This window comes from Geomonas sp. Red276 (genome assembly GCF_054784495.1).
In genome coordinates this window covers 1-55,770 of record NZ_BLXW01000008.1, presented here as the reverse complement: position 1 = coordinate 55,770, position 55,770 = coordinate 1, and the positions used below count along the sequence as shown (strand labels likewise).

General features: G+C 61.7%; 55 protein-coding genes and 1 pseudogene (1 of these 56 only partly in view). 24 read left to right on the top strand and 32 right to left on the bottom strand.

What is annotated here, in order from left to right:
- From ACYVL5_RS07695 to ACYVL5_RS07670, 6 genes are all read right to left on the bottom strand, one after another.
- Positions 1-1,042, bottom strand: the 5' portion of a protein-coding gene (locus ACYVL5_RS07695) for a multiheme c-type cytochrome (RefSeq protein WP_460594974.1). Its footprint begins 47 nt before the window's first position; 1,042 of the gene's 1,089 nt are visible here — the first part of the coding sequence; the start codon lies at positions 1,040-1,042; its stop codon lies off the left edge, out of view.
- A gap of 32 nt (positions 1,043-1,074) precedes the next feature.
- Positions 1,075-1,812 carry a DNA-binding transcriptional response regulator gene (locus tag ACYVL5_RS07690; protein WP_460594973.1) on the bottom strand — a complete coding sequence of 246 codons (738 nt, stop codon included), beginning with the start codon at positions 1,810-1,812 and terminating at the stop codon, positions 1,075-1,077.
- A 34-nt stretch (positions 1,813-1,846) separates the two neighbouring features.
- Entirely contained in the window at positions 1,847-2,116 is a 270-nt protein-coding gene (locus tag ACYVL5_RS07685) for a hypothetical protein (protein ID WP_460594972.1), read from the bottom strand.
- A gap of 570 nt (positions 2,117-2,686) precedes the next feature.
- Positions 2,687-4,093, bottom strand: a complete 1,407-nt coding sequence (locus tag ACYVL5_RS07680; protein WP_460594971.1) for a sigma-54-dependent transcriptional regulator — start codon at positions 4,091-4,093, stop codon at positions 2,687-2,689.
- Positions 4,068-6,419, bottom strand: a complete 2,352-nt coding sequence (locus tag ACYVL5_RS07675; RefSeq protein WP_460594970.1) for a hybrid sensor histidine kinase/response regulator — start codon at positions 6,417-6,419, stop codon at positions 4,068-4,070. Before ACYVL5_RS07675 ends, ACYVL5_RS07680 begins: the two co-directional genes overlap by 26 nt.
- 249 nt (positions 6,420-6,668) lie before the next feature.
- The gene (locus tag ACYVL5_RS07670) at positions 6,669-8,081 is read right to left on the bottom strand and encodes a sigma-54-dependent transcriptional regulator (protein ID WP_460594969.1); all 1,413 of its coding nucleotides are present in this window, start codon (positions 8,079-8,081) and stop codon (positions 6,669-6,671) included.
- Between the two features lie 545 nt (positions 8,082-8,626).
- On the opposite strand from ACYVL5_RS07670, the gene ACYVL5_RS07665 reads away from it, so the two are divergent.
- The 9 genes from ACYVL5_RS07665 (at position 8,627) to ACYVL5_RS07625 (ending at position 14,351) form a co-directional block, all read left to right on the top strand.
- A complete protein-coding gene (locus ACYVL5_RS07665; RefSeq protein WP_460594968.1) occupies positions 8,627-8,857 on the top strand; it encodes a hypothetical protein in 231 nt (76 codons plus the stop codon).
- Positions 8,858-8,917: 60 nt separating this feature from the next.
- The gene (locus ACYVL5_RS07660) at positions 8,918-9,304 is read left to right on the top strand and encodes a response regulator (protein ID WP_250676630.1); all 387 of its coding nucleotides are present in this window, start codon (positions 8,918-8,920) and stop codon (positions 9,302-9,304) included.
- Between the two features lie 75 nt (positions 9,305-9,379).
- Positions 9,380-9,628 carry a hypothetical protein gene (locus tag ACYVL5_RS07655; protein WP_460594967.1) on the top strand — a complete coding sequence of 83 codons (249 nt, stop codon included), beginning with the start codon at positions 9,380-9,382 and terminating at the stop codon, positions 9,626-9,628.
- A gap of 36 nt (positions 9,629-9,664) precedes the next feature.
- Positions 9,665-9,838, top strand: a complete 174-nt coding sequence (locus ACYVL5_RS07650; protein ID WP_460594966.1) for a hypothetical protein — start codon at positions 9,665-9,667, stop codon at positions 9,836-9,838.
- A gap of 84 nt (positions 9,839-9,922) precedes the next feature.
- Complete coding sequence (locus ACYVL5_RS07645) at positions 9,923-10,441, top strand: cytochrome c3 family protein (protein WP_460594965.1); 519 nt, start codon at positions 9,923-9,925, stop codon at positions 10,439-10,441.
- Between the two features lie 49 nt (positions 10,442-10,490).
- Positions 10,491-11,402, top strand: coding sequence for a 4Fe-4S dicluster domain-containing protein (locus ACYVL5_RS07640; protein ID WP_460594964.1), 912 nt, complete (start codon positions 10,491-10,493; stop codon positions 11,400-11,402).
- Positions 11,403-11,405: 3 nt separating this feature from the next.
- Entirely contained in the window at positions 11,406-12,764 is a 1,359-nt protein-coding gene (locus tag ACYVL5_RS07635) for a polysulfide reductase NrfD family protein (protein WP_460594963.1), read from the top strand.
- A gap of 152 nt (positions 12,765-12,916) precedes the next feature.
- On the top strand, positions 12,917-13,723 hold the full coding sequence (locus ACYVL5_RS07630) for a cytochrome C (protein WP_460594962.1): 807 nt from the start codon (positions 12,917-12,919) through the stop codon (positions 13,721-13,723).
- 61 nt (positions 13,724-13,784) lie between these two features.
- Positions 13,785-14,351 carry a menaquinol oxidoreductase gene (locus ACYVL5_RS07625; RefSeq protein ID WP_460594961.1) on the top strand — a complete coding sequence of 189 codons (567 nt, stop codon included), beginning with the start codon at positions 13,785-13,787 and terminating at the stop codon, positions 14,349-14,351.
- Here the strand turns inward: ACYVL5_RS07625 and ACYVL5_RS07620 are convergent.
- The gene (locus tag ACYVL5_RS07620) at positions 14,345-14,584 is read right to left on the bottom strand and encodes a hypothetical protein (protein WP_460594960.1); all 240 of its coding nucleotides are present in this window, start codon (positions 14,582-14,584) and stop codon (positions 14,345-14,347) included. The two genes, ACYVL5_RS07625 and ACYVL5_RS07620, sit on opposite strands and share 7 nt — an antisense overlap.
- A 342-nt stretch (positions 14,585-14,926) precedes the next feature.
- On the opposite strand from ACYVL5_RS07620, the gene ACYVL5_RS07615 reads away from it, so the two are divergent.
- Positions 14,927-15,121 carry a hypothetical protein gene (locus tag ACYVL5_RS07615; protein ID WP_250676639.1) on the top strand — a complete coding sequence of 65 codons (195 nt, stop codon included), beginning with the start codon at positions 14,927-14,929 and terminating at the stop codon, positions 15,119-15,121.
- A gap of 82 nt (positions 15,122-15,203) precedes the next feature.
- Here the strand turns inward: ACYVL5_RS07615 and nuoG are convergent, their stop codons facing one another.
- Both nuoG and ACYVL5_RS07605 read right to left on the bottom strand, forming a co-directional pair.
- The gene (nuoG, locus tag ACYVL5_RS07610) at positions 15,204-17,651 is read right to left on the bottom strand and encodes an NADH-quinone oxidoreductase subunit NuoG (RefSeq protein WP_460594959.1); all 2,448 of its coding nucleotides are present in this window, start codon (positions 17,649-17,651) and stop codon (positions 15,204-15,206) included.
- Positions 17,652-17,709: 58 nt separating this feature from the next.
- Positions 17,710-19,722: an FAD-dependent oxidoreductase gene (locus tag ACYVL5_RS07605; RefSeq protein ID WP_460594958.1), complete on the bottom strand. Its 2,013-nt coding sequence runs from the start codon at positions 19,720-19,722 to the stop codon at positions 17,710-17,712.
- A gap of 429 nt (positions 19,723-20,151) precedes the next feature.
- On the opposite strand from ACYVL5_RS07605, the gene coaE reads away from it, so the two are divergent.
- Entirely contained in the window at positions 20,152-20,772 is a 621-nt protein-coding gene (gene coaE / locus ACYVL5_RS07600) for a dephospho-CoA kinase (RefSeq protein ID WP_460594957.1), read from the top strand.
- Between the two features lie 250 nt (positions 20,773-21,022).
- Here coaE and ACYVL5_RS07595 read toward each other — a convergent pair whose 3' ends face one another.
- Positions 21,023-21,805 carry an IclR family transcriptional regulator gene (locus ACYVL5_RS07595; protein WP_460594956.1) on the bottom strand — a complete coding sequence of 261 codons (783 nt, stop codon included), beginning with the start codon at positions 21,803-21,805 and terminating at the stop codon, positions 21,023-21,025.
- Positions 21,806-22,112: 307 nt separating this feature from the next.
- Between ACYVL5_RS07595 and ACYVL5_RS07590 the strand changes: the two genes are divergently transcribed.
- The 6 genes from ACYVL5_RS07590 (at position 22,113) to ACYVL5_RS07565 (ending at position 27,406) form a co-directional block, all read left to right on the top strand.
- Positions 22,113-23,741 (top strand): sensor histidine kinase, encoded by a 1,629-nt coding sequence (locus ACYVL5_RS07590; RefSeq protein ID WP_460594955.1) that lies wholly within the window; start codon positions 22,113-22,115, stop codon positions 23,739-23,741.
- 177 nt (positions 23,742-23,918) lie between these two features.
- On the top strand, positions 23,919-24,146 hold the full coding sequence (gene thiS / locus ACYVL5_RS07585; protein ID WP_460594954.1) for a sulfur carrier protein ThiS: 228 nt from the start codon (positions 23,919-23,921) through the stop codon (positions 24,144-24,146).
- 119 nt (positions 24,147-24,265) lie between these two features.
- Positions 24,266-25,048, top strand: coding sequence for a thiazole synthase (locus ACYVL5_RS07580; RefSeq protein WP_460594953.1), 783 nt, complete (start codon positions 24,266-24,268; stop codon positions 25,046-25,048).
- Positions 25,045-25,701, top strand: a complete 657-nt coding sequence (thiE, locus tag ACYVL5_RS07575) for a thiamine phosphate synthase (RefSeq protein ID WP_460594952.1) — start codon at positions 25,045-25,047, stop codon at positions 25,699-25,701. Before ACYVL5_RS07580 ends, thiE begins: the two co-directional genes overlap by 4 nt.
- 12 nt (positions 25,702-25,713) lie before the next feature.
- Positions 25,714-26,676, top strand: coding sequence for a TIGR01212 family radical SAM protein (mnmL, locus tag ACYVL5_RS07570; protein ID WP_460594951.1), 963 nt, complete (start codon positions 25,714-25,716; stop codon positions 26,674-26,676).
- A gap of 73 nt (positions 26,677-26,749) precedes the next feature.
- Positions 26,750-27,406 carry a fumarylacetoacetate hydrolase family protein gene (locus ACYVL5_RS07565; RefSeq protein WP_460594950.1) on the top strand — a complete coding sequence of 219 codons (657 nt, stop codon included), beginning with the start codon at positions 26,750-26,752 and terminating at the stop codon, positions 27,404-27,406.
- Between the two features lie 188 nt (positions 27,407-27,594).
- Here ACYVL5_RS07565 and ACYVL5_RS07560 read toward each other — a convergent pair whose 3' ends face one another.
- From ACYVL5_RS07560 to glyQ, 6 genes are all read right to left on the bottom strand, one after another.
- Positions 27,595-28,128, bottom strand: coding sequence for a DUF4864 domain-containing protein (locus tag ACYVL5_RS07560; RefSeq protein ID WP_460594949.1), 534 nt, complete (start codon positions 28,126-28,128; stop codon positions 27,595-27,597).
- Positions 28,129-28,802: 674 nt separating this feature from the next.
- Entirely contained in the window at positions 28,803-29,252 is a 450-nt protein-coding gene (locus ACYVL5_RS07555) for a YaaR family protein (protein WP_460594948.1), read from the bottom strand.
- Between the two features lie 60 nt (positions 29,253-29,312).
- Entirely contained in the window at positions 29,313-29,513 is a 201-nt protein-coding gene (locus ACYVL5_RS07550; protein ID WP_460594947.1) for a cold-shock protein, read from the bottom strand.
- Between the two features lie 306 nt (positions 29,514-29,819).
- Complete coding sequence (ppdK, locus tag ACYVL5_RS07545) at positions 29,820-32,483, bottom strand: pyruvate, phosphate dikinase (protein ID WP_460594946.1); 2,664 nt, start codon at positions 32,481-32,483, stop codon at positions 29,820-29,822.
- Between the two features lie 219 nt (positions 32,484-32,702).
- The gene (glyS, locus tag ACYVL5_RS07540) at positions 32,703-34,766 is read right to left on the bottom strand and encodes a glycine--tRNA ligase subunit beta (RefSeq protein ID WP_460594945.1); all 2,064 of its coding nucleotides are present in this window, start codon (positions 34,764-34,766) and stop codon (positions 32,703-32,705) included.
- The gene (gene glyQ / locus ACYVL5_RS07535) at positions 34,766-35,644 is read right to left on the bottom strand and encodes a glycine--tRNA ligase subunit alpha (RefSeq protein ID WP_460594944.1); all 879 of its coding nucleotides are present in this window, start codon (positions 35,642-35,644) and stop codon (positions 34,766-34,768) included. Before glyQ ends, glyS begins: the two co-directional genes overlap by 1 nt.
- A gap of 203 nt (positions 35,645-35,847) precedes the next feature.
- Between glyQ and merA the strand changes: the two genes are divergently transcribed.
- The 3 genes from merA to ACYVL5_RS07520 all read left to right on the top strand — a co-directional run bounded on the left by merA (position 35,848) and on the right by ACYVL5_RS07520 (position 39,366).
- A complete protein-coding gene (gene merA / locus ACYVL5_RS07530) occupies positions 35,848-37,251 on the top strand; it encodes a dihydrolipoyl dehydrogenase family protein (protein WP_460594943.1) in 1,404 nt (467 codons plus the stop codon).
- 146 nt (positions 37,252-37,397) lie between these two features.
- Positions 37,398-38,225, top strand: a complete 828-nt coding sequence (locus ACYVL5_RS07525; RefSeq protein ID WP_460594942.1) for a hypothetical protein — start codon at positions 37,398-37,400, stop codon at positions 38,223-38,225.
- 94 nt (positions 38,226-38,319) lie between these two features.
- Positions 38,320-39,366 (top strand): HD-GYP domain-containing protein, encoded by a 1,047-nt coding sequence (locus tag ACYVL5_RS07520; protein WP_460594941.1) that lies wholly within the window; start codon positions 38,320-38,322, stop codon positions 39,364-39,366.
- Here the strand turns inward: ACYVL5_RS07520 and ACYVL5_RS07515 are convergent.
- The 9 genes from ACYVL5_RS07515 to ACYVL5_RS07475 all read right to left on the bottom strand — a co-directional run bounded on the left by ACYVL5_RS07515 (position 39,356) and on the right by ACYVL5_RS07475 (position 47,137).
- The gene (locus tag ACYVL5_RS07515) at positions 39,356-40,237 is read right to left on the bottom strand and encodes an NlpC/P60 family protein (protein WP_460594940.1); all 882 of its coding nucleotides are present in this window, start codon (positions 40,235-40,237) and stop codon (positions 39,356-39,358) included. The genes ACYVL5_RS07520 and ACYVL5_RS07515 overlap by 11 nt on opposite strands.
- A gap of 2 nt (positions 40,238-40,239) precedes the next feature.
- The gene (locus ACYVL5_RS07510; protein WP_460594939.1) at positions 40,240-41,181 is read right to left on the bottom strand and encodes a polysaccharide deacetylase family protein; all 942 of its coding nucleotides are present in this window, start codon (positions 41,179-41,181) and stop codon (positions 40,240-40,242) included.
- Between the two features lie 2 nt (positions 41,182-41,183).
- Positions 41,184-41,897, bottom strand: a complete 714-nt coding sequence (locus ACYVL5_RS07505) for a DUF116 domain-containing protein (RefSeq protein WP_460595056.1) — start codon at positions 41,895-41,897, stop codon at positions 41,184-41,186.
- A gap of 62 nt (positions 41,898-41,959) precedes the next feature.
- Complete coding sequence (gene fmt, locus ACYVL5_RS07500) at positions 41,960-42,901, bottom strand: methionyl-tRNA formyltransferase (RefSeq protein ID WP_460594938.1); 942 nt, start codon at positions 42,899-42,901, stop codon at positions 41,960-41,962.
- Positions 42,898-43,413, bottom strand: a complete 516-nt coding sequence (gene def, locus ACYVL5_RS07495) for a peptide deformylase (RefSeq protein ID WP_460594937.1) — start codon at positions 43,411-43,413, stop codon at positions 42,898-42,900. The genes fmt and def overlap by 4 nt, the downstream gene beginning before the upstream one ends.
- A 362-nt stretch (positions 43,414-43,775) precedes the next feature.
- Complete coding sequence (locus ACYVL5_RS07490; RefSeq protein WP_460594936.1) at positions 43,776-44,018, bottom strand: ribbon-helix-helix domain-containing protein; 243 nt, start codon at positions 44,016-44,018, stop codon at positions 43,776-43,778.
- A 264-nt stretch (positions 44,019-44,282) separates the two neighbouring features.
- Positions 44,283-44,486 carry a hypothetical protein gene (locus ACYVL5_RS07485; protein ID WP_460594935.1) on the bottom strand — a complete coding sequence of 68 codons (204 nt, stop codon included), beginning with the start codon at positions 44,484-44,486 and terminating at the stop codon, positions 44,283-44,285.
- A 445-nt stretch (positions 44,487-44,931) separates the two neighbouring features.
- Entirely contained in the window at positions 44,932-45,750 is an 819-nt protein-coding gene (locus tag ACYVL5_RS07480) for a nitroreductase family protein (RefSeq protein WP_460594934.1), read from the bottom strand.
- 313 nt (positions 45,751-46,063) lie between these two features.
- Positions 46,064-47,137 (bottom strand): branched-chain amino acid transaminase, encoded by a 1,074-nt coding sequence (locus ACYVL5_RS07475; RefSeq protein ID WP_460594933.1) that lies wholly within the window; start codon positions 47,135-47,137, stop codon positions 46,064-46,066.
- A 234-nt stretch (positions 47,138-47,371) separates the two neighbouring features.
- Here ACYVL5_RS07475 and rpoH point away from each other — a divergent pair, with 234 nt between their 5' ends.
- Complete coding sequence (gene rpoH / locus ACYVL5_RS07470) at positions 47,372-48,226, top strand: RNA polymerase sigma factor RpoH (protein WP_460594932.1); 855 nt, start codon at positions 47,372-47,374, stop codon at positions 48,224-48,226.
- A 492-nt stretch (positions 48,227-48,718) separates the two neighbouring features.
- On the opposite strand, the gene ACYVL5_RS07465 is transcribed toward rpoH, so the two are convergent.
- The 4 genes from ACYVL5_RS07465 to ACYVL5_RS07450 all read right to left on the bottom strand — a co-directional run bounded on the left by ACYVL5_RS07465 (position 48,719) and on the right by ACYVL5_RS07450 (position 51,328).
- Positions 48,719-49,084, bottom strand: coding sequence for a hypothetical protein (locus ACYVL5_RS07465; RefSeq protein WP_460594931.1), 366 nt, complete (start codon positions 49,082-49,084; stop codon positions 48,719-48,721).
- Between the two features lie 182 nt (positions 49,085-49,266).
- Positions 49,267-49,866: a transglutaminase-like domain-containing protein gene (locus ACYVL5_RS07460; protein WP_460594930.1), complete on the bottom strand. Its 600-nt coding sequence runs from the start codon at positions 49,864-49,866 to the stop codon at positions 49,267-49,269.
- Between the two features lie 110 nt (positions 49,867-49,976).
- Positions 49,977-50,492 (bottom strand): hypothetical protein, encoded by a 516-nt coding sequence (locus ACYVL5_RS07455; protein WP_460594929.1) that lies wholly within the window; start codon positions 50,490-50,492, stop codon positions 49,977-49,979.
- 101 nt (positions 50,493-50,593) lie between these two features.
- Entirely contained in the window at positions 50,594-51,328 is a 735-nt protein-coding gene (locus ACYVL5_RS07450; protein WP_460594928.1) for a hypothetical protein, read from the bottom strand.
- Positions 51,329-51,549: 221 nt separating this feature from the next.
- On the opposite strand from ACYVL5_RS07450, the gene ACYVL5_RS07445 reads away from it, so the two are divergent.
- The gene (locus tag ACYVL5_RS07445; RefSeq protein WP_460594927.1) at positions 51,550-51,768 is read left to right on the top strand and encodes a hypothetical protein; all 219 of its coding nucleotides are present in this window, start codon (positions 51,550-51,552) and stop codon (positions 51,766-51,768) included.
- A 338-nt stretch (positions 51,769-52,106) separates the two neighbouring features.
- Here the strand turns inward: ACYVL5_RS07445 and ACYVL5_RS07440 are convergent, their stop codons facing one another.
- Together ACYVL5_RS07440 and ACYVL5_RS07435 are read right to left on the bottom strand one after the other, a co-directional pair.
- Positions 52,107-52,379 (bottom strand): hypothetical protein, encoded by a 273-nt coding sequence (locus ACYVL5_RS07440; protein ID WP_460594926.1) that lies wholly within the window; start codon positions 52,377-52,379, stop codon positions 52,107-52,109.
- Positions 52,380-52,444: 65 nt separating this feature from the next.
- Complete coding sequence (locus tag ACYVL5_RS07435) at positions 52,445-53,443, bottom strand: IS30 family transposase (RefSeq protein ID WP_460594925.1); 999 nt, start codon at positions 53,441-53,443, stop codon at positions 52,445-52,447.
- Positions 53,444-53,595: 152 nt separating this feature from the next.
- Here ACYVL5_RS07435 and istA point away from each other — a divergent pair, with 152 nt between their 5' ends.
- Positions 53,596-54,825 (top strand): IS21 family transposase, encoded by a 1,230-nt coding sequence (gene istA / locus ACYVL5_RS07430; RefSeq protein ID WP_460594924.1) that lies wholly within the window; start codon positions 53,596-53,598, stop codon positions 54,823-54,825.
- A gap of 11 nt (positions 54,826-54,836) precedes the next feature.
- The gene (istB, locus tag ACYVL5_RS07425; RefSeq protein ID WP_460594923.1) at positions 54,837-55,607 is read left to right on the top strand and encodes an ATP-binding protein; all 771 of its coding nucleotides are present in this window, start codon (positions 54,837-54,839) and stop codon (positions 55,605-55,607) included.
- Positions 55,608-55,648: 41 nt separating this feature from the next.
- Here istB and ACYVL5_RS07420 read toward each other — a convergent pair.
- Positions 55,649-55,770 (bottom strand): annotated as a pseudogene (locus tag ACYVL5_RS07420) (IS30 family transposase); the annotation flags it as partial.

The window sequence follows — 55,770 nt, the reverse complement described above, 5'->3', positions numbered from 1 at the left end:
GCGTACCGTGCCCGACCGGCATGATCAATCCACCGCAGATGATGGCCAGCCCGACGATGTTCATCCGGGAGCTCTTGGTCGATCCCATCAGGTAGAAATCGGGGGTGCTGTACACGACGTCCAGCACGGGACCCCTCTGGACGGCGATCCGCTGGAAGGTGCCGCCCGCCTGGGGGAGCGAAAGATAGCTCTTCTGCATGTGGGGCGTACCGGAGGCGTGGCAGAAGGTGCAGTTGCGGCGGTCGTCCAGGATCTCGAACTTGTGGCTGGCGACCTCCGGCGTCATCATCCCCTGCAACCTCAGGAACCGATGGGAGGGATCCTTGTTGAAGGCGCGCAACTCGTCGATGGAGACGGTGCGGTCCCCGTTGGTGTCGATGAGGGAAACGACCTCTTTGCCCCCGGCGAGTCTCTTGAGGTCGTCATAGCTCGCCAATTCCGGCCGCCCGAAACGGGAGCCATCTTTTCCTTTCACGACGTAGAGGCTTAGGTAGTAGTCGGGTGACGCCGTGTGGCAGGTGATGCAGGGAAGCATCCTCAGGTGGAGATCCGCCTGGGGGAGCCATTCGCTGTGCTTGGCGGTCATCTCGAAGCCGTTGTGACATCCCGAGCAGATCTTGTTGATCTCCTCCCCGGATATCTCGACCGGCGTCTTGACCTTGTGGGGATCATGACACCCGGCGCAACCGGTCTTGCCGGCATGGATCCCGGAGGCATACTCCTCGCTTTCCGCCTGGTGGCATGCCCGGCAGTCGGCCTTTGCGCTACCGGCCGCCGGATGGGTCACGGCGGAGCCCCCATGGCACGTGGGGCAGCTGATGTTGGCGTGGGTGGTGTGAGCGTACCTGGCCCTGTCCACGAAGAAGGCGGGCTTGACCTTGGCGGCGTCGGCATGGCAGACAAGGCAGGCCTCGTTCCTGGCGGCCGAATCACCGTAGGAATAGCCGGATGCGTTCTCTCCCGCCGCGCACAGCCCCGCGAAGGCCGCGAGCGCCGCGATTACGATGGGCAGGGTGATGAAGTTTACGCGCTCTTTTTTCACGTGGACCCTCCTTTGCTTCCGAGTTCCCCCGGCTAGCGGGATTGCTCTTCGTTGGTGTCGTCTCTTTCCGTAGGCGCCCCTTTCCTGAAGCGGGAGGGGAGCTTGATTCCGAAGATGGGCAGTACCTGGGTCACGATGATCAAACCGCAGAAGCCGAGGAAAAGCCAGATGGCGGTGCTGCTCCCTTCCTCGGAGGCCTTCTGGGCGGCGGTCAGCGAGAGAAAGCTGGTTGCCACCACGAGGGCGGCCAAAGCTGCGAGCCACCACGCGCTGGTAACCGAATGCCTCCCCTCCTCGCGGCTTATTCCCTCTTCCAGCCCCGCGTCTAGCCCCGGTTCGGGAGCACCCTGGCTGCTGTGGCGAGCCTCGGGGAGCGCCCCCGCGTCGCGCTGCTTCTTCTCGAAGGCACACTCAACGGCCTGGCTCAGTTCGGCGGTGTCGTCCGGCGAGGAGGGTCTCAGGGCGTGGTAGAAGATACCCTCGTCGCGTACCTGGCGGGCTTCGGCCAGGGGCATCTCGTCGGAGACCATGATGACGTTCAGGTGGCGGTTGCATTTCTTGAGCAGATGAATCAGGTCCCGAGAGGAGACCTTCTTGTCAAAGTCGCTACCGAGCAGCAGGACGGGGGTCTGCTTCTCCAGGATGTTGCACAGGACGTGGACGGTCGAATCGGTGGTTTCTACTGCATAGCCCGCCTTCTGGAAGAAGTCCGCGAGTTGCCGGCGGTACTTGCCATCTTTGTCCGCTATCAGGATTCCTCGCTCGTCCATACCTCACCTCGCACCGTTGCGGCAGACTTTGAGGCTACTTCTTCTCCTCGCCGACAGCCACCTTAGCCTTTTTGCCGACCATGCCGTAGATCCCTTTCAACATGGCGCCGAGAAGCATGATGCCCGGGATGACCTGGACCACGATGACGGCAGCCAGGAAGAACAGGAAGAGTTTGGCCATAACGCCGCTCGCCGTGGAGAGGTCGGCTACTCCGGCGATGAGCAAGGTACCGGCGACGACCAGACTGATGATGGACCAACTCGAGACACGCGATGCCAGGGTGTTTTCGCTTTTGGTTTTCATGACGCTCTCCTTTCGATTGAATTTTTCCGGTGGGTCAACCATTAAAGAGCAATCACGATGCCAACTCGTCTTCGAGAGGTGAATACTTGCGATATAAGCCACTTACACCTAAACCGGCACCAGAAGAGAAAGCCCCCTTTTCTCGCGAAAGAGGAGCGCCCGCAGAGTCCGCCAGCAGCTCCACCGGCGTATTTTCAGTAAGTTAGAGCTGAAACAACCCCTTCAATGCGATGAATCCTTCCTTCCTGTCGCACAAGAACGATTCCTGCCGCGCAGGAAAGAGGAAGGAAGGTGAAATGGGGTGCATCTTGGCTCGCGGGAACGAGGGGAACGAGGGGAACGAGGGGAACGAGGGGAACGAGGGGAACGAGGGGAACGAGGGGAACGAGGGGAACGAGGGGAACGAGGGGAACGAGGGGAACGAGGTGGGGACGGGGAGGTCGAGGAGGTCGAGGAGGTCGGGAGTCGGGGAGTCGGGAGTCCAGCAGTCAAGGACAGGGGTAGCGGCAGGGTGGAATTGTGGAGCTGCGAGGGATGGCGGGGGCATTAATGGTGCTCCCGGGAAAGCTGCTAGCGGGTAAGCTGGTGGGACTTGAGGAGGGCGTAGAGGCGTGACTGAGACAGCCCCGAGAGGCGGCACGCTTCGGCGATGTCGTGATCGGTCAGGGACATGAGCTCACTCAGGTAGCGTTTCTCCGCGTCCGCGTAGATGTTCTCGCGGAATTCGTTGAGCTTGGGGAGCTCCGTGGGGGGAAGCGGCGGGGGCGACAAGGAGGGCTGCCGGTCATGGTGACGGCGCACCTCCTCCTGGGCGACCTGGACCCGGATGTGAGTCGGCAGGTGCTGGGCGAAGAGCATCGGCTCGTCGCGGGCCGCCAGCACGCTTCTCTCGATGGTATTGATGAATTCCCGGACGTTTCCCGGCCAGGGGTAGGTGAGGAGGGTTTCCACGAATTCCGGGCAGCTCCCCTTGGGGGAAAGGCCGTACCGTTCGCAGAAGCGGTCCATGTAGAAGCGGGCCAGGTCCTTGATGTCGTCCAGCCTCTCCCTCAAGGGGGGGAGCTCGATGACGAAGGTGCTGAGCCTGAACAGGAGATCGCCGCGGAAGGTTCCGGATTCCACCATCTCTTCCAGGTTCCGGTTGGTGGCCGCCACCAGCCGGAAGTCGCTCTCCACCTCGCGATTGCTTCCCACCGGGCGGAAGCGCCGCTCCTGCAGCACCCGCAGAAATGCTTTCTGGGCGGCATGGGGAAGTTCCCCGATCTCGTCGAGGAAAAGGGTCCCCCCGTTGGCCTCCCCTACCAGCCCCTCCCGGGCCCGCTCGGCTCCCGTGAAGGCCCCCTTCTCGTGACCGAAGAGGGTGCTCTCCACCAGGGTCTCGGGGAGGCTCGCACAGTCAGCCACCACGAACTGGCGGCCGGCCCTCTTGCTGTTGAGGTGCACCGCGCGCGCGAAGAGCTCTTTGCCGGTGCCGGTTTCTCCCAGGATCAGCACGCCGGCGTCGCTTCCCGCCGCCTTGGCCACCAGGTCGAGGCAGCTGTTGAGGCGGGCGCTGTTGCCGATGATGTTCTCCCGCTTGAGGGCCACCACCCCCGCGCCGGCCGCCTGCTTCTTCTGCTTGCGGTACTCCAGGGCGCGGGTGAGGGCCAGGGTGATGTCCTTGACCGAAGCCCCCTTCTCGATGTAATCCCAGGCCCCGTGCCCGATGGCGAGCTCCGCTCCCCGCGGGTCGCCGAAACCGGTCATGATGATGACTTCGGGGCGCGAGGGGGCCTGCGCGATGCGGGGAAGTACGTCGAGGCCGTTGCCGTCCGGCAACCGGACGTCGAGCAGGACCAGGTCGAATTCCTCCGCCACACGCGCCAACCCCTCCTTCAGGGTCCGCTCGCAGACCGCCTCGTGTCCCGCCCGCTTCCCGACCAGGGACATCGACTGGCAGATCGACTCCTCGTCATCGATGATCAGAATGCGCGCCATGTTCTCCCTGTCCTTCCGGTGGCCGCGTGAGGGCCCGGCGGATAGCGGCCGCCATTTCCTCCCGGTCCAGCGGCTTGTGGGCCACCTCCCGGATACCTTCCAGCTCCTCGCCGGCCCGCTGCAGCGCCTTCTCGGCGGCGGGGCCCAGCCCCGTGCAGAGGATGACGGGGATATCGGGCCGGATGGAGATCAATTCCCGGGTCAACTCGGTGCCGGTCATCCCCGGCATGGTCTGGTCCGTGATCACCAGGTCGAACTCGTCCGCCCGCGCCTTGAAGAGCTTGAGCCCTTCCAGACCGTCCCGTCCGACGGTTACCCGGTACCCCATCCTCTCGAGCATCTTTTTCCCCGAGAAGGCCACCTCCTCCTCGTCATCGACGAAGAGGATCCGTTCCCCGCCGGAAAGGGCCGGAGCGGGCGCCACCACCGCCGGCTCCGCCACCCCCGGCTCGCCGATGCGGGGCAGGTAGACCTCGAAGGTCGATCCTTCGCCGGGGCGGCTACTGACGGTAATGGCCCCGCCGTGGTTTCTCACGATCCCATGGACCACCGACAGCCCCAAACCGGTCCCCTCCGCCTTCCCCTTGGTGGTGAAGAAGGGGTCGAAGATCCGCTCCATGACCGCCGGGGCCATGCCGTGCCCGGTATCCTTGATGGTCAGTTTGAGATAACAGCCCGACGGGAGGTCGGGCCCGCCGGTAGCGGCGGCGGTATCGAGGCCGACGTTCTCGAGAGCGATATCAAGCGTCCCCCCCTTCTGCCCCATGGCGTGGATGGCGTTGGTGGCCAGGTTCATGATGATCTGGTGGATCTGGGTCGGGTCCCCCATGATGAGCCCCGGGTGCTCGGCGACCTTGGTGCGGACCGATATGGAGCTGGAAAAGGATCCCCTCAGGAGGTTCAGGCACTCGTTGAGGATGGGGGCGATCTCCACCGGCTGGCGCTCCTGCTCCCCTTGGCAGCAGAAGGTCAGGATCTGCCGGACCAGCTTTCTCCCCCGGTGGCTCGACTTCAGCACCACCTCCATGAGTTCCCGAAGCGGGCTCTCCTGCGGGAGATCGTCCAGGGCGAGCTCGGTGCAGGTGATGATGGAGGCCAGGTGGTTGTTGAAGTCGTGGGCGATCCCGCCGGCCAGGGTGGCGATGGCTTCCATCCGCTGGGCCTGCCGGAGCTGCCGCTCCAGGTGCACCTCGTGGGTGACGTCGCGGATCAGCACGGCATGGCTCGACACCGCGCCGGTGGCGTCCAGGATGGACCAGAGCCGGGCGTCGATCTCGTAGAGGTCCCCCCCTTCCCCCTTCTGGATGAAGTTCCCGGTCCGCTGGTAGCCGTTACAGAGCGCGGTCCAGATGGCGATGAAAAAGGCCCCCGTCTGCCGCTCCTCCCCGAGGGTGTTGATCTTTCTTCCGACCATCTCGTCCGGGGCGTGCCCGGTGATGCTCCGGATGGCGGGATTCACGTACTTGATGGTGCCGTCCGGGTCGAGCAGGATGATACCTTCCATCGACTGCTCGACCACCGAGGCGAGCATCTTTCTCTCCTTCTCCACGATGCGCCGCTCGGCGTTCATCCTGAGGGTGGAGATCCCGTAGGAGAGATCCTGGGCCAGTTCCTCCAGGAGCTTGACCTCCTCTTTCCCGAAGGCGCGCTTCTCGGCGGCGAAGATCACCAGGGCGCCCAGCGGGTGGCCATCGCTCGTCAGCGGGAGAGAGATCGAGGAGGCGAAGCCGTGCTTGAGCCCCTCCTCGCGCCACAGCGCCCAGGAAGGGTCGTAGAGGATGTTCTGGACGATGCGGGTGGTGCCGGTCCGGATGGCGGTCCCCGTCGGCCCCCGGCCACGGTCGATATCCGCCCAGCTCATGTCGAGGCTGGTGAGGTAGCCGTCCTGGTCCCCCCACTGGGCCACCGGCCGGACCTTCTTCCAGCTGTCGTGCTCCGCCATCCCCACCCAGGCCACCTTGTAGCCGCCGATCTCCACGATGGTGCGGCAGATCTCCTTCATAAGCTGCAGCTCGTCGGTGGCGCGCACCATGGCCTGATTGCAGCCGCTGAAGGTCTTCAGGGCGCGGTTGACCCGGGAGAGCGACTCCCTGCCGCGGGAGGTCTCGCTTTCGGAGCGCCGGATGAGGAAAAAGAGGAGAGCGGCGGTGGCGAAGATGAAAAGGGTATGGCTGGCCGTCTCGGCGGTGACCTTGGCGAGGTCGCCGGGATTGGCGATGGCGACCGGGAAGAGGCAGAAGACCCCGCCCCAGGCGACCCCGATCACCGCGTAGATGATGCTGATGTTGAGAGGGGTGAGCCTTCTGTTCAACTGCCTGGCATTCATGATTCCCTCCTCTCGCCACGGCACCACAACCGACTGACAACGAAGAGAAAAACCAGCCCGCCCCGCCGGTGACGGGAGCACCGCGCAAGCCGCACCCTTGGAAGGTATCCCGGGAGGCCAGGCACCTTCTAAGACGGGTCAGGCTCCTTCGTTAGAAGGTGGCCGACCCCCTTCCGGAGTGACTTCCTCCCGGAGAGAAGGGGGGAGAAGAACACTCGGCAGGGGCGAGATCGAGATCCGGGAAAAAGGTCAGTTGACCCCTTTCTCGAAGTAATCCTTCACCGAGATCCCGAGCCGTTTGAGCATGGTCTGGAAATTGGGGCGGAGCATTCCGGTCTCCTCGGCAGCCCGGGAGATGTTCCAGTTGCTTCGTTTGAGCGCGTTCATGACGAAGGCCTTCTCCACGCTTTCCACCGAGCGGTCGCGTATCTGGCGCTTCATCTCCTTCAAGTCCTCGGCGTTGGTGGGCACATAGCCGTCGAAACCGCCGGCCCCCTCCGCCGCCTCGGCCAGCTCCAGGTTCTCTTTCTGGACCACGCTCCCCTCGGCGAGCACCACGGCCCGTTCGATGGTGTTGACCAGTTCCCGCACGTTACCGGGGTAGGCGTAATTCTCGAGGAATTCCATGGCGTCGGGGGCGAACCCTTTGAGGTCTTTGCCGACCTCCTGGACGAACTTGTTGAAGAAATGCCGGATGAGCAGCGGGAGATCACCCTTGCGCTCGCGCAGGGGGGGGAGGTCGAGGGGGATGATGTTGAGGCGGAAGTAGAGGTCCTCGCGGAACTTGCCTTCCGCGATCATCGGTTTGAGGTTCTTGTTGGTGGCGGCGACCAGGCGGATGTTGAACGCCACCGGCTGGGTCCCGCCGATCGGGGTGACCTGGCGCTCCTGGAGTACCCGCAGGAGCTTCGCCTGGGTGGAGAGACTGATGTTGGATACCTCGTCCAGGAAGAGGGTGCCGCCGTCTGCCACCATGAGAAGCCCCATCTTGGTCTGCACGGCGCCGGTGAAGGAGCCCTTGACGTGCCCGAAGAGCTCGCTCTCCAGGAGGTTCTCGGCCAGGGCGGTGCAGTCCACCGCGACGAAGGGCTGGTCGCGGCGTGAGCTGTTCTTGTGGATGGCGCGGGCGGCGAGCTCCTTGCCGGTCCCGCTCTCCCCGGTGATCAACACGGTGCTGTCGGTGGCGGCAACCTGGATGATCCGGTGGTAGACCTTCTGCATCTCGCGGCTCTCTCCCACGAACTGGTCGAAGCCGTGGTGGCAGTCGATCTCCTTGCGTATGTAGATGTCGTCGGGGGAATTCTTCTTCTGTTCCAGGGCCCGGTGCACCTTCTCCAGGATCTGGTCGGGGGCGAACGGTTTGACGATGTAGTCGACGGCGCCGTTTTTCATGGCGTCGACCGCGGTCTCCACGGTGGCGAACCCGGTGATCATGATGACCGGTTTTTCCGGCTGCAGGATCTTGACCGCGTTCAGCACCTCGAATCCGCTCATTCCCGGCATCTTCAAGTCAGTGATGATGAGGTCGAACTCTCTTTGCTGCAAAAGCTCGATGGCCGTGTGCCCGTTCTTGGCCACTTCGACGGCAAAGGCATCGCCTTCCAGGATGCGTGTGAGTCCCTCCCTGATAACAGCTTCATCATCGACTACAAGGATGTTCATAGCCCGACCCTCTTAGCGCATTGAAAGATGCCAGCGAGATCCATTGCAGTGCGACCTTTTGTCTCATGCTTCCCGGGATGAGACAGCGGGCCAGCCGTAGGGCGCAATTATGATGCTTCACTATGTCTCACAACGAGACCAATGTCAACCAAAAGTCATGAAAATAGGTTCACTGCAAATTCACCAATAAGTAATGCCTGGAAAATGGATGTCGATCGTGACGCAACTTCAGCCTCTTGCCGTGATCTCCTTCACAATAAACGGGTGTATGTCCTCCCCATACACTCGATCCAGTCAGTCACCCCACTGCAACATGCTGCTTTCACGGATATTTTACCGTCATTCATGGGCGGGGAGGACTGGTGACCTGTATAGCGGCGGTATACAGGCCGGGGGGTAGCCCGCCACCCGACCAGCCATCAAAGCCCTTTATTTCCGGCATCTTACCAGGAATGCCTTACGATGGCACGCTCGATGCTATTAAAGGTTACAAACGATATATCTGCCATCAGATGACGCTAATGCTGCCGAAAAAGGAGAACACCATGAAAACCTTATCTGCAACGGCACTGTCGCTGGTCATCACCGCCACCCAGGCCCTGGCCTCCGGAGGGGAGAATCACGAAGGGATGGGTCTCCTCACCACGTTCTTCATCGCGTTCGCGGTGCTCATCATTCTGTTCCAAATGGTACCCGGCCTCTCCCTCTTCCTCGGGATGCTGAAGGGGATCTTCTCCTCCGGGCGGCGGGAGAAGGAGGTCGTCGGAGGCAAGTAGGGAGTTGCGGGCCCCGGCCGGCACCAAGGCGACGGGTACCACCAGCATGAGGGCAAAGCTATGCAAGGACTACTCATCGTGGACGAAGACATGGACTGCCGCAAACAGATGGCCTCCATGTTCATAGAGTTCGGCTACAACGTGATCGTGACCAACTCGGTGGAGAGCGCTCTCTCCGGGATCCTCAAGAAGACCGCCCAGGTGGTGCTTCTGGGAACCAAGTTCGACGAGCTGACCGCCGCCGAGTTGATTCCGCTTCTTAAGCAGTGCAACCGCAAGCTGACCATCATCCTGGTCGCGGCCGACACCTCGCTGCCGCTCATCAGGAAGCTTAGGACCGAGGGGATCTTCTACCACGCACTCAAGCCGGTGGACGCCGAGGACCGGGAAGAGATCAGACAGGCGGTGCAGTGCGCGTTCGAGAGCGTACGCCTGCAGCCGACCTGACCACCAGACCGACGACAGCAATGAGCTGAACAATAGGCCAGAAACAACATCAAAAGGATACCAAGGAGGAACACCATGAAAACGACATCGAGGCTCCCAGTGGCAGTAAACGCGGCTCTCATCACCCTGATGTGGACTCTCAACGCCCACGCCGCCTCCACCAACAAGGTCTTCATCAGCAAGATCGGCATCTTCATCTTCCTGGGGTTCTGCGCGCTGGTGCTGGTGGTCCAGCTGATCCCGGCCATGATGACCCTCTACGGGATGCTCAAAGGGGTCAGCAAGGAACAGGAGAAGGCAACCAGCCGGGTAAGGGGACACTGACAAGCCAACCCACTCTCAGGATAAAGGAGTAAGGCCATGCTCGACCAAATCGGACAATTCAAGGAAGTCTTCACCCTGGTGGACTTCTACCAGTACATAAAAGGGGTCGAATACCTGATCTGCGTCGCCTTCTTCATCGGGTTCCCGGTGTTCTACCGCTACCTCCACAAGCGCGAGCAGGACGAGAAGACCGCCCAGTCGCAGCACTGACGGTCACCTAAAACACCTCTTTCATGCGACCCATTACCAAGGGCTGGGGGGCGCCGACCGCCCCCCGCACCTCAGGAGAACGACATGCCCTCTTTCAGAATCTTCATACTCGCCGCCCTCGTGCTGTCCCTGATGGCGACCCAGGCATGGTCCACGTCGTTGCCGGACAGCGTCACCCTCAACCAAAACGGCAAGCTCTACAAGCCGTTCACCTTCAACCACGCGAAGCACATCTCGCTCATCAAGGAGTGCTCGGACTGCCACCATCACACCACCGGCACCCTGGTGACCGATCCCAACTGTGTTAGATGCCACGCCAACTCCAGCCCGACCGCGGTGGTCTCCTGCAAGGGATGCCACTCCTCCTCCCCGTTCAGCCCCGCTACCCTGGCCGAGAAGCGCGAGGCCAAAGGGCGCTACCACCTCGACAAGATGGGGCTCAAGGGGGCCATGCACGAAAACTGCATCGGGTGTCACAGCAAGCGCTCCCAGGGGCCGGTCGGCTGCCAGGAGTGCCATCCGCGCACCAAGGAAGGTGACGCCTTTTACAACGCCGACAAGCAGGCCCGCGGCCCGGCCGCCAACCATGCCAAGGCCGAATGACCCTTAGGCAAAGCCCGCAAGTCCATCATCTATTCCGGAGGAAACCGCGATGAAACGTAGAAATTTCCTGAAAGCGTGCGTCATAGGCGGAGCAACCATCACGCTGGGCAAGACCAACAAGGGGTGGGCGAGCGGCTCGTTCGAGGGATATCCCGAGGCGATGGGTGTCCTGGTCGACACCACCCGCTGCATCGGCTGCCGCAGCTGCGAAGCCGCCTGCAACAAGGAGCAGAACCTTCCCGAGCCCGAGACCTCCTTCACCGACAAGTCCGTCTTCGAAGAGCCCCGGCGCCCGACCTCCAAGGCCTACACCGTGGTCAACGAGTACGAGAAGAAATCGTCCGAGGGCCCGGTCTACCGCAAGGTGCAGTGCAACCACTGCAACGAGCCGGCCTGCCTCACCTCCTGCTTCGTCAACGCCTACACGAAGACCAAGGAAGGGGCGGTCATCTACAATCCGAAGATCTGCGTGGGGTGCCGCAACTGCATGATCGCCTGCCCGTTCAACGTCCCGGGCTACAGCTACGAAAGCGCGACCAACCCGGTCGTGAAGAAATGCATCCTCTGCTACGACACCCGTCTCAAGAACGGCAGGCCCCCCGCCTGCGTCGAGATCTGCCCGCAGGAGGCCTTGACCTTCGGCCACCGCGCCGACCTCGTGAAGCTTGCCCACGAGCGGATCAGGGAGAACCCCGAAAGGTACTACGACCACGTCTACGGCGAGAAGGAAGTCGGCGGGACCAGCTGGATGTACCTCTCCAGGGTACCCTTCGACAAGATCGGTTTCGACACCACCCTCTCCAACGATCCGATCATCTCCAACGTGAAGGACTTCCTCGGGATGGTGCCGATGGTGCTCTCGATCTGGCCGGCGCTCTTCTCGGGGATCCACCTCCTCTCCACCAGGAAGGAGGGGCACGATGACCACGGCCACCATAACGAACCCGGGCAGGAGGGATAACCAATGAAAAGATACGTACAGCGCGGTTTCTCACCGGTGACCTCCCCGTTCAATGAGAACGGCGAGAAACGGACCTTGATGAACAAGCTTCTCCTCGGGCTCACCCCGGGCGAGTACCTGTTGCAGGCGCTCAGGAACCCCTTCAACTGGGTGCTGGCCGTCATCTTCGCGGTCGGGATTCCCATCCTGATCGGCCGCTTCTACTACGGCCTCGCCTGGGCGACCAGCGGCTCCTACGACTACCCCTGGGGGCTCTTCCTGGGCTTCGGCCTCTTCGCCATGGTCCCCCTCTCCTCCTCGGGCTTCCAGCTCGGCACCGCCTGCGAGATCTTCGGCCGCCACGATCTGGAGCCGATCGAGCGGCTGGCCCTTTTAAACGGCCTCCTCGGCTACTTCTTCGCGGTCATGTATCTCATGGCCGACCTCGGGCAGCCGTGGCGGCTCCCCTACCCGATGGTGGTCTCCTTCGGTCCGGCCGCCGTCCTCTTCCTGGTCGCCTGGCACGTCGCCACCTATCTCTCGGTGCAGGTACTGGAGGTCTCCTCCGCCTTCTTCGAGTGGATCGGGCTCCCCGCCGGCAAGGCCGCGGTCAGAAGGATCACCCTCGGCCTGACGGTCGCCGGCATCATCCTTTCGACCCTGCACCAGGGGGCGCTGGGCGCGCTCTTCACCTACGCACCGGGCAAGGTGCACCCGCTTTGGTACTCCTCCTCCTTCCAGTGGCTGCACTTCTTCGTCTCCTCGCTGCCGGGCGGCCTCTGCATGGTGATCACCGTCAGCACCATCGCCAGCAAGATGATGACCTGGCGCGGCGACGTCAGGTTCCACAAGAGCCTGGAAAGGTGCCAGATCTCCTTGGCCAAGGGGGCCTGCATGGGGATCGCCACCTACATCACCATCAAGCTGATCGGGATCGCCCACGACAACAAGTGGAGCTACCTCGACACCGGCTGGGGGCAGTGGTTCATGCTCGAGATCATCGTCGGCTTCATGCTCCCCCTGGTGCTGATGACCTACGGCGCGCACATGAAAAACATTCGCATCGTCCGCATCGGCGCCCTCATGACCGTCATCGGCGTGGTGTTGAACCGCGTCAACACCGCGATGATCACCTTCAACTGGAAGCTTCCCGAGCGCGAGATCCCGCCGCTGCGCGAGTTCATCATCAGCGCCATGATCTTCGCGACCTACATCGTGGTCTACCGTTTCATCCTCTACCGCCTGCCGATCCTGTACCAGTGGAAGGCCGAGGAGGCGGTTGAGCCGGTGACCGAAACCGAAGCGGCGCACGACCCGATGCCGGTGAGAAGCCGCGACGGGCTGCCGGTCGGCACCTACAAGTCGACTACCAGGCTGGATTGAGAAACAGGATTGTGGGGCTGCCGGCTGTCGAGGGACGGCCGGCGCCCCCTTTAAGAGGTCAGACAGGTCAGACAGGTCAGACAGAAAAAGGCAGGCGGAAGCTCCGCGGCCAGGGAAGACGCGACCCGCGGGGCACAATCGGGAGAACGGCCATGTTCGACAAAATCGCAGGCAGGGCTCTGGTTCCAGTGGGGGTGGTGGTCACCGGTTTCTTGGCGGTCTGTTTCGTGCTGCTCTATGCCGGCATCAAGGACATCGTCATCAGGGACGCGGTCGGCCAGGCCAACAACCTGGCGGGGATCGTCCTCAAGTCGACCCGCTACGCGATGATGAACTCCGACCGTGATCTCAACAACAGCATCATCAAGAACATCAGCGAGCAAAAAGGGGTCGAGCACGTCCGGATCTTCAACAAGAAGGGGATCGTCGCCTTCTCCTCCCGCGCCAACGAGGTCAACCGCCAGGTGGACAAGAAGGCCGAAGGATGCGTGATCTGCCACGAGAAAGCGGTCCCGGTCGCCAGCGTGGGGGCCATGCAGCAGGCGAGAACCTTCCGCAACGCCGCCGGCACCGACGTCCTCGCCATCACCGCCCCGATCTACAACGAGCCCGAGTGCTACCAGGCCGCCTGCCACTTCCACTCCGCCTCCCAGCAGGTACTGGGGACCCTGGACATCGGGCTCTCCCGCGAGGCGACCCTGGGCGCACTCAACTCCATCAGGATGCAGATGATCTTCTTCTCGGTCCTGACCCTGATACTCACGGTGGCCGGTGTCATCACCCTCTTAAAGATCATCGTGCTGGTTCCGCTTCAGAAGCTGCAGAGGTTCACTGAGAAAAGCGAACACAACAGCAATGTCACACAGCCGACCGACCTCCCTTATGAGCTTGACAAGATTGCCAAATCCTATTACTTTATCAGGACTAAATTAGGAGAAATTGATAAATCCGCTTTGTAAAGCGCTCTGAAGGGATTGCGTTGCCATGGAGGGACCGACTGTGGCAGCCGGAGAGTAACAGATGGAGCAAGCGGGGGCAAATGAGATGGAGGCGGTTGAGCAGGCGGCAGGCAAGCCGCTCGCCTCACTGCGCCAGGAACTGCTGGACGAGATCGCTTCCCTGAGGCGCTTCTCGAACCGCGGCCTCCTGGCGCTTTCCCTTTTTTTGGTGGTCAGCACCCTGGCCTGGCGGGACTTCTGGTTCCTGCCGCGCCCGGAGAAGATCGTCGCCTCGCTGGGCGCACCCCCTTCCCCCCAGACGATCAGCATCGTGCTGGTCCTCTACACCTTCTCCGCCATCATCCTGAGCCTCTCCAGGCTGATGGCCGGCCTCAAGCACGCCAGCAGCTTCTGCCACGTCGGCTATACCGGGGTCTTCTATCTCTTCTACTATTTCGCCCAGGGTCTCCAGGACAACTACTGGGCGGTCTTCGGCGCCGGCTTCACCATCCTCTGCCTCGAGAGCTACCGGATCTGGACCTGGTCGCAGCAGCAGCTCGCCAAGAAAGGCGAGCAGCTCGCCTATCTCGACCGCACCGGGCTTTTACCGGTCGAGGACGACGAAGACGAGGACGATGATAGCTACTGAGAGCTCTGCGGGGTCGCCGGTTGGTAACGCTGGCACGGCTGCCCCGTCTTCATCCTCGGCACATCCATTACCGTGAAGATCGTGCAGCGTCCTTTGAGGTTGATCTGGCAATCCGTGTAGGTGCAGACCACGAAGGCCCGGTCGTTAGGCCCTGTCAGGAGCTGGTCCAGCTTCTCGACTACGTCCTTGTCCATGCCGGCCACCATGGCCACCTGTCTCAGTTCGTCGCCCATAGCCCCCTCCTTCCGCTGTCGCGGCTGCACCACATACCATGTTGATACCACATAACCGTGCCCCTCGATAGTCATTAATTTTCCCATGACAGTCATGGCTTCAACCATGACTGTCAAGACCACGCCAAAACCCCAGACACGGCTCCGAGTCGAGTACTCTATTTGCAATGGTTGGACGGACAACTCACGTTCCAACTACCGGCCAGGAAAGGAAAATATCCTTTGACGCCCATGCGGCTCAGTGATAGCATCCGTTCCATGAAGTACCTACCATGTAATGGGGTGGCCTTTGACCCGTCATAGTGCCACCTGCGGCGGATTGCCCCGCCAAGGAGGAGACCCGTGTCGGACTTGAAGGAATCCCTCGTGATGATGAGGGAAATGGCCAAATCACGCATCCAGATGCTCCAGGAAGGGGTGACCTTCCACGAAGAGAGCAAGAAGAGTTACTACCTTCGCGAATACGAGGCGAAGCTCAGGGAGTTGGACATCCAGATACGCCGCATGAGCCTCAAGCTGGTCCACTCGGCCAACTGACACGCCGAAAGCGGCTGCAGTACAAAAGAAAAAGGCCCCGGGAATCCCGGGGCCTTTTTACGTTTCAGGCTGGCGGCGAGGTCTAGGCCTTTTCGACCCTCACCTCGACGAGGTTGCTGTTCCCCACCAGGACGCCGTTGGCGTTTAAGTCGCGGAAGTGGACCGGGGCGAAGAGGAGACCCGGCTGCACCTTGTCGCTGACCTTGGCGGTGCCGGTCACCGAACCGGCTGCGGAGGAGAGTTTCACCTGGCCGCCGTCCTTGATCCCGAGGGAGGCGGCGTCCGCGTGGTGGAGCTCGATGTAGCCGGCCGGGGATACCGAGAGGTTGTTCTCCGAGCGGGTGGTCGAGGTGCCGTTGTGGAAGCCGATGGCGCCGACCAAGAGCCGGTGCTTGCCCGGGGCCGGGGCGGCGGTCTTCACTACCTGCCCGAAGGCGTAGGCCCCCTTGGCGGCCGGCTGAGCCTTGCGGTAGGAGCCGTTGGACTCCTTGTAGGAAGTGGCATCCTCCAGCTCGCAGAAGATGGCCCAGTGGGACCCCTTCTGGGTGGTGCCGGTGTAAGCGGTGTAGAGCTCGGCCAGGATGGCGGCGTCGTCGCGGGCATCGCCCGGGGCGTTGACCGACTTCGCGATAGGCTGGACCCGGTTGTCGCTGGAGGTGAAGGTCCCGCTCTTCTCGGCGGCCGCCGCGGCCGGGAAGACCACGTGGGCAAAGGGAAGCGAGTCGTTGTGGAAGATGTCCTGGACGATCAAAAGCTCGAGCTTGGCGAGCGCCTTCTTCATGCGGGCGCTCTCGGGGAAGCCGGCCAGGTCGCAACCCATGAGGTAGAGGGCCTTGATGCTCCCCTTCTCGATCCCTTCCACGATCCCCCAGAGCCCCTGGGCGCTGGCGGCCGGGGCGATCCCCATGTCGAGGAGGCCTACGGTGTTGTTCTTGGGGTCGATCGGGAAGACGCCGCCGTTGGCGCCGGCGATCACGGCGAGGTCGGCCAGAGCGGCGACCTTGGCGGCGGCATCCTGGCTGCGGATCACATCGGAGCCGAAGATGAGCGCCACCCGCTCCTTGCCGGCGATGAGCTTGGCGGCCTGGGCGATGGAGTCGGCGGGGATCCCGCACTGGGCGGCCAGGTCGGTCAGGGTGACCGCATCGAGCCCGGCCTTCAACCCCTCGGCGCCGGCCGGCAGCGGGGCACCCGACTCGAGGATGGCCTTCATGAGGGCGTAGATGAGGGAGAGCTCGCTCCCCGGGAGGTACTTCAGGTTCTTGTTGGCGAACTTCTTGAGCTTCACGTCCCTCATGTTGGCGAGGATCAGCTTGGCGTCGTTCTTGGTGGCCGCCTTGATGACCCGGTACTCGACGTTGGTCGCCTCGGCGTTCAGGTCGGTGCCGAACACGATGATGGCCTGGGCCTTGTCGATGGTGTCGATGGTGGCGCTGGTCCCGGTGAAGCCGAACTTCTCGGCCATCTGGGCCTGGGCCTGGGCAAAGCCGAGCCCCGCCTCCGAATCGACGTGGCCGGTCCCGACCGCGCCCTTCAGGAACTTGGCGAAGAGGAAGTTCTCCTCGTTGGTGACGCGGGGGGAGCCCAAGCCCGCCACCGCGGCGGCGCCGTCACGGGAGACGATCTCCTTGATCCTGTCGGCGGCGGTGGAGATGGCGGTCTTCCAGTCGCAGATGGCGAGCTTGCCGGAGGCATCCTTCACCATCGGGGTGGTGAGGCGCTCGGGGGAATCGAGGTAGCTGTAGCCGAAGCGGCCGTTGATGCAGAGGTTGCCGTCGTTGAAGGTGGCGTCGTCGCTGGTCACCCTCATGACGCGCCCTTCCTTGGCGTGGTACTCGATCTGGCAGCCGGAGCCGCAGAAGTTGCAGACGCTCTGCACGCGGGCGAAGGACCAGGGGCGCCCCTTGAACTTGAAGGACTTGGTGATGAGCGCACCGGTCGGGCAGACCGCCGCGCAGTTGCCGCAGAACTCGCAGTTCAAGGGCTTGCCGTCCACGGTGTCGATGATGGTCGCCTCGCCGCGGTCCACCACCTCGATGGCGTTGCAGCCGACCACCTCGTGGTCCACCTTCACGCACTTCTCGCAGAGGATGCAGCGGTTGGGGTCGCTCTCCAGGATCGGCCAGTCGTAGCGGATCGGGCGGCGCTCCAGGAGGGCCGAGTACTCCTGTCTGGTGGCCCCCAGGCCGTAGCAGGAATCCTGCAGGTCGCACTCGCCGCCGGCGTCGCAGACCGGGCAGTCCAGCGGGTGGTTCACCAGCATGAGCTCCATGATCTTGCGGCGCGCCTCTTTCAAGGCCGGGGTGTCGGTGGTGACCTTGATCCCCTCCTTGACCGGGGTGTTGCAGGCGGTCATGGTGCGGTCGACCCCCTCGACCTCTACCGCGCAGATGCGGCAGGCGCCGGTCGGGGATACCTTCTTGAGCCAGCAGAGCGTCGGGATCTTGATGCCTACGGTTGCCGCGGCCTCCAGTATGGTGGTACCCTTCTCGACCTGGACGCTCTTGCCATCGATGGTTAAACTGACCATGTAAAAAACCTCAGACTTTCAGTTATTGAATTCGTATGGAAAGGTAAGCGGTACGGGCCTAGACGGCCACCATGCCGATGCGGTAGCAGCGCAGGCACCTCTCGGCCTCGCGCACCGCCTGGCTGTCGACGAAGCCCAGCTCGACCTCGCAGTAGTTCTTGTAGCTCGCGCGCTCGGCGCCGTGAATCTCGGCCTGCCCTTCACGGGAGGCGCTGTCCAACCAGGAGACCTTCTCGTTCTTGTCGTACACGCCGAAGTAGGTGAGGATGTCCTCCATCCGCTCGTCGTCGGTGAGCGAGATCCCCTCCCCCTCGAGATAGCGGGCGATCACCTTGGCGGCGCGGTGGCCGCTCCCGATGCAGGCGACGACGGTCAGCGGGCCGATCTCGGCGTCGCCGCCGGCGAAGATGCCGTCGCAGTTGGTGATGAGCGTCCTGGAGAGCGGGTTCCCCATGCTGTCCATCAGGTCCTTGCCGTTGTCCCCCTTCAAGGGAACGTACTTGGTGACGATGGTGCTCCACTTGGTGGTGTCGATGCCGAGCTCGGCCGGGATGAAGGAGAGGTCGGCGTCCTGGCCGATGGCCGGGATGATGGTGTCGCACTCGATGACGAACTCGGAGCCCTGCACCGGTTCCGGACGGCGGCGCCCCGAGGCGTCCGGCTCGCCCAGCGCCATCCTGATCAGCTCGACGCCGGTGACCTCGTTCTTCTCGTTGGCGATGACCTTGGTCGGCAGGACCTGGAACTCGAACTTGACCCCTTCGTGATCCGCCCCGTCGACCTCCCACACGTCGGCCGGCATCTCGGCCCGGGAACGGCGGTAGACCAGGGTCGATTCCTCGGCCCCCTCGCGAAGCGCCACCCTGACGCAGTCGATGGCGGTGTTGCCGCCGCCGACCACGAAGACCTTCTTGCCCATCCCGGTCGGAAGACCGAGGTAGGCGGCCCTCAGGAAGTCGATACCGCCGGTGAGGAAGCCTTTGTACCCCTTGTCCTCGCCTTCCACGCCCATCGGCTTGGAACGGTGGGCGCCCGGAGCCAGGAACACCGCGGCGTGCTTCTGCTTGAGCTCATCGAGGGAGATGTCCTTGCCGACGCGGCAGTTGTAGACGATCTCCACGCCCAGCGACTGGATGATGTCGATGTCGCGCTGCAAGAGGTGGCGCGGCTGGCGGTAGGGGGGGATGCCGACCGCGACCATCCCTCCGCCGATCGGGAGCGCTTCGTAGATGGTGACCGGGTACCCTTCCAAAGCGAGGTAATAGGCGGCGGCGAGACCGGCCGGGCCGGCACCGACCACGCCGATCGATTTCCCTTTCTTCGGCTTGGCGACCATGGGGGGCTTTCTCTCGTGCATCCACTCGTAGTCGGAGGCGGTACGCTTCAAGACCATGATGTTGATCGACTCGTCCACGTTCTTTCTGCGGCAGGCGGTCTCGCAGGGATGCGGGCAGACGCGGCCGCAGACCGACGGCAGCGGCATGGAGTTGCGGATGGCCTCCAGGGAGAGGTCGTAACGGTAATCCTTGATGGCCTCGATGTAGGCCGGGATGTCGATGTGGGCAGGACACTTGTCCATGCAGGGGGCGGTGTACTTCTCGATGTAGGTGAACTCCTTGGAGAGGCTCTTGGCCCCCCGGATGTAGTTCACGAAGGCATCGCGGAAATGGGTGACCGCATCGCGCACCGGCACCGCGCAGCTCGGGCAGAGCGTGCACTTGGCGTGGGAGAGGAGCTCGCAGACCTCCAGGATGGTGTCCAGATCCTCTTCCTTGCCGTTCCCCTCGACGATCCGGGAGAGGGCGTCCATGATGACGCGGGTCCCCTTCTTGCCGGGGGTGCACTTGCCGCAGACGTACTTGGTCTGGGCTCTCTTCATGTACTCGGCGAGCATGACCGGGATGTCGACATCCTTGTTGTACAGGATGATGCCGTCCCAGCCGATGAAGGCGGACAGGGGACGCTCGCCGTCGTAGGTGACCGGGAGTTTGAAGCTCGCCGGCTTCGCCTCACCACCTTTGCGGTTGTCCACGATGTTTCTGCCCCAGCTGGAAAAAACAACCTCTGCCACTTAGGCCTCCGAAATAGCTGTAAAATTCGGCCAATTTTCGGCTAAATATTTACATTTATTGAGTAAATTAGACGGGTCAGATTGTATACAGTATCCAGTTTTTACCACATCACACCGCTCTAATCAAGGGAAAAATCACTCGCATAATCGGCGTCATAGCCGGTATACAGGAAAGGGAGTTTCGGGCCAGAATTAACAGTTGTTTTTAAAAGGCATTGACCCTAAGATCCGGATCGACCCTCCCGGCTGGCATAAATTTCCGCTGAGAGGTCACGGCTGTTTCGGGCCAAAAACGATGGCAATGACAGACACGGCTCTGGTGCAGGCAGAGTCTGTCACCTTGATGTTTACCACCCTTGCTCAATCAAACTCCCCCTTCCCTTCGAGGGGAGAGCACGCGGCAGGATGGGATAAGGAGAGCAAAATCGGATGAGACTGATCGGGCTGACCGGGGGGATCGCCTCGGGAAAGAGCAGCGTGGCGAAGATACTCGTGCGGCTGGGCGCCCAGGTGGTGGACGCCGACCAACTGGCGCGCGAGGTGGTGGAACCGGGGGAAGAGGCGCTCGCCCGCATCGCGGAGAGCTTCGGCAGCCGGGTCCTGCACGGCGACGGGACGCTCAACCGCGCCGCGCTGGGCGAAATCGTCTTCGGCGACGAGGAGGCCCGCCGCACCCTGGAGAGGATCACCCACCCCGCCATCAGAAAGCGGGCCGACGAACGGCTGAAAATCCTCAAGGAGAGCGGGGCGAAGCTCGTCTTCTACATGGCGCCCTTGATCTACGAGGTGGGGATCGCCTCCCGCTTTCAGGAGATATGGGTGGTCTACCTGGACGCCCGCCACCAGCTCGAGCGGCTCATGATCCGGGACTCCCTCCCCAAGGAGGCGGCCATGGCCCGCATCGCCTCCCAGATGCCGATGGAGCAGAAGAAGCAGCTTGCCAGCGTGGTGATCGACAACAGCGGAACCATCGAGGAACTGGAAGGGGAAGTCACCCGGGTATGGCGGCGGGAGATACTGGGGCTATCCGAAGAAGTCGCCTCAAACTGAGCAATCCCCTGCAAACTTCCCCCTCACCTGGAGGCAGGGCGAGGGGGTGGGGGAAGCCAGGTCGAGAAAAAGGCCGAAACAGGGCAAATCCCCCTGTCCCCCCTTTGACAAGGAGGGGGCCTTTTTCCGGCAGCTCTCCCCCAAATTCTTCGAAGAGCCTTTTCAAAGGGGGCTTACCTGGCCGGGGGCATTGCCGTGGCATGAGGCGTTGAAACGAAAAAGGCCCCGCCGAGGCGGGGCCTTTTCTGTTCTATTTGTGGTACCCGAGCTTGTGGGAGATCTCCTCGCCGGCTTTGACCACCAGCGGGATCAGCTCCTTTTGCAGCCGCTCCTCGGTGAAGCGCATCGAGGGGCCGGAGATGCTGACCGCGCCGATGATGCGGCGGGTGTAGTCCCGGATCGGGGCGCCGACGCATTTCACGCCGACATCCATCTCCTCGTCGTCGATGGCGTACCCCTGGTCGGCCACCACCTTGAGGTGCTTTTTCAGATCGTCCTTGTCGGTGAGGGTGTTCGGGGTGTAGCGCTTCATCTCCTTGACCGGGAGGTAATTCTCGAGCTCCTCGTCGGTCATGTAGGCGATCTGTATCTTCCCGGCCGCGGTGCAGTAGGCGGGAAGCCGTGCACCGACCCGCGGAACCACCCGGACGGTCAGGTCGGTCTCCACCACGTCGAGGTACACTATGTGGGCCTCCTTGAGGATCGCCACGTAGGTGGTCTCGTTGCACTCCTTGACCAGCGCCTCTAAAACAGGGCGCGACTGCCGCAAGAGCCCCATCTGCTTGATGAAGGTCTGCCCGAGCTCCAGGGTTTTCAAACCGAGACGGTAGTTCTCGGTGACCTTGTTCTGCTCGATGTAGTTTCGCGACTCGAGAGTGGCCAGGAGGCGGAAAACGTTGTTTTTGTGGAGCTTTAACCTCTTGCTGAGTTCCGTCACCCCAAGCTCGTCCACCTCATCGTGAAACTGTTCGAGGAGGTCAAGTGCGTGAGACACGGCCTGGATGATGTATTCCGATTTTTCTTTTTTCGCCATCGGCTGCACCTGTTTTATTAGTAGAAAAATTCCAAACTTTAGTAACTAAGCCATTTGGCACTGACTGTCAAGAAGAAATTAAAACTTGATAAATGGTTTTAATGTTATTAAACTCAAAAAACCTTTGCCTGGCCGGTACGAGAGCTTCCCGCCGCCCGAAATCGCGAGAGTTGCGGCTAACCACGCAGAAAACCGTTAAAACGAGTACATAAGATATAGAATAATGTTCTAAATAAGTCAAGCGGCAAAACCGCGCCCTGCCGGGCTCCTCCGCGCCTCCACCGGCTCGACGCATCGGGGAGCGCCCTTGCGTCTGAACCTCATCACCAAACTGGCCCTGGCCACCTCCACCGTGCTCCTGGGGACCATGGCGCTCTTCGCCTACCTCAACCTCAGGGGCCTTCACGACCTTCTGCTGAGCGAAGCGATCAACGACGCGGACAAGATAAGCGAGAGCATCCTGCGGACCACCCACGACCAGATGCTCCGCGACGACCGCCCCCTGTTCTATAAAACAATCGAAGACATCGGCGCCCAGCGCGAAGTGGAGGGGATCAGGCTGATCAACAAGACCGGCCGGGTGATCTTCTCCACCAAGGAGGCCGAGATCGGCACCGTGCTCGGCAAGAACTCCGAGATGTGCAGCGTCTGCCACGGCGGGAGCACGCTGCTGATCAGCGCCTCCTCCAAAAACCGTAGCCGGCGCTTCTTCGACGCCACCGGGCGCGAGTACCTGGGGATCACCAACGCCATCTACAACGAGGAGAGCTGCTTCACGGCGAGCTGCCACTTCCACCCGGAGTCCTTCCGGGTACTGGGCGTTCTCGACGTGGTGGTCTCCCTGGACCAGATGCACGCCCTCTTGGACGCCTACCGCGACCGCAACATCGCGGTCACCGTGCTCCTCATCTCGCTTACCGCCCTCTCCCTCACCCTCTGCACGCAACACCTGGTCAACCGCCCGGTCCGCGAACTTCTGGAGCACACCAAGCGCCTCTCCCGCGGGGAGCTGGACGGGCAGGTCCACCCCTTCGCCAACGACGAGCTCGGCGAGCTGGCCGACTCCTTCAACGCCATGACGCTCAACCTCAGGAAGGCGCGGGAGGAACTGGAGGGTTGGGGAAAGACCCTCGAACAGATGGTGCTGGAGCGGACCCAGGAGGTCACCCAGATCCAGGCCCAGCTGATCCGCTCGGAGAAGCTCGCCTCGCTCGGGGAACTGGTGGCCGGCATCGCCCACGAGATCAACAACCCCCTGACCGGCATCCTCATGTTCTCGTCGCTCATCCAGAGCAACCCCAAGCTCGACGAGACCATGAAAAACGACATCGCCACCGTCATGCGGGAGACCAAGCGCTGCGCCGACATCGTCAAGGGGCTCCTCGAGTTCGCCCGGGTCTCCACTCCGCAAAAGGGGCTCTACAGCGTCAACGAGATCTCCGAGGCGGCCCTCGCCCTGATCGAATACCAGATCCTCTTCCACGACATCAAGGTGACCCGGAACTACGGCGAGGTGCCGCCGGTCCTTTTGGACCCCAACCAGTTCGAACAGGTGCTGGTCAACATGTTCCTCAACGCCGGCCAGGCCATGATGGGAGAGGGCGAGCTGCAGATCACCACCTCGGCCGACCCGCAGAAGGGGTGGGCGGTGGTGAGGATCACCGACAACGGCTGCGGCATCCCCCCCGCCATCCTCTCCAAGATCTTCGACCCCTTCTTCTCGACCAAGGAGAACAAGGGGACCGGCCTCGGCCTTTCGGTCTCCTACGGCATCATCGAGAAGCACGGGGGGGGGATCGACGTCCAAAGCGAGGTCGGGGCCGGCACCACCTTTACCATCAGGCTCCCCCTGGATCCCCCCTCCGAAACGGCCGACTCCTCCTGCCAATCCCACCCCGGCGCCACCACCCTGCCGGCCGCCTCCCACCCCGGCTAAACCAGCGTCAGCGGGAAGAATTCAATTGACACAGGCGACACAATATTGCTAGTTTACGGTCGGGCCACACCATGGTTGGCGTGCCGCCAAAACGCCGGTTCCAACCGCCTGGGCCACCACCGCCCCCGTCCCGGTAGGCCTTTAAATCCCAATCACCAATCACCATTCGGAGCTGCAGTGAATATCACCGCCAACGGCGAACCCGTTTCTATCGAACCGCTCACCGTACAGGATTACCTGGTCTCCCTCGGGATCGATCCCCGCAGGGTGGCCGTGGAACTCAACCGGGACATCCTCCCCAAGGCCCAGTACCCCGAGACCATGCTCAAGGAGGGCGACGCCCTGGAGATCGTCCATTTCGTCGGAGGGGGGAGCGTATCCCGTCCCCTTTCGAGCTACCCCTGACAGCGGCCCTTACCCCGCGGGCATCATCCCTTTCCGAGCCTCCCACCCCGGTGCAGGCCCCCCGCCCGCAAGGCCCCCCGTCATTGAAAACCTGATCAAATAGAACTGGAGAGCAACCCATGGTAGAGAAAAACGACAAGCTGATCATCGCCGGACGCGAGTTCGACTCCCGCCTGATGGTCGGCACCGGGAAATACGCAACCTTCCAGCAGATGGTCGATGCCATCGAGGCTTCCGGCGCCCAGATCATCACCGTCGCGGTGAGAAGGGTCAACATCTCCGACCGGAGCAAGGAATCGCTCCTCGACCACATCGATCTCAAGAAGTACACCCTGCTCCCCAACACCGCCGGCTGCTACACCGCCGACGACGCCATCCGCACCTGCCGGCTCGCCCGGGAGGCCGGCCTCTCCGACTTCGTGAAGCTCGAGGTGCTCGGCGACGAGAAGACCCTCTTCCCGAACAACGAGGAGCTTTTGAAGGCGGTCAAGGTGCTGGTCGCCGAAGGGTTCACCGTCCTTCCCTACACGAGCGACGACCCCATCGTCTGCAAGAAGCTCGAAGATCTCGGCTGCGCCGCCGTCATGCCGCTCGGCGCCCCGATCGGGAGCGGGCTCGGGATCAGGAACCCGTACAACATCCGGATCATCCTCGACACCGTCAAGGTCCCGGTCATCGTCGACGCCGGGGTGGGAACCGCCTCCGACGCCGCCATCGCCATGGAGCTTGGCTGCCACGGCGTCCTCATGAACACCGGCATCGCCGGCGCCCAGGACCCGGTCGCCATGGCCACCGCCATGAAGTACGCCGTCGCCGCCGGCCGTCTCGCCTACCTGGCCGGCCGCATCCCGATGAAGCTTCACGCCAGCGCATCCTCCCCCCTGACCGGACTCATCGCGTGAGAGAGCTGGAATCCCCCTGGATAGACTTCAACCTCTACCTGATCACCGGCCGCGACGAGTGCCGCGGCCGGGATCTCGCCGAGGTGGTGGAGGAGGCGCTGCGCGGAGGCGCGCGCGCCATCCAGCTGAGGGACAAGGATGCCAGCACCAAGGAACTGTACGAGACCGCCTACGAGCTTCGCCGGCTGACCACCCGCTACGGCGCCAAGCTGATCATCAACGACCGGGTCGACGTCGCCCTCGCGGTCGATGCCGACGGGGTCCACATCGGCGTCCAGAGCCTCCCCATCTACAAGGTGAGGAAGCTTCTGGGAGAGCGGAAAGTGATCGGGGTCTCCTGCCACAACCAGGTCCAGGCGATCACCGCCCAGGAACTGGGGGCGGACTTCATCACCTTCGGCCCGGTCTTCTATACCGCATCCAAGGCACCCTACGGCGACCCGGTCGGACTCGAAAGGCTCTGCACCGTCACCGATATCCTTCAGATCCCGGTCTTCGCGCTGGGGGGGATCAACCTGACCAACTGCGACGAGGTACTTGCCTGCCGGGTGCGGGGAATCGCCCTGATCTCCGCCATCCTGTCGGCCGATGATCCCCGCGAGGCGGCGCGAGCCCTGATCGCCAAGCTCCCCCCGCTGGAGCCTACCCTTTAAGAAAACAAGAAAATGACTGACCAGCTGATCCATAAGGAACTTCGTTTCAATTCCTACGGCACCTTTTTACGCCGGCACTTCGGCTGCCGGGTGAGCAAGGTGAACGTAGACGGCGGCTTCACCTGCCCAAACCGCGACGGAAGCCGCGGCACCGGCGGGTGCATCTATTGCGACAACCGTTCCTTCTCGCCCAAGGAAACCGTCTCCATCGTTCCCATCGAGGAGCAGATGGAGGCCGGGATGGCCTACCATCGAACCCGCCTCAAGAGCGAGAAGTTCCTCGTCTACTTCCAGAAGTTCACCAATACCTACGCCCCGGTCGAGCGGCTCTCCGACCTCTACCGCCGCGCCCTCGCCCATCCCGATGTGCTCGGGCTCTCCATAGGCACCCGGCCGGATTCGGTGAGCGACGAGGCGATCGAGCTATTGACCGAGCTCGCCCGGGACCGCTACATCTGCGTCGAGCTCGGTCTTCAGTCGATGGACGACGGGATCCTCACCAGCATCAACCGCGGCCACACCCTCGACGAGTACCTGGCCACGGTGAAGAGGCTCTCCGGGCGGGGGATCGACCTCTGCACCCACCTGATCTACGGCTTCCCCGGCGAGACCCGCGAATCTTTCCTCAAGTCGGCGCGGCTCATCAGCTCGCTCCCGATCAGCTCGGTGAAGATCCACCAGCTCCACGCGGTGGACGGCACGAGGCTCGCCGACCACTACCGCGACGGAAGCTACCGTCCCATTTCCCTCGCCGAGTACGTGGGGGCGGTCTGCGACTTCATCGAAGAGCTCCCCCCGCGGATCTCCATCCAAAGGCTCTACGGCTCCGCCCCGGTAGCCATCCGGGTGGCTCCCAACTGGGACCTCAAGAACAACCAGATGTGGTACCAGGTAGTGAACGAGTTGAGGCGCCGCGGCACCTGGCAGGGCTGCCGGCTGGCCGACGGCATCAAAGCCGCCAACGGCGAGTGGTAGCAGCCAAGCTTTTCAAGGTTTTCAACGTAGAACCTAGAACGTAGAACATAGAACTGGTTTTATGGGAGGCAAGATGAGAAAGGTCAAAGTATCCGGCAGCGGGCAGGAGTTCGCCATCGGGAAGATACTCTGCATCGGCAGGAACTACGTCGACCACATCAAGGAGCTCGGCAACGAGGTGCCGGAGCGCCCGGTGATCTTCAGCAAGCCGGCCACCAGCGTGATCGGCGAGGGGGAGGAGATCGTCATCCCCTCCTACTCCAACGACTGCCACCACGAGGCCGAGCTCGCGCTCTTGATCGGCAAAAAGGGGAAGGACATCGCCGCCTCCGAGGCCATCGCACATCTGGCCGGCTACGGGGTCGCCATCGACCTGACACTCAGGGACGTGCAGGGAGAGCTGAAGAAGAAGGGGCTTCCCTGGGATCTCGCCAAAGGCTTCGACACCGCCTGCCCCCTCTCCGACTTCGTCCCCGCCTCCTCGGTTCCCAATCCGCAGGATGTAAGGATCACCCTCTCGGTGAACGGCGAGCCCCGCCAGGACGGCTCCACCGCGCTCATGATGCACCGCATCCCCGAGCTGGTCGCCTACCTCTCCTCGGTCTTCACCCTGGAGCCCGGCGACCTGATCCTGACCGGCACCCCCGCCGGCGTAGGCCCCATCAAGAGCGGCGACAAGGTCGACGCCGCCATCGAAGGAGTCGGGAAACTCAGCGTCACGGTACGCTGACGGCTTGCCCCCCCAACCTCCCCCCAGCCCTCCCCCTCAAGGGGAGGGCTGGGGGGAGGTTGGGGCTCTGACAACCACCAATAAAGAAAAGGGACTCGCGGTGAGTCCCTTTTTTCGTTCCAGTCCCGTCAGCCTTCCGCACTGCAGAAGAAAGTTCACTACCTTGTGAAACATCCGCTGCTCCCTCCCTAGTTCAAAAGCCATGCGCCATCAGGCTCCTTTATCATGTTGTAGTAAAGGGATCTGCTCTCTCCGCTTGCGTCTGACACAAATACAGCCCGAAACGAAAATGCGTTCCTGGCGAGCATCTTCCAACTGTCGAGACGTACAACACTCAGGCACTGTGTTTTAGGATGATATTGCATCGCAGCCATCGGTGCGCCGATAATGACACCCCCTCCCGATGTGTAAGGCTGGAGATATTTTTCGATATCGTAATTCGGATAACACGCTGAGATCTGCAAGGTCTTTTCTATCGTTGGCCTAGCCTCCTCAACCGCTTGTTGTAGCCCTGATCCGAAGTGAGCTTGAAAATGCGAGTGCATCTGCTCCTGTTGAGCCGAGCTCATTGGCGGCATGTTCAGCGACGCGCTGTTATTGGTGATCGCCGCTGTCTTATTGGTGATGGCCTTATTCAGGCTAGCCAACTCGGCACAGCCACTGTTTAGGGACAATATCAACAGTGAAACTATTTGTACGGACATTCGCAGAGTTGTCTTCATTCGGTCTCCTTTATGAATTTTTACGGTAAGGGATATTCCGCTGGTTCCGCACCGCCACCGGCCGACTCGAGGGCCGGGAGCGGCGCGGGCCTTCCTCGCCCTTCGCTGATTTTCCCCTATAGATTAATAGTCATTAACGTTACTTCAAGAGGAAGGGTGGCTTTTTCCTTTTGGAGCAGGCCGAAAGGACGACACTTCGCGCGGCAACGGAGACATCCTGTTGTAAGGAGAAGACGCCGAGAGGCGGGTATGGTGCGGCGGGTCCTTCGACCGTTTGGTTGAGTTTCGCGTCAGAGTTGAATTTTTGACCGCTACTATCGCGTCATCACATCGGTTTTAGGTTTAATGAGCTCGACGGAGTTGGCGCGAGCCAGGAAAGAGTGGGAAAATGGCCAGGGCGGACCAGGCGGAGAGAGGGACTAAGTACCCCATCCTCACCCCCGGTCCTCCCCTTGAAGGGGAGGGAGAGCCAGGTGAAGGGGTGGGAGAGTCTGGCGAAAGGGAGAGAGAGTCTGGCGAAAGGGGAGAGAGAGTCGGCTAAGAGGGAGAGAGAGTCGGCGGAGGGGGATGGAGAGCCCGTTGAAAGGGAGGAAGTGTTATGAGAAGGGGGGGAAAGGTTGCGAGAAAGGGAAGGACGGTTCTGAGAAAGGGAGAAAGAGCTGAGGAAGGATACGCTAGAGGATGAAGTCCACTACCAGACCTTTGATCTTGATGATCTGTCCGGTGATGCGGATGTGGTCTTTCTGCTCACGCATCACCAGGTGGTAGAGGAGGTCGGCCTCCTTGTCGATGACCGCGATGATCTCGTGGGCACGGCCGGAGAGTCCCCCCGTGAGCATCTCGACCCGGTAGGCCTCGGAGGTGACCTTCCTCGCCATGGTGGCGATCAGCTCCCGGAAGGCCTTGAAGTTGGAGATGGTCGGCTCCTGCTCGAGGACGTCTCCCGCCTTGTCGATCATCTCCTTCAACTGCTGCAGTTCGCCTGCATAGTCGGAGTTGCTCCGGGCGATGGCGGTCAGCCGGTTGGCGAACAGGGGTGCGTTGACACCGGTCACGCTTTTGGCCGGGGTCCCCTTCCCTCTCTTCGCGACGGCGCGCGATTTTGCTTTCTCGTCGATGCGCATCTAGCGCCCCTGAAAATGAAAAGGCCCCGGATCTCTCCGGGGCCGGGTACCGTCTGGAGCCTAGCCCCTGACCACGTTGGAGGCCTGGGGCCCCTTGGTGCCTTGGGTGACTTCGAAGGTTACCGCTTCCCCCTCAGCGAGGGTCTTGAACCCATCTCCCTGAATGGAAGAGAAATGAACGAAGACGTCACCGCCGTCCTCCTGCTGGATGAAACCGAAACCCTTCGCATCGTTGAACCACTTTACCACACCCTTAGCCATTACTCTGTTCCCCCATTCGTTTTACCGATTGGCGCCAACCTTCCGCATAACCAACTTCTCCACCCTTTTCAAGGGGAGGGGCGGGGTGAGAACGGGGGAGCGAGCATGAAGAAGAACCCCGTCCTCATCCTGTCCTTTTCCATGAAGGAGAAGGAACGGGCTGCGGAAGACCTCACTAATCGTGTTCTTTGATCAACCTGTTGTGCTGCCGGACGCTCGCTTTCCCTGCCGTATTACACGTTTCGCTTTTACCTGTCAAGAATGTTTCCTCCCCCCGGCGGCGAACCGGGGGGAGGAAGCGTCCCATCAGGCGCCCAGGGAAGCATGGGCGGCGGCCAGCCGGGCGATCGGTACCCGGAAGGGCGAGCAGGAGACGTAGTCGAGGCCGACCTTGTCGCAGAACATGACGGAGGCGGGATCGCCGCCGTGCTCGCCGCAGATGCCGAGCTTGATGCCGGCCTTGGTCTGGCGCCCCTTCTCGCACCCCATCCTCACCAGGCTGCCGACGCCGCTCTGGTCAAGGGTCACGAACGGGTCGTCGTCGAGGATGCCGTTCTCCACGTAGAACGGGAGGAACTTGCCGGCGTCGTCGCGGGAGAGACCGAAGGTGGTCTGGGTCAGGTCGTTGGTGCCGAAGGAGAAGAAGTCAGCCTCGGTGGCGATGGAGTCGGCGGTGATGGCGGCGCGCGGCAGTTCGATCATGGTGCCGATCAGGTACTCGATCTTGACGCCGTACTGGGCCATGACATCCTCGCAGATGGCCACCGCGTTGGCGCGCATGATGGCGAGCTCCTTGGTGACGGCGACCAGCGGGATCATGATCTCGGGAACGATCTGGAACCCTTCGTCCTTCACGAGCTCGCAGGCGGCCTCCATGATGGCCTGCACCTGCATGTCGTAGATCTCGGGGAAGGTGACCCCCAGACGGCAGCCGCGGTGGCCGAGCATCGGGTTGAACTCGTGGAGGAACTCCACCTTGTGACGCAGGGTCTCGGCCGGAACGTTCATGGTCTCGGCCAGCGCCTTGATGTCCTTCTCCTCCTGGGGGAGGAACTCGTGCAGCGGCGGGTCGAGGAGACGGATGGTGACCGGCAGCCCCTTCATCTCCCTGAAGAGCCCCTTGAAGTCCCCTTTCTGCATCGGGAGGATCTTGTGGAGGGCCTTGCGGCGCCCTTCGATGTCCTCGGAGAGGATCATCTCACGGACGGCGGCGATGCGGTTGGCCTCGAAGAACATGTGCTCGGTGCGGCAAAGGCCGATACCCTCGGCGCCGAATTCGCGGGCGGTCTTGGCGTCGTGCGGGGTGTCGGCGTTGGCGCGGACCTTCATGCGGCGGAACTTGTCGACCCACCCCATGAGGGTGGCGAAGTCGCCGGAAACCTCGGCGGCCACGGTCGGGACGGCGCCCAGCATGACTTCGCCGGTGGAGCCGTCCAAGGTGATGACGTCGCCCTTCTTGACCACCACGCCGTTTTTAGCCACCAGCTTGTGGCCGGCGTAGTCGACCTTGATGTCGCCGCAGCCGGCGACGCAGCACTTGCCCATGCCGCGGGCGACAACGGCGGCGTGGGAAGTCATCCCGCCGCGGGCGGTGAGGATACCCTGGGCGGCATGCATGCCGTGGATGTCCTCCGGGCTCGTCTCGACGCGGACCAGGATCACCTTGTTGCCGAGCTTGGCGGCCGCTTCGGCCTCGTCGGCGGTGAAGACCACCGCGCCGGAAGCGGCGCCCGGGGAAGCGGGGAGCCCCTTGGCGATGATCTCTTTGTTGGCCTTGGGGTCGAGCGACGGGTGCAGGAGCTGGTCGAGCTGGCTCGGGGCCACGCGGAGCACCGCGGTCTTCTCGTCGATGAGCCCCTCCTTCACCATGTCCACCGCGATCTTGATGGCGGCCTTGGCCGTCCTCTTGCCGCTTCTGCACTGCAGCATGTAGAGGACCCCCTTCTCGATGGTGAACTCGATGTCCTGCATATCCTTGTAGTGGCGCTCGAGGATGTCGCGGATGTTGCAAAGCTGCAGGTAGCACTCGGGGAGCACGTCCTCCATGGGGGGGAGGTCGCCCGGCTTCTGCTTGGCCTTGTTGATCGGCTGCGGGGTCCGGATACCGGCCACCACGTCCTCGCCCTGGGCGTTGACCAGGTACTCGCCGTAGAAGTAGTTCTCGCCGGTGGAGGGGTCGCGGGTGAAGGCGACGCCGGTGGCGCAGTCGTCACCCATGTTGCCGAACACCATGGACTGGACGTTGACGGCGGTGCCCCATTCGGCCGGGATGCCGTTGAGCTTTCTGTAGGTGATGGCGCGCTGGTTCATCCAGGAGCCGAACACGGCGCCGATGGCGCCCCACAGCTGCTCCTCCGGGTCCTCCGGGAAGTCGCTCCCGAGGGTCTCCTTGACCTTGGCCTTGAAGGCCACCACCAGCTCTTTCCAGTCGGCGGCGGTCAGCTCGGTGTCCAGGTGTACGCCGCGCGCCTCTTTCTTTCTTTCGAGGAGGTGCTCGAGGATCTCCTTGTCCATCCCCATGACGACGTCCGAGTACATCTGGACGAAGCGGCGGTAGGCGTCGTAGGCGAAACGCTCGTCGCCGCTTTGGGCGATGATCCCCTTGACGGTGGTATCGTTGAGGCCCAGGTTGAGGATGGTGTCCATCATGCCCGGCATGGAGGCGCGGGCGCCGGAGCGGACCGAGACCAGCAGGGGGTTGGAAGGATCGCCGAACTTTTTCCCCATCAGCTTCTCGACCGCAGCCAGGTTGGTCTTCACTTCGGCATCGAGCCCTGCCGGGTACTTCCTGCCGATCTTGTAGTACTCGGTGCAGACCTCGGTGGTGATGGTGAAGCCGGCAGGTACCGGCAGCCCGATGCTGGTCATTTCCGCCAGGTTGGCTCCCTTACCCCCCAGGAGTTCCTTCATCTTGGCGTTTCCGTCGGCCTTACCGGCGCCGAAGAAATAGACGTACTTCTGTGCTCCCATTGTTGCCCTCCTTGATGTTGTGTAACCAACTGTGTAGTTTGGTAACCGTATTATGAAAGGGGTTTAATAGATAACATCAAATCTGCAAAAACGCAAACAGCCGTTTGCTTTTTTATAGCAAACGGCTGTTTACGTGAGCGTCGTTTTTGAGCGAGGTGAGGCAGCCCGCCAATGCGGTTAGGATTGTGATATCCCGCTGCCTCCAACAACACCGTTTCATCACGGCGATAGCCTCGAGAAGTCCGCCAAGCGGGCGAAGAGTCGTGCGATGCCGGTCAAGAGGGCCAGGCGGTTTTCGCGGACCTTCTCGTCCTCGGCCATGACCATGACCTTGTCGAAGAAGTTGTCGACCGCTTCCTTGAGGGTGGCGATCTCGGTGAGCGCCGTGAGGTACTCGCCGGAGGAGATGGCTCCCTCGACCTTGCCGGCCACCCCGTTGAGCGACTGGTAGAGGGCGGATTCGGCCGGCTCCTGGAAGAGCGCCTCGGAGACCGGGGTGTCCACGCCACCCTTCACGATGTTGCCGACCCGCTTGAAGGCCACCGCCAGCTGGGCGAAGTCCTCGCGGTTCCTGAACTCGGCCAGAGCCTGGATCTTGGCGGCCGCCTCGGCGAGGTCGTCGAAGGAGACCGAGACCACGCCGTCCACGGCGTCGGAGGGATAGCGGTCGGCCATCAGGTTCACGAAGCGCCCGCGGAAGAACTCGACCACGTCCTTTTGGACCTCTTCGCGGGGACGGGTGCTTTTCCCGGCAAGGAGATCGAGCGAGGCGGAGATGAAGCCCTGGATCGGCTCGCGGTACCCCTTGGAGAGGATGATGTTGATGATGCCGATCGCGCAGCGGCGAAGGGCGTACGGGTCGGCGGAGCCGGTCGGGATGAGACCCACGCTGAAGCAGCCGCAGATGGTGTCCATCTTGTCGGCCAGCGAGACGAAGGCGCCGACGTCGGAGGCGGGGAGCTCGCCCCCCGCCTGGGTCGGGAGGTAGTGCTCGGCGATGGCGCTGGCCACCGCGGGCTCCTCGCCGTCGTGCAGGGCGTATTCGCGCCCCATGATCCCCTGGACCTCGGGGAACTCGCCGACCATGCCGGTGACGAGGTCCGCCTTGCAGAGCGTCGCGGCGCGGAGTACCGACGCCTCCACGGAGGGGTTGTGCTTCGCGGCGAGCCCGCGGGCCAGCTCACGGAAGCGCTCCATCTTCTCGTAGGAGGTGCCGAGCTTCGCCTGGTAGACCACCGACTTCAGGGCGTCGACGCGGCTCTCCAGGGTGTGCTTTTGGTCCTCGTCGAAGAAGAAGCGGGCGTCGGAGAGCCGCGCCCTCAGCACGCGCTCGTTCCCTTTGACGACCACCTCGGGATCTTCGGTCAAGGTGTTGTTGATGGTGATGAAGCCGGGCAGCAGTTTCCCCTCGCCGTCCACCAGCGAGAAGTAGCGCTGGTGCTCGCGCATGGAGGTGATGAGCACCTCGCGGGGGACCACCAGGAAGTCCGGAGAGAAGGTCCCGCGCACCGCGCTCGGGTACTCGACCAGGAAGCTCACCTGCTCGAGGAGCGCCTCGTCGGGGAGCACCTTGGCCTGGGCCTTGGCGGCGACCGCCTCGATCTCGCGGCGGATGATCGCCTTTCTCTTCTCCGGATCGGGGATCACGAAGTGGCGCTCGCACTCCTCCAGGTAGTGGGCGAAGTCGCGCACCGGGAAGGTGGTGTTGGCCATGAAGCGGTGCCCGCGGGAGACCGAGCCGCTCTCGATGCTGCCGAAGCCAAAGGGGACCACCACGCCGTCGAAGAGCGCCACGATCCAGTGGACCGGGCGGGCGAAGCGGACGTCGAGGTCGGCCCAGCGCATGGACTTCTTGAAGGGGATGGAGGTGACCAGCCGCGGGAGGATCTCGGTCAGAAGCTCCGCGGTGGCGCGGCCGACCTCGCTCTTCCTGGCGGCGATGTACTCGCCCTTCTCGGTGGCGACGATGGTGAGCTGGGAAACGTCGATCCCCTGGCCGCGGGCGAAGCCCTGGGCAGCCTTGGTCGGGTTGCCGTCGGCGTCGTAGGCGACCTGCTTGGAGGGGCCCATGGCCACCAGCTCGGCGTCCGGCTGCTGCTCCGCGACCCCTTTGACCGCCAGCGCCAGGCGGCGCGGGGTGCCGAGCGTCACGATCTCGCCGAACTCGATGCGGGCGCTCTCGAACTCGCGCCGGATGATCTGCTCCATGTCGGCCATGGCCTTCGGGATGAAGCCGGCCGGAATCTCCTCGCACCCTATCTCAAGGAAAAGGTCCTTAGCCATTAGCGGCCTCCTTTCAAAAGCGGGAAGCCGAGCCGCTCGCGCATCTGCAGGTATCCCTCGGCGCAAAGCCTCGCCACGTTCCTCACCTTGCCGATGTAGGAGGCGCGCTCGGTGACCGAGATGGCGCCGCGGGCGTCCAGCAGGTTGAAGGTGTGGGAGCACTTCATGACGTAGTCGTAGGCGGGAAGGACCAGCCCCTTCTCGACGAGACGGATGCACTCCTTCTCGTACATCTTGAAGAGGGTGAGGAGCATGTCGACGTCGGCCTCCTCGAAGTTGTAGGTGGAGAATTCCACCTCGCTTTCGTGGTGGATGTCGCCGTACTTGACTCCCTTGACCCACTCGAGGTCGTAGACGTTGTCGACCCCCTGCAGGTACATGGCGATACGCTCGCAGCCGTAGGTGATCTCGGAGGAGACCGGTTTCAGGTCGATGCCGCCCGCCTGCTGGAAGTAGGTGAACTGGGTGATCTCCATCCCGTCCAGCCAGACCTCCCAGCCAAGCCCCCAGGCGCCCAGGGTCGGCGACTCCCAGTCGTCCTCGACGAAGCGGATGTCGTGCTTGTTGGGGTCGATGCCGAAGGCGCGCAGCGAATCGAGGTACAGGTCCAGGATGTTCACCGGCGACGGCTTCATGATGACCTGGAACTGGTAGTAGTGCTGGAGCCGGTTGGGGTTCTCCCCGTAGCGGCCGTCGGTCGGGCGGCGGGAAGGCTCCACGTAGGCGACGTTCCACGGCTCGGGGCCGAGCACGCGCAGGAAGGTGGCCGGGTTGAAGGTACCCGCCCCCTTCTCGGTATCATAGGGTTGCTGGATGACGCATCCCTGCCCTGCCCAATACCCCTGCAGGGAGAGGATCAGCTCCTGGAATGTTAACACGCTCTCCTCCGGTAACTTGCTGTTTTATCTAGCGCTCACACCGGTCAAAAGGTATGCAGTACACACTAAATCAGGCTCGCCAGAATACAATCCCGAACCAGCCCATGTCAAGGATTATCCGGCGCTAAGCGCGGGTTTTGGGCGGATTCTCCTGTTTACCACTGCTCCAAATCTGCGTTAGAATTTACACGGGGGTGAGATTAATGAGTAAGGGAGCCGAGATCGTCATCCTGGGTTCGGGTTCTACCGCCTTCGCCGCCGCTCTGCGGGCGCAGGCCAAGGGGGCGCATCCGGTGATGATCGAGAAGAGTGTTTTGGGGGGGACCTGCATCAACTGGGGGTGCGTCCCGAGCAAGACCCTGATCCATACCGCTCTCTACCGGCACCAGGCGCAGCTCGGGGGTCGCCTGGGCTTGGGGACCCGCGCGGGGGATCCCGACTTCGCGCTCCTGGACCGGCACAAGGACGCGGTGGTCGACGAGCTGCGGCAGACCAAGTACCTCGACGTCCTCGAAAAGGTCCCCGATCTCACCCTCATCAAGGGAAACGCCGTCTTCCTCGACCACCGCACCGTGCAGGCGGGGGAGCGCGTCATCGAAAGCGACCGCATCCTGATCGCCACCGGCGGCTTTCCCCGGGTACCCGCCATTCCGGGGCTCGACACGGTCCCCTTTCTCACCAGCAAGAGCGCGCTCTTGATGAAGCATCTCCCCGACTCCCTCACCATCATCGGGGGGGGGGTGATCGCGCTGGAGCTCGGCCAGATGTTCATGCGGCTCGGGGTGCGGGTGACCGTCCTGGAGCACGGACCGAGGCTCTTACCGGGGGTGGAGGCGGAACCGGCGCTGGCGCTCCAGGAGGCGCTGATCGCCGAAGGGATGGAGGTGGTGCCGGGCGCCACCGTCTGCTCGGTGGGACCGCACGAAGGGATGATCCGGGTGGAGGCGCTGGCGGGGGGAGAGCCGCGGCGCTTTCATTCCAGCCACCTGTTGCTCGCGGTGGGAACCGCGCCGGCCTCCAAGGGGATCGGGCTCGAGGCGGCCGGGGTGGAAACGGACGAGCGGGGCTTCATCAAGGTGGACCGCGAGCTGAGAACCACCGCCCCCGGGATCTGGGCGGCCGGCGACGTGACCGGAGGGGCCCAGATCGCCACCAAGGGGGCGCGCGAGGGGATCTCGGCGGTCGACAACATGCTGGATGAATGCCGCTGCGCCGTCGACTACCTCAGCATCCCGATGGCCATCTTCACCGATCCGGAAGTGGGGACGGTGGGGTACGGCGAGGAGGCCGCCCGCCGCGCCGGATTCCAGGTGATGACCCATACCATTCCCGCCTCCAGCATCCCGAAGGCCCACGTGACCGGGGAGCTCAGGGGGGCGATCAAGATGGTGGCCGACGAGGCGACCGGGAGGATCCTCGGCGTCCACCTGGCCCTGCACCGCGGCGCCGACCTGATCAACGAGGCGGCGGTGGCGATCCGGATGGGAATGACGGTGGGACAGCTGGCCGAAACCCTCCACGTCTACCCCTCCATCGGCGAGGGGCTGCGCCTCTGCGCGCAGGCCTTCCGGCGCGACCTGGACCGCCTCTCCTGCTGCGCCGAATGAGGTACCGGCAGAACTGCTTAAAACCTGCCCTCACCCGGCCTTCGGCCACCCTCTCCCCCAAGGAGGCGAGGGCATAATAAGCGGGGCCTTCGGCCACCCCCTCCCTCCCGGGGAGGGGGGATCTGAGTATAGGAAAGGAAACCTGGATGTCCGACCCGACAGCTCAGCAAAATCTCCCACCAACTCCTGTGGAACGACTCGACGCCGGCAAGGCGGCCCGCCTCTACCAGGCGCTCACCGCCGGACACGACGAGCTCTTCGCCTACCTCGACGACACCGACCCCGAGGTCGCCGCCAACGTCCTCAGAAACCCGGGGCTCTCCGAGGATCACCTGCTGGCCCTCTTGAAGAGGAGAAACCTGCCGGAATCCCTGGTGAAGGCGCTCGCCCGGCATCCGCTGGTCACCGGGAGCCGCCGCCTCACCATCGCGGTCGCCGCCCATCCGAGCACCCCGGCCCACGTGCTATCCTCCATCCTCCCACAGCTCTTCCTCTTCGAGCTGGTGGCCCTGCTCCATATCCCCGGCGCCCCCGCCGACATGAAGTACGCCGTCGAGCGGGTCATCCTGGCCAAGATCCCGGAAACCGAGCTGGGGAACAAGATCACCCTGGCCCGCCGGGGAACCGCCGCCATCCTCGACGCCCTCATCAAGGGAGGGGACCCGCGCCTGGTGGAGGCGGTGCTCGACAACCCGAAGCTCAAGGAGGCCACCCTCTACACGTTCCTCGGCTCAGGCGCCGCCACCGCCGAGACCATCTCCGCCATCGCCCGCCACCCCCGCTGGAAGAGCCGGCCGAACCTGCGCACCGCCCTCTTGAAGAACCGCAAGACGCCCATCGTCTGGTTCCACATGCTCCTCTCCGGCCTGCCCGCCTCCGAGCTCCAGGCACTCTCCCTCGCCAGGCATCTCACCCCCCAGCAGCAGGCGGTGATCCGGGAGGAATGCAACAAGCGGGGCGTGCGAAAACTCTAATTGACAAGACCTTCATGAGAGCATAATATCCATCCCCGATTGCCGCGTCTATCGGAGGAAGCGGCGTCGAACGGCTGGCTTCTTGAGGTGGGTGATGGCTGAGATCCTCTTCGTCGACGACGACAACTTGATTCTTCGTTTCTCCAGAGACCTCTTCCTCTCCAAAGGGGTCAGCATACTCACCGCCACCAACGCCGAGGAGGCGCTGGAATTCTTCATCGATCACGAGATTGCCGTCGTGGTCTCCGACAACCAGATGCCCGGCATGACCGGCCTGGAGTTCCTCTCCCACGTCAAATCGATCTCCCCCGACACCGTCAAGGTGCTCATCTCCGCCTTCGTCGACCTCCCCACCGCGCTCGCCGCCATCAACGGCTCGGAAGTCTTCCGCTACCTCATCAAACCGTGGAAGAACGAGGAGATCCTGGAGGTGGTCAAGGAGGGGCTGAAGCGCTACCGGATGGTGCACACCATGCGGCGCGAGGACGAGGCGGTGCTCCGCTCGCTGGCCCAGACCATCGAACTGAAGGATCCGCGGACCAAGGGTCACTGCGACCGGGTGGCGGTGTATGCGCTGATGATTGCGGAGGCGATGCGGATACCGAAGGAAGTCCAGCGCCAGATCAAGTACGGGAGCTGGTTGCACGACTGCGGAAAGATCGGGGTGTCGGAGGCGATCCTCAACGGGACCGAGGGGCTGACCGAGCTGGAGTTCGAAACGATGAAGATGCACACCCACTGGGGAGCCGACGTGGCCGAGAAGGCGGGGCTATCCGACGTGGCGCGCAACATCATCCAGTACCACCACGAGCGGTTCGACGGCTCCGGCTACCCGGCGGGGCTGGCCGGTGAGGAGATCCCGGTCGAGACCCGTATCGTGTCGGTGGCCGACGTCTACGACGCCCTCATCATGGACCGCCCCTACCGAAAGAGCTTCCCGACCGGTCAGGCGCGGGAGATGGTCAGGTCGCTCTCCGGGACCGCGCTCGATCCCGAGATCGTCTCCATCTTCCTCGACGTGATACCGGAAGGCCCCATCCCCACCACCGAGGATCTCCTTCCCCGCCACGACCTCTTCGCCGCCGAGAAGGAGGCGACCATCTCCGCGGAGATGCCGCCTCTGCGCCGGTTCAGCGTCTGAACCACCTTCTGATCACGAAGCATTTCCCCTTGCCGCTTCCCTCCAGGCTGTCCGCCGGCTTTCTCACCTTCAAAAGTCGCCTTACGGTCTCTCTACGGTCGGAGAGATGCACGCCCCCTACCCCACGGCACCCCATGGTGCTCTGAATCACCGAATCGTCGTCCAGCACCACCATCACGTGCCCCTTCCAGACGATCAGGTCGAGCGGCTCAAGCCGGTCCGCGATCTGGTCCGCCGAGAGCCCCGCCACCGGGACCCCCTTCCCGAACGAGGTGAGCGCCGAGGTGTTCCTCGGGGTGAAGCCGTCGGTGGCCTGGTAGAGAAGACCGGAGCAGTCGACCCCGGCCAGGGGATTCCCCTTGGGATAGAGCTCCCTGAGAAGCGGGATGCCGTCTTTGACGTTCCCGCCCCAGACGTACGGCTTGCCAAGGGCGGCCATCAGCCGCTTCTGCACCTCGGAAAGCCGGTGGAGCGCGCGGGGGCGCTCCACCGGGGTCCCCTCCGGCTCGGCCACGAAGCGGGCGTCGACGAAGTAGCCTGAGCTGGTCGGATAGGGATAGTCGTTGGTGGTGACGCGATAGACGAGGACGCCCCCCACCCGCTGCTCCCCCTCGACCCTGAAGAGGGTCCCCGGGAGCGCCACGAACTCGATGGGGCGCACCCCCTGGCAGGGGTCGAGCCTGACGGTGCCCCCGAAGACCCTGGGGAAATCGGGGGTCTTCAGGACCGGCGCCGGCGAAACGGCCACCACGTAGCGCGGGGGCTGGCCGGCGAAGAGGGTGGCGGCCGAAAGGAGCAGCAGCGTAAAGAGCAGGAGGGTGAAGGGACGGAACAGGCGGCGCGGACGTGGTGAACTTTGCAGGCGGAGCACGGTCATCTCTTGTCGGTGAAGGCCTCGGGGAGCGGTAGCAGCTTGAGGCGGCCGCTCTTCAGGATCGGCAGCAGCAGTTTCACCCCCTTGGGCTCGTTCCCGTTGCCATGGACCAGGATGAAGCTCCCCCGGGTGGGCGACTCACCCTTGGCCAGCCACGCATCGCTTCCCACCGGGATCAGGGAAAGCTCCCGCAGGGTCTTCATGGTGGCGGCATCGGATACCAGCCCGGGATAGCGGAAAAAGGGCGACGGTACCAGCCCGGCCGCCAGGAGCTGCCTTTCCAGGTCGATCACCTCGTGGAGGAAATCGGTCCCGGGAGTGAGGACGAAGTTCTCGGCCAGGGGAGCCTTGGGTTCGTAGGTGTGGTGGAAGGAGTGGTTGACCCAGGTGACGGCCAGACGGCCGGCGGCGACCTCCCGCCTGAGATAGGCGACCTCGTCGGGATGCTTCTCCAGCCAAAGCCCGGTGATCATCACCGCCACCGGAGCAGGCCTACCCTTGGAGAGGGCCTCGGCGGCGTCGAAGATCTCCCTTTCGAACGGGCGGTGCGAAGGGCAGAGATCGACGGTGAGATAGGCGCCATCGCTCGGCCGGTCGGCACGGCGGGCGCCGTCGTTTTGGAGGCGATGGGGACCGGAGGTGTAGCGGTCCAGGGCCCGGAGATACGGGGTGGAGCCCAGCGCCCCCTCGACCGATGCGGTGGAGGCGCGCAGCGACGAGGCGGGGAGATCGTAGCTTGCGAGGGTGTCCGGGTCCACCACCAGCAGGTGGGGAACACCGCCGGAGGTGAAGCTCCTGATCGCCAGGTAGCTCTTGCCGGCGGCATCGGCGACCGGGCGCTTGACGACACGGTAGTCGCCGATCTCGGCGCCCGCCGCCATGAGCGGGACGAAGAGCAGCAGGCCGATCAGGAAGGGGACCAGGCCCCGCAGGGGTTTCATCTTCAGGCCAGGACGGAGACCAGGGCCTCCTCGATCTTGCTGACGTCGACGAGGGTGTTGTAGCAGGGACCGTAGGGGCGGTCGTTGAGGACGCCGATCACCGGCAAGGGATAGCAGTCCTTGATCCCCGAGGTGAGGTCGCGCTCGCAGGCCACCGCCAGCACCAGCTTGGGACGCTTCTCGATGATCACCTTGCGGGCCAGGGTCCCCCCGGTGGCCACCGAAATATCGATATGGTACTTCCTCCCGATTTCGGCGAGCCCCATGATGGTGCAGCGGCCGCAACCCACGCACTTGTTGATGTCGCCGGTCACCTTGATCTCGCAGTCGGAGAGCTGCAGGCAGTGCGGCAAGAGGATGAGGATCCGGTCCGGCTTGATCTTCAGGCGCTGGGAGATGACCAGGCTGTTGTTCATCGCCACGAAGGACTGGCGGATGGTGTCCTTGGAGATCCCGCACAGCCGCCCGATCTGCTCGATGAGGGGAAGGAGGAACTTGATGACGACCCCCCTCATGAACTTGGTGAACAGGATGTCCTTGCCGAGGGCGGTGGTCAGCACCAGGAGCAGCGTGCCGAAAAGGGCGATGCCGGAGAGGATGCCGAAGATCATGCCGGCCCAGCGGGGGAGATCCGGATGGATGTTGGCAAGCCCCTTGGTCGGGATGTACCAGCCGAGGTAGATGAGTCCCACTACCAGGATGCAGGTGACCCCCATGAGGGCCACGAAGAGGCGCTTTTGGGGAGGTTTATGATTATCGGTGTTACGAGACAAGCGTGTTACCCCTTCTTGCCGAGGAGTTGCCCCGGCTCAAGCCGGCAGCCGGCCAGGAAATCGGCGGCGGGAAGCCGCTTTTTCCCTTCCAACTGCAGCTCGGAAATCAGTATGCTGCCGCTGCCGCAGGCGATCTCGATGCCGGCGCGATTGGCCGCGAGCACCTCGCCCGGCTTGCCGCTCCCGGCGGCGGTCTGCACGCGGTAGACCTTGAGAAGCTTGCCGTCCACGAAGGTGAAGGCGCCCGGCCAGGGGGTCATCCCCCGCACCAGGTTCTTGATGGAGGCGGCGTCCTTCTCCCAGTCGATCTGGCCGTCCTCCTTCTTGAGCATCGGGGCATAGCAGGTGAGCGAATCGTCCTGCTTTTCGGCCACCAGGCGTCCGGCCGCCAGCTCGTCGATGGTCGTGGCGAGGAGGTCGGCGCCGAGCTTGGAGAGCCGGTCGTGGAGAGCCAGGGTGTCCTCGTCGGGATCGATCGGGGTGACCGCCTTGAGGAGCATGTCGCCCGTATCGAGCCCCACGTCCATCATCATGGTGGTGACGCCGGTCTCGGCCTCACCGTTGATGATGCACCAGTTGAGGGGGGCGGCGCCGCGGTAGCGCGGCAAAAGCGAGGCGTGGACGTTGATGCAGCCGTGTTTCGGGATCTCCAAAAGGGCCTTGGGGAGGATCTGCCCGAAGGCGACCACCACGATCAGGTCCGGCTCGAGGGCCCGGATCTCCTCGATGGAGTCGGGGAGGCGTACCTTGACCGGCTGCAGGACCGGGATGCCGTGGTTTTCCGCCAGCACCTTGACCGGCGGCGGCAGGGTCTGCTGCCCGCGCCCCTTCGGGCGGTCCGGCTGGGTTACCACGGCAACCACCTGCTCACCACGTTCGATGAGCGTTGCCAGCGTGGGGCAGGCAAAGTCGGGGGTCCCCATGAAGACAATGCGCATTCCGGTCATTTACTGAACTCCTTCTGCTCTTCGACGGTCCGCAGGTAGCGCTTGCGAAAGATCCCCTTCTTGAGCGGGGAAAGATGATCGATGAAAAGGGTGCCGTCCAGGTGGTCGATTTCGTGCTGGAAGGCGATGGCCAAAAGGCCGTCGGCGCGGTAGGTGATCTCCTCGCCGTCGAGGTTGAGGGCCTTGACCACCACGCGGGCATGCCTGCGGACGTTGGCGGAGAACTTGGGGACCGAGAGGCACCCCTCCTCGTCGTAGACCTCTCCCTCGGCGTGGATGATCTCCGGGTTGATGGCGACGATCAGTTCGGGGCTTTCCTCCGGCGACACGTCGATGACGATCACCCGCTGGTGCACCCCGACCTGGGGCGCGGCCAGGCCGACGCCGGGGGCATGGTACATGGTCTCCGCCATGTCCCTGACCAGTTCGCGGGTCTTGTCGGTAATGACCGTGACCGGGTTGGAGCGCTTTTTCAGCTCCGGATTCGGGTAGGTCAAAATGGTGAGTAGCATACGTTTTTCCTTTTAATGGAGCAAAACTATCACGCCACTATATAAATTCGGCGCTAAAAAATCAACGGATTACTCATGAACCATGCCGCGGCAAGGGGTTAAGACGCCTCGCAGCTACGAGGTGATGGAAAGCGTGAAGACGCTATCGAAGATAGGTCGCGCCCTGACGTCCCTCCCCTTCAAGGGGAGGGTCAGGGTGAGGATGGGGTTCATATTTCAATGGATGCTGTTCTGTTCCGTAGGGTGGGCACCCCTTGCCCACGCGAGGCTGAGGACGAAGATCGAAGAAGGCCCGCCCGAGGCCGAAGGCGAACAGCGCAAGGGCAAGAGTGGTGATGGGGTGAAAGCTGGAGGGGAGTGCTTTAGGGACGCGAATCTTCCTTGTGCCCGTCCATCATGCCACGGACGACGGAATCCACCGCGGCAGGATCGAGCCCTTCCCTGAGCGCGCGGCGAACGAGGGAGATTCTCTGCTCGCGCTCTTCCAAAAGGGAGAGACCGGCCTGGATGGCCTCGCTGGTCGAAGTGAAACGCCCCTCGGCAATCTGCTGCGAGATGAATTTTTCGAAGTGTAAGCCTAGAGAAATGGTGGTCTCTTTTGGCATGGCACATCTCCCGGAAGTCGAAGTTGCCTAAAACTTTAGTACACGCGCTTTCAATGTCAAAGAAGGTATACGCTACCTGCGGTATACGTTTCGACCGGTTGCGCGGCAGACACTGTCCGGGGGATGGGTGGAGCCGGCTGGCGGCGGCGACCGTACACGACGGTTCTGGTACGGGAGCTGGAAACCGCGGAAGCCACCGGGGATGAACAGCAGAAGGGAGCCTCAATCGAGGTCGATCGCGGCGGGATGCGAACGGGGATGAGGCTAATGGTGCCCGGAGTTACCGTGCTCGCCCCAGATTCTCTCGGCGGCGATCAGCAGGGCGTTGTTCCACTCATAGGCGACTCTGCCAAAGGATGTCTCGGGAGCGGGGATCGTCTCGGTCTCCGCCTCGACTTTCTCGACCTCCTCGGCAATGGAATCGTCGTCTTCTCTCTTCTTCAGGTAGGTGTAGGTATGGGGTTTCATGACAGCCTCCTACTTGCTCACTGGCGCATCTTTTTCCTTCCCGGCTGACTCGGTTTGAGCGGCTCATGTCAGCGTCATCTGCCTTATTCCAGAGCATACCTCGTGCCATTTTCCAAAAGCGTAATGGTTTCCGCCAGTAGCGAGAGACCACCGCGCCGCAAGGCTGCAAAAGACGGCATATCTGTCCAATTTTTCAGCTAAAAGGCAGTGTCTGGTGACTTAAATGAGGTAAGGTTCGTCGGATTTGAGGGATCCCGCCCTCTCCCTCCGGGAGAGGGTTGGGGTGGCAGACGCTCCCTCTCCCTCCGGGAGAGGGTTGGGGTGAGGGAAGTTTTGGAGATGGGATGTTGCTAACCGCCCCCCCCACTCCCCCCTTCGCAAAGGGGGGAACTTGGGGGCAGCCGGTGGCGGCTGGCATCGGCAGCCAGCCGCCATTGAATATATATCAGTAGCGGTTGATCTGCGCGGGGGGATGCTGTGCGGTGCGGGCGTAGTGGACGGCGGGGCGGCCGAAGGCCATGGCGTAGCCGATGACGTGATCCTCCGGGATCCCCAGCCGGGTGCGGAATTCCGGCAGCAGGTCGCAGATGGCGAGCTTCGCCAGCCCGTCCCATACCGTTCCCACCCCGTTGGCCTGGGCAAAGAGCTCGAAGTAGGACAGGGCGATCATCGAGTCCTGGATAGGCGACACCATCTGCGGGCCGGAGACGATCAAAAGGTGCGGCGCGCCGCGGAAAAGGAAGTCCACCCGGTAATCTTCCCAAAGCTTCAGGAAGCTCCCGACGAACTCGAGGCCGGCGGGGAAGCCGCCGTTATCCCTCATCCGGATCAGCCCGGCGATCAGCTCGTCGCGCAAAAGGGCGAGCTTTTCGCGGTCGTCCACCACGGTGAAGAGTACCTGGCGGGTGTTCATCCCGGAGGGAGCGTCGGCGGCGACCTGCAGGAGCTTGTCGAGCAGGGCCGGCTCCAGGTTTTCCTGGCGGTAGTTCCTGACCGAGCGGCGCCCCTTGATCAGGGTCTCCATCTGGAGCGGCGAAGGGAGGTGCCCCGGCACCGGGAGGCTGTTTTCCGGACGCAGGCCGAAAATCGAGAGCGCACCGGTGGGGCAGATGGTAAAGCAGTGCTGGCAGCGGTAGCAGGTGGCCTCCTTCTCGGCGGCGATGGCCGGGAAAGAGTCGACGAGATCGATGATGCGGGCGGGACAATCGGCCACGCACTGGCCGCAGGAGGTGCAGGTATCCCTGTTGATAGCGAAGTCGAGCATGCGATTCCCCTTTCAGTAATAAGCGGTATTGAGAATGTTCAGCTAGCGGCGATGCGGTACGGCGGGGCTATTCCAGTGGAAGATCAGGCTGCTTCCACTCAACTCGTTTGATCTTTGGGCCTTGATAGTATCGCGGGCAGGCGGCAATGAGGGCATTGACCGTCTGCTTGCAGCTGCGGCGACAGGAGAGGCAGAGGGAATTCGTTTCGGAAGGAGGTTTCTTCATGGTGCCAATCTTGGCCGGGGATGACGGTGCCATCCCCGGCCTTTCTTCGTAGGGCCGCAAGCGAAATGCCTGACGGCAGTTGTTGCCTTACTTAACCTTCCTGATCCACCCGAACTTGTCCGCGATCTTGCCGGTCTGGATGCCGGTAAGGGTGTCGTAGAGGGTCTGGGTGATCTTGCCGACCCCGCCACCGTTCACCTCGAGGCACTCGTTGGCGTAGCAGAGGGCGCCGACCGGGGTGACCACGGCGGCGGTGCCGCTGCCGAAGGCCTCGGTGATCTTGCCGCTGCGGATGTCGTTCATCAGGTCGTGCACGTCGATCTTGCGCTCCTCGACCTTCATGCCGAGGGAGCGGGCCAGGGTGAGCACCGAGTCGCGGGTGACGCCGTGGAGGATGGTCCCCTCAAGCGGTGCGGTCACGATGGTGTCGCCGTAGGCGAAGAACATGTTCATGGCGCCCACTTCCTCGATGTAGCGGCGGTGCACGCCGTCCAGCCAGAGGACCTGGTCGAAGCCCTTCTTCTTCGCCTCGAGGCCGGCCTTGAGGGAGGAGGCGTAGTTGCCGCCGGTCTTGGCCTCGCCGGTGCCGCCGGGAGTGGCGCGGACGTATTTGTCTTCCACCATGATGCGCACCGGCTTGAAGCCCTGGGAGTAGTAGGCACCGACCGGGGAGAGGATCACGTAGAAGTAGTAGTGATCGGACGGCTTGATGCCGACCAGCGGCTCGACGGCGATCATGGTCGGGCGGATGTAGAGGGAGGTTCCTTCGGCGGTCGGGATCCAGTCACGCTCGACGGAGACCAGCTTCTCGATCCCATCCAGGAAAAGCTCCTCCGGGACCTCCGGCATGCAGAGACGCTCGGCGGAGTGGTTGAAACGGCGGGCGTTCATCTCGGGACGGAAGAGGGCGATGGTGCCGTCGGCCCACTTGTACGCCTTGAGCCCTTCGAAGATCTCCTGCGCGTAATGGAATACCAGCGCGGCCGGGTCAAGGACGAACGGCTCGTACTTCTTGATGCGGGCATCCACCCACCCCTGGCCGATCTTCCATTCGACCAGCAGCATGCGGTCGGTGAAGATCTTGCCGAAACCAAGCTGGGATTCGTCGGTGAACTTGGGCTTCTTCTCGGCTTCACTTAACGGTAGTACGCTTATCTCCATCTGCTCAACCTCCGGTTTTCTCGGCGCCAGGCGTCGCTAATTGACCTTTTCGTTTACCACAATAGATCCCCACCGGCAAGCAATTTAACCTTTACGGTAAGCGGATTTGGACGCAGAAAAGTTGCCCGTCCACCCCTTGATTTTTCGCATCTCCGTTGTTATATTGTTAGCACTCAGAGAAATGGAGTGCCAACCGGCACCCGAAAAACTCACGAGGTCAAGGAGATACACGCCGTGACACACACGATGCCGGTACCGATAGACAACCTTACGCTCTACCTTGCGGAGATCAACCGCTTCCCGCTTTTGAGCGCCGAGGAGGAGTCCGACCTGGCCTACCGGTTCCGCAACGAGGGAGACCTCGAGGCGGCTCACCGGTTGATCACCGCCAATCTGCGCTTCGTCGTGAAAGTCGCCGGGGAGTACCGCTCCTACGGAATGAAGATGCTCGACCTGATCCAGGAAGGGAACATCGGGCTCATGATGGCGGTCAGAAAGTTCGACCCGTCCAAGGGGGTCCGCCTGATCTCCTACGCGGTCTGGTGGATCCGGGCCTACATCCAGAACCATATCATCTCGGCCTGGAGCCTTTTGAAAATCGGGACCACCCAGGCCCAGCGGAAACTTTTCTTCAAGCTCAACCAGGCCAAGCAGGCCATCATGAACATGACCGGTGAAAGCGACCTGCACTCCACCGCCCTCGCCCTCGACGTGAAGGATTCCGAAGCCCGGGAAATGGAGCAGCGCCTGAGGGGCGAACTCTCGCTGGACGTCGAGATGGTGGAAGGAGAAAGCGGGACCTTCCTGGAAACGCTGCCGGACTCGCGGCAGAACCAGGAGGAGATGCTGGCCGAGCGCCAGGAAACCGTGATCCTCGAGCGGGGAGTGGCGAGCGCGCTGGAAACCCTCAACGAGAAGGAGCGCTTCGTAATCGAGAACCGCGTCACTGCCGACACCCCGATGACCCTGCAGGAGATCGCCGATCATTTCTCCATCTCCCGCGAAAGGGTCCGCCAGATCGAGGAAGGAGCACTTAAAAAGATGAAGCGCTTCCTCACCCCGCTGGTGATCTCTTCCGAAGCAGCGTAAAAGACAAATAACAGACCGATAAACGACAAGGGGCGCCCTCCAAACGGAAGGCGCCCTTTTTATTTTCAACCCGACGAGGGATAACCGGCGAAGGCAGTTGCCTGTCGCGGCGGGATCGAAGGTAAAACTTCGGCACCGGCGGTTTCCATCGATTTTTTGTGAGACAAACGGACGCGTCCGTTCTTTTCGTGCGCAAAATTTGCGTTAACGATTTTTTCCCGGCGATAAAGTGAGTCGACAGACGCTTCAGCGCGTGACTGAAATCGTTATTCGGACAAATTTTTCCGATAACGGCCAGAGCCCGACGTTGTCGACGCGGCTCTCGCCGTTGAAGAGAAATTATTAGCTGACATACGAAGGCATTTCGACTTCCCGTCTTCGTTTTGCTCGTTGTCGATGTCTTCCAGCCCGTCAACATCCCCTCTCCCTCCGGGAGAGGGTTAGGGTGAGGGAGATTGAGGGAAACTGGAGGTGATTACCGCTTTAGCTTAGCTAAGCTCCCCCAAGACGCTCGCAGAGATCTTTGAACGCCTTGCTGTCGACTTTGAGCTCCACGGGGTTGCCGTTATTCTGGTAGCCGATGGTCACCAGGCCTCCCACGATCTCGTGTTCCATTTCGGCGAAGAGGACCGCCCGCGGGTTGATGAGGAGGTTGCCGGAGCGGATGAAGCCCATGCTCTCGAGATCCTGGGCCATCGCCTCCTGCTCGCTCTTTTTGACCTTCTTGAAAAGTTGCTTTCGGACCGAGCTCCCATCGAACCAGACATCGGTGAGACGGGTGTCATCCCCGACCAGGGGATTTTCGGCCGGAGTGGTGAGTTGGGCGGCCAGGATCTTGTCGGCGTTGATGTAGCGCATGGGAAACCTCCTTGCTAGTAAAAGAATTGCCGATTAGCGATGATCTTCCGCTACACGTCCCTTCCCCTTCAAGGGGAAGGACAGGATGAGGATGGGGGCTCGTTCCGGCTCCTTTACCCCATCCTCCCCCCGCCCGGGGAGAGTTGGTCCCAGCGGAAGATGTCCGCTAATCGGGAAAGAATTTAAAATGGTTTGGGCAGATCCCGCCAAAGCTCCGTTCTTGTGTCGTACTTCCTCAACCTTTCGACCACGCTTGCTGCCGGTGCCGCAAAGATGGTGTCATAAATGAATTCACCCGCCGAGGGATCCATGGCAAAGGCAAGCCGTTCGCTTTCGACACTAAACTGGGCATCGATTCCGCGGGTGTTGCCCCGTGCATCCACCCGGATCCACTTACCGAGTCCGGACAGGTAGACGCCGCTTAAACCGTGCAGGACCAGCTCGTTGTCGACCGGCGGGTCGAGCCGCAGAACCTGGTAGCAGAAACCGGCCGGGATTCCGACCGACCGCAAAAATGCCGCGAGCAAATGGCTTTTCGGAAAACAGATTCCCGTCCCGTGGCGGAGGACCTCGCTAGCCGTGCAGGTAAGGATGTCCAGTCCGGCGTCTTTGGAGTGTGGGATGATGTCCCGCACCCATTCGTAAAGACACTGCGCTTTCTCGACCTCATCGGAAAGCGACCGCGTCAGCTCCAACGCCTTTTCCCGCACCTCAGGAGTCGTCCAATCAATTATCGAGTCGGAAACGAGGTAATCGTTCAAGTTTTGTGATTCAACTTTCATTTTTTCACTCCCTTCCATCCGGCTTGGGCCGACATCCTTTGCCGGCCAGCCAGATGCGCCCCTCAATCTTATCTCCGCCCCTCAATCTTATCTCAGCGCGGTTAGGGGCTTCATGACACGATCAACAAACCAATTTCGTTCTCACCCACCGCGGCCAGCCAATCTTTGCTGATATTGAAGGCAGCCAGGACTGCCTCAGTTCCCGGGTCTTCGTCTTCAGGAGGGTGATTCTCCTGGAAGTAATTGCGGATCTCGGACTCCTCAAGGGCAAGGGAGTTAAACTTTGCGAGTGCTGCTTTAGCCGCATCGAAATCGAAAACTGCGATCGAAGTGGCCCGTGCCTCAGCAATTTGGGCGGCAAGGTCGCAGTTGCCGAGCTCGAACAGAGTCCACCCCCTCTTTTCCTCTAGGAAAGAGTCGAGATCGCAAAAGCCGTAAGCTGAGTAGGAGTACTCCTGCTGCTCGACCGCATATTCGGACAGAAAATCAGGGAAATGATCGATCTGTTTCTCCATCGGCTTCTTGAACATGAAAATTGCGGTGTCAATTCCCCTGATTTCAGGTCTGGCCGCAGCAAGAAGAGCATCGAGATATTTTTTGTGAAGCGTAAAGAACCGGGCAATCATATTCCAGCTTTTCTCCTTGCCAAAGCCTCCGGGGGCGCCAATGGAGCACCCGCCGGGCACCTCTCACCCGTCTGCCACGGTTCGTTCATCAGGCCGTTGCATCAGCCTTGGGGGCTTTTGTCGCCTTCAGGAGGCACGTCGGCACCAGGGTTTTCCTCTGGCATTTCGATCAGCACCTGATCGTCGGCCACCACGCGGGCTAAAACCTTCCTCGCATCGAAGGTGCAGGTTGCCTCTTCAATTTTTAGTCCGATATTCTCCAGCCCCAGGTTCAGTTCCGCCACGACAGGTTGCAGGTAGTCATCGACATCCTGATCCTCGCTAAGGGGCGATAGCCAATCAAGTTGGGCAGCACTTTCAGACAGTTGCCGCTTCACTGCTATCGGCAGTTGTTCCTGGTAACTGACGTAATGGTCATAAAGCCTCTGCCACCCCGTAAGTTCCATGACGTAGCCAAGGGCGAGCGTCAGGCGGCAGGCCCCAACCCCTCCTTCGCCATCGGGGAAAAATATTTCCACCCTGAAGGGACGGTCGAACAAGGCCCAACTCGGCAGCTCAACGATTTTCTGTCCCCGCGATACGAAATCGAACCGGTCCCGAACCGTCTTCTCCGGGATGAAAAAGACGACTTTGTCGTCGCGCACCACGACAGAGTTGGCCGGAATCCTGATGCGAATCAGCCCGTGGTATAAAACGAGGACCATCAGGACCAGGAAAATCACTGAGGCCACCCATTGATCGTGCGAAAGGGTATAGACCACACCGATCAAAAGCGGCAACAGCAACATGTAAAATATCATCCGGCCGAAGAACCAGATCAGTCTCTGAATGAACATTTATAACTCCCTTGGCCCTTGGTGACCGGTACTGAGCCGGTTTCCCCTGGCCAGAGGTCCGCACGGGCCTCGGTAGCCACCTACGCCCCTCAGCCGGCCCCCTCAACACCCGGTACCATTTCCTCTCTGGACAGCTCAGGTCGCTCCGCCACCTTACTTTTACTGGACATTTTGGTGACATAATGATAATTAACGCACAGCAATTTAAGGAGGTCTTACCAATGGCTGACTGTGAATTTCTTGGTAACTGCATTTTCTTCAACGACAAGATGGCTGCCATGCCTTCCACCGCGGGCGTCATCAAAATGATGTACTGCAACGACAACTTCGTTGAGTGCGCCAGGTATGTCGTTCGCCAGCAACTGGGTAAGGAGCATGTGCCTTCCGACCTGTTCCCGAACCACCATGACAGAGCTCAACTTCTAGTCGGCTCAAAATGACACCGGGGTTGATCCCAACGCGAGCGTAACGGCAGAGCCCTCAGTTGTGTAGGTCGCGTTGAATAGCTTCATCGTGAAACGCGACATTGCCACCGTTGGCCGCGGCACCTATGTCGCGTTTCGTTCCTCAACACGACCTACAGGGCTCATTTTGGTATAATTCTGCATGCTTAATCCTCAGTCTCGCCAAAGCAAGGAAAAATGCGACTTACCTATGATGACCAACATCATATACGTCATTTGGGCTCCTTCTTTTGGTGACAACGCCGTGGGGGCGCACCAGCGCGTCAGCGTCTGCGTGTCGCCGCCTTGTTGGCTGTGATTACTCCGCCCTCTCTCTACCCCATGAGTTCCATTTCAGCAGGGACAAGCCGAAGGGTATGCGATTCGAATTCGCCATTGCCTCTTTCCCACCATTTGGTAATCGAGGCGTAGCCGTTTTCGTCTATTTCTTCAATCTCGAATGTCTCACCAACCATCGATTTTATGTCTTCTTTTTCTGCTTCGGTTAAATATCTAAATAACGACATATTGAGACTCAGCAGACGAACCGAGTCTCCCACTTTTAGCAGATTTCCTGCCTTATCTTTTGTGGTTCTGTTGGTTTCCATTCGCTCCTCAGTTCTTCAACGGCGCGGCATGACCGGCGGAGCGCACGACTTCTTCCAGGGTGAATTCAAGTCACAAGTGCACCATCAGCCAGTTCTTGCATGACCTGATGAGGACTCCGGTAGTCGAGACATTTCCTAGGACGATTATTGATCCTTCGGATGACTCTTTCAAGGTGCTGTTCTGAGACCTTGCTGAAATCTGTGCCTTTCGGGAAGTAGAACCTTAATAACCCATTGGTATTCTCGTTACTACCACGTTGCCAGGCGGAATATGGATCGGCAAAAAATATTGCCAACCCCGTGTGTTGTTCAAGCTCTTTGAATTGCGAAAACTCCTTGCCGTTGTCAACGGTTAGCGTATGCCTCAGTGAGCTCGGTACCTTGCGGAAGGCTTCCACCGATGCAGTTGTCATGGTGCCTGCTTTCTTGTCGGTGAGCTTGGCTGCCAGTAAAAATCTGCTTTTACGTTCAACGTGAGTGGCAAGGCCACCTTTTCCTTTTGCGCCCTCCAGGGAATCACCTTCCCAGTCGCCGTAGCGATCCCGGCTGTTGACAATTACGGGTCTCTCTCCTATCGGCACCCGTCCTGGAATGAAGCGCCGACCGCTGCCATATCGGGTTTGCCTACGGCGTCTCTTATGTCTTCGACGGAGGTGAAGATGAAGGTCGCCGCCTTGTGTGGCATCGAGGTAGATCCATCGGTAGATGGTCTCATGACTGATGCGCATTGTTTCGTCCAGGGGGTAGTCAATCCGGAGCTTCGCCGCGATCACTTCCGGTGGCCAATCCAGCTTCAGCTTTTTTTCAACATAGTTCACTAGCTTTAGCTGATCCTGCCGGCAATGACTTCTAGTTTTATGTTTGCGCTCCTCTGCTGTGGGTTGGGAGGCGGTATACCAGTACACGGCATCGTCAGCATAGTCCGATTTGTTACGCTTGATTTCTCTACTGATGCTGGTGTGGTGACGGCCCAGTCGGCGAGCAATCTCTCTCAGTGGAAAGTGCGCAATCTTCAAATGGCTGATGACATACCGCTCCTTTTCAGTAAGATGGGTGTAGGACATGGTGGGCTCTGTCAGCGATGATGTAAAAGTACCCCCCTGTGGTAATTGAAAAGTACCCCCCTGACCATCACAGGGAGGGGAAAATGGTTCACCCACAGGAGCAGCATCAGGTACAACATGCCCTTCAGCAGACTGTCATGCTGGAGGGCGAAATGGTCAACAGGAACAAGTACGGAGCGATCCAGGAACTGGCGCGCTCAGAAGTCCCGAAGAAAGAGATCGCTCGGCAGTTGGGCGTTACCGTCAAGACCGTACGGCGGGCTCTGAAGAAACCACAGTGGGAGCCGTACCAACGGCCTAAGCCGGCAAGCAGCGTTCTTTCGCAATTCGTGCAGTGGGCAACCTCCCGGGCAGAGGAGGTGAATTTCAACGCTGGCATCCTCTTCCGCGAGTTGAAGGAGCAGGGATATTCTGGCGGCTATGAGATGGTTAAGCTGCTCGTTCGGCCCCTGCGCGAGGAGTATCAGCAACGCGTTGATGCCGTGATGCGATTCGAAACGGCACCAGGCAAGCAGGGCCAAGTGGATTGGGGGAGTGCTCAGGTCTGGCTTGGCGAGAGCAGAGTCAGGATCCACTTCTTCGCCATGGTCCTTGGCTACTCCCGTAGACTATTCGCCCGGGCCTACCTCAATGAACAACTCCCGACACTTCTCGCGGCCCACCAGGAGGCTTTCTCCTGGTTCGGTGGCCGACCGTCGGAACTGCTCTATGACAATCCTAAAACTATCGTCACCGACCACACCGCCAGCGTCCTCACTCTCAACAGCAAGTTCGCAGACTTCGCCGGGCACTTCGGCTTCACGCCGCGGCTCTGCCAGCCGCACAGGCCTCAGACCAAGGGCAAGATCGAGTCCGGCGTGAAGTACATCAAACACAACTTCCTGCCCGGGCGCCGCTTCATCGACTTGGAGCACCTGAATCGTGAACTGGAGCGGTGGATCCTGGAGGTCGCCGATCTCCGGATCCACGGAACTACCGGATGTCGTCCCGCCGAGAGATTCGCTGAGGAGAAGCTCGTCGACGTTAAGACTGTGCCGCCTTACCGCCTGGAGACAGCCCTCACCCGCAAGGTCGCCAGAGATTGCATGATCACCTTCGGCGCCAATCGGTATTCGGTGCCGTGGCGCTTCGCCGGCCAAACAGTCCAAGTTGAACTGTGGGGTGACGAGATTCGAATCCTGCTGGGAAAGGAGATCATCGCAACCCACCAGAAGCTCGCTGGTACCGGCAAGGTGCACACCAATCCGGCGCATTACCAGGGACTCTTCAGCGACCGGCTCGAAAAGAAAAAGGAAGAGCCGCCGCGTTTCGACCCGTGGTGGAAGGATGAGGAGGTCATGATCCGCGACCTCGACATCTACGACCACGTAGCGAACTTGTGAGGAGGTGACCAATGGAACAGATCACCGACCTCGCTGCGTCGCTTCGCCACTTGAAACTCTCCCGCCTCGCCGATCATCTGGACAGCTGGCTCCAGGATGCCGCGAAGGGGGAATGGGGCTATTCCGAATTCCTCCAGCGTTTGGTTGAAGAAGAGGTGGCCGCAAAGAAGGACAAGCGTACTGAGATGGGAACCCGCATGGCGAGGCTCCCGTTCATCAAGACGCTGGATTCGTTCGACTATAGCTATCAGCCGTCGCTCGATCCCAAGCGGATCAAAGAGCTGTCAGCCTGCCGCTGGGTTGATAACGGCGAGAATGTCATCTTCCTCGGCCCTCCCGGCGTCGGCAAGACTCACCTCTCGGTCGGCCTTGGAGTCGAGGCAATACGCCGTGGCTACCGGACGCTCTTCATCACGGCTCAAGGACTGATTACCGCACTTGCACGGGCTCACGCAGAGAACCGGCTGGACGACAAGCTCAAGTTCTACTGCCAGCCAAAGCTGTTGATTATCGACGAGATCGGCTACATCCCGATCGACCGGCTGGGGGCGAACCTCTTCTTCCAGCTCATCTCACGCCGATACGAGAAGGGCGCCATGATCATGACCTCGAACCAGCCCTTCTCCAACTGGGGCGAGGTGTTCGGGGACCAGGTCATCGCCAGCGCCATTCTGGACCGGGTGCTGCACCACGCCATCTCCGTCAGCATCAAGGGCGAAAGCTACCGCCTCAAGGAGAAACTAAAGGCCGGACTGCTGGCTAAACACATCGAGCAGTCATAACCAGAGGGGGTACTTTTCGATTACCGAAAAGGGGTGTCAATTCAAGTTGCAAATGCACCAGCGAGGGCAGTAGCAAAGACCTCAGCGGGCGTCCGGTAGTCTAAACACTTGCGGGGGCGGTTATTTAGCCGATCGACTGCCTTCTGTACCGCCTCTTCTTTGA

Coding starts and splice junctions, on each gene's coding strand:
- ACYVL5_RS07690 (WP_460594973.1), bottom strand. CDS start 1,812: ATGGACGAGCGAGGAATCCTGATAGCGGACAAAGATGGCAAGTACCGC.
- ACYVL5_RS07685 (WP_460594972.1), bottom strand. CDS start 2,116: ATGAAAACCAAAAGCGAAAACACCCTGGCATCGCGTGTCTCGAGTTGG.
- ACYVL5_RS07680 (WP_460594971.1), bottom strand. CDS start 4,093: ATGGCGCGCATTCTGATCATCGATGACGAGGAGTCGATCTGCCAGTCG.
- ACYVL5_RS07675 (WP_460594970.1), bottom strand. CDS start 6,419: ATGAATGCCAGGCAGTTGAACAGAAGGCTCACCCCTCTCAACATCAGC.
- ACYVL5_RS07670 (WP_460594969.1), bottom strand. CDS start 8,081: ATGAACATCCTTGTAGTCGATGATGAAGCTGTTATCAGGGAGGGACTC.
- ACYVL5_RS07665 (WP_460594968.1), top strand. CDS start 8,627: ATGAAAACCTTATCTGCAACGGCACTGTCGCTGGTCATCACCGCCACC.
- ACYVL5_RS07660 (WP_250676630.1), top strand. CDS start 8,918: ATGCAAGGACTACTCATCGTGGACGAAGACATGGACTGCCGCAAACAG.
- ACYVL5_RS07655 (WP_460594967.1), top strand. CDS start 9,380: ATGAAAACGACATCGAGGCTCCCAGTGGCAGTAAACGCGGCTCTCATC.
- ACYVL5_RS07650 (WP_460594966.1), top strand. CDS start 9,665: ATGCTCGACCAAATCGGACAATTCAAGGAAGTCTTCACCCTGGTGGAC.
- ACYVL5_RS07645 (WP_460594965.1), top strand. CDS start 9,923: ATGCCCTCTTTCAGAATCTTCATACTCGCCGCCCTCGTGCTGTCCCTG.
- ACYVL5_RS07640 (WP_460594964.1), top strand. CDS start 10,491: ATGAAACGTAGAAATTTCCTGAAAGCGTGCGTCATAGGCGGAGCAACC.
- ACYVL5_RS07635 (WP_460594963.1), top strand. CDS start 11,406: ATGAAAAGATACGTACAGCGCGGTTTCTCACCGGTGACCTCCCCGTTC.
- ACYVL5_RS07630 (WP_460594962.1), top strand. CDS start 12,917: ATGTTCGACAAAATCGCAGGCAGGGCTCTGGTTCCAGTGGGGGTGGTG.
- ACYVL5_RS07625 (WP_460594961.1), top strand. CDS start 13,785: ATGGAGCAAGCGGGGGCAAATGAGATGGAGGCGGTTGAGCAGGCGGCA.
- ACYVL5_RS07620 (WP_460594960.1), bottom strand. CDS start 14,584: ATGGGCGACGAACTGAGACAGGTGGCCATGGTGGCCGGCATGGACAAG.
- nuoG (WP_460594959.1), bottom strand. CDS start 17,651: ATGGTCAGTTTAACCATCGATGGCAAGAGCGTCCAGGTCGAGAAGGGT.
- coaE (WP_460594957.1), top strand. CDS start 20,152: ATGAGACTGATCGGGCTGACCGGGGGGATCGCCTCGGGAAAGAGCAGC.
- ACYVL5_RS07595 (WP_460594956.1), bottom strand. CDS start 21,805: ATGGCGAAAAAAGAAAAATCGGAATACATCATCCAGGCCGTGTCTCAC.
- ACYVL5_RS07580 (WP_460594953.1), top strand. CDS start 24,266: ATGGTAGAGAAAAACGACAAGCTGATCATCGCCGGACGCGAGTTCGAC.
- mnmL (WP_460594951.1), top strand. CDS start 25,714: ATGACTGACCAGCTGATCCATAAGGAACTTCGTTTCAATTCCTACGGC.
- ACYVL5_RS07565 (WP_460594950.1), top strand. CDS start 26,750: ATGAGAAAGGTCAAAGTATCCGGCAGCGGGCAGGAGTTCGCCATCGGG.
- ACYVL5_RS07560 (WP_460594949.1), bottom strand. CDS start 28,128: ATGAAGACAACTCTGCGAATGTCCGTACAAATAGTTTCACTGTTGATA.
- ACYVL5_RS07555 (WP_460594948.1), bottom strand. CDS start 29,252: ATGCGCATCGACGAGAAAGCAAAATCGCGCGCCGTCGCGAAGAGAGGG.
- ACYVL5_RS07550 (WP_460594947.1), bottom strand. CDS start 29,513: ATGGCTAAGGGTGTGGTAAAGTGGTTCAACGATGCGAAGGGTTTCGGT.
- ppdK (WP_460594946.1), bottom strand. CDS start 32,483: ATGGGAGCACAGAAGTACGTCTATTTCTTCGGCGCCGGTAAGGCCGAC.
- glyS (WP_460594945.1), bottom strand. CDS start 34,766: ATGGCTAAGGACCTTTTCCTTGAGATAGGGTGCGAGGAGATTCCGGCC.
- merA (WP_460594943.1), top strand. CDS start 35,848: ATGAGTAAGGGAGCCGAGATCGTCATCCTGGGTTCGGGTTCTACCGCC.
- ACYVL5_RS07525 (WP_460594942.1), top strand. CDS start 37,398: ATGTCCGACCCGACAGCTCAGCAAAATCTCCCACCAACTCCTGTGGAA.
- ACYVL5_RS07520 (WP_460594941.1), top strand. CDS start 38,320: ATGGCTGAGATCCTCTTCGTCGACGACGACAACTTGATTCTTCGTTTC.
- ACYVL5_RS07510 (WP_460594939.1), bottom strand. CDS start 41,181: ATGAAACCCCTGCGGGGCCTGGTCCCCTTCCTGATCGGCCTGCTGCTC.
- ACYVL5_RS07505 (WP_460595056.1), bottom strand. CDS start 41,897: ATGGGGGTCACCTGCATCCTGGTAGTGGGACTCATCTACCTCGGCTGG.
- fmt (WP_460594938.1), bottom strand. CDS start 42,901: ATGACCGGAATGCGCATTGTCTTCATGGGGACCCCCGACTTTGCCTGC.
- def (WP_460594937.1), bottom strand. CDS start 43,413: ATGCTACTCACCATTTTGACCTACCCGAATCCGGAGCTGAAAAAGCGC.
- ACYVL5_RS07490 (WP_460594936.1), bottom strand. CDS start 44,018: ATGCCAAAAGAGACCACCATTTCTCTAGGCTTACACTTCGAAAAATTC.
- ACYVL5_RS07485 (WP_460594935.1), bottom strand. CDS start 44,486: ATGAAACCCCATACCTACACCTACCTGAAGAAGAGAGAAGACGACGAT.
- ACYVL5_RS07480 (WP_460594934.1), bottom strand. CDS start 45,750: ATGCTCGACTTCGCTATCAACAGGGATACCTGCACCTCCTGCGGCCAG.
- ACYVL5_RS07475 (WP_460594933.1), bottom strand. CDS start 47,137: ATGGAGATAAGCGTACTACCGTTAAGTGAAGCCGAGAAGAAGCCCAAG.
- ACYVL5_RS07465 (WP_460594931.1), bottom strand. CDS start 49,084: ATGCGCTACATCAACGCCGACAAGATCCTGGCCGCCCAACTCACCACT.
- ACYVL5_RS07460 (WP_460594930.1), bottom strand. CDS start 49,866: ATGAAAGTTGAATCACAAAACTTGAACGATTACCTCGTTTCCGACTCG.
- ACYVL5_RS07455 (WP_460594929.1), bottom strand. CDS start 50,492: ATGATTGCCCGGTTCTTTACGCTTCACAAAAAATATCTCGATGCTCTT.
- ACYVL5_RS07450 (WP_460594928.1), bottom strand. CDS start 51,328: ATGTTCATTCAGAGACTGATCTGGTTCTTCGGCCGGATGATATTTTAC.
- ACYVL5_RS07445 (WP_460594927.1), top strand. CDS start 51,550: ATGGCTGACTGTGAATTTCTTGGTAACTGCATTTTCTTCAACGACAAG.
- ACYVL5_RS07440 (WP_460594926.1), bottom strand. CDS start 52,379: ATGGAAACCAACAGAACCACAAAAGATAAGGCAGGAAATCTGCTAAAA.
- ACYVL5_RS07435 (WP_460594925.1), bottom strand. CDS start 53,443: ATGTCCTACACCCATCTTACTGAAAAGGAGCGGTATGTCATCAGCCAT.
- istA (WP_460594924.1), top strand. CDS start 53,596: ATGGTCAACAGGAACAAGTACGGAGCGATCCAGGAACTGGCGCGCTCA.
- istB (WP_460594923.1), top strand. CDS start 54,837: ATGGAACAGATCACCGACCTCGCTGCGTCGCTTCGCCACTTGAAACTC.